This is a genomic window from Faecalicatena contorta, from assembly GCF_003149105.1.
Taxonomy (GTDB): Bacteria; Bacillota; Clostridia; order Lachnospirales; family Lachnospiraceae; genus Muricomes; species Muricomes contortus_C.
In genome coordinates, this window is sequence record NZ_QGDS01000003.1 from 44,440 (window position 1) to 93,958 (window position 49,519).

Genomic DNA, 49,519 nt, shown 5'->3' on the forward strand with positions numbered 1-49,519 from the left:
TCGGCTCCTGTTGCTCCCGTTGCTCCGCTTGCTCCGTCTGCTCCTGTCGGGCCGGTTGCTCCATCTGCTCCCGTTGCTCCTGTCGGGCCGGTTGCTCCGTCGGCTCCTGTCGGGCCGGTTGCTCCATCTGCTCCCGTTGCTCCCGTTGCGCCGGTTGCTCCCGTTGCTCCCGTTGCTCCCGTTGCTCCGGTGGGACCGCTTGGAGTTGTATCCTCTATTGTAACAGTTGCAGACCCCGGTGTTACCACAATGTCCAGTGTAGAGGACTGGAATGTTAAGTTCTCACCTAATCCTACTGTTGCCGAACCAATTGGACCAATCACATTAAAGAGTCCTGTTCCCGGTTCTACAACACCTGTAGGACCAGTAGGACCGGTCGCTCCTGTCGGGCCAGTTGCTCCTGTTGCTCCGGTTGCTCCGGTTGGACCTGTTGCTCCGATTGGACCTGTTGCTCCATCGGCTCCTGTTGCTCCCGTTGCTCCGCTTGGGCCAGTTGCTCCGGTTAGACCAGTTGCTCCGGTTGCTCCGCCAGCACCTGTAGGACCTACAGGACCAGTAGGACCGGTTGCTCCATTAGCACCCGCCGGACCTGTCGGTCCAGTTATTCCATTAGCGCCAGTTGGGCCGGTTGCTCCGATTGGGCCGGTTGCTCCCGTTGGACCTGTTGCACCGGTTGCGCCGGTTGCACCTGTAGGGCCTGTCGGGCCTGTAGGGCCTGTAGGGCCTCCCGCCGGACCTGTCGGACCAGTTGGCCCGGTGGGACCGGTGGGGCATACAGGTCTTGGATGACAGCGGCACTGACGACAACCGCAAATATTGCAGTTTTGTCCCGGAAAACAGCTTTGTTGTTCTATATTATTTTCATTTTTTTTCATGCTTTTTGCTCCTTTTACTATAATTTTGTTCTAATATAGTATATACAACACATATAATGTTGGTTACCCTAATCATTTTATTCAAAGCTGACATCCTATTAAAACCATTGCCAAACACTATCTATACCCGCCTTTGAAGCTCTATTATAATAATAGCATTTTTAACTCTCCTTTTTGCTTTTCTTTCATTACACTTCTACTTCTTAAACTTTGCATCTAATCCCCAGGGCTGCATTGCTCCGCCTTCCTCTGCCGGGCGGCACATTTTTGCGTAAATGTTTAGGCAGCCTTTTTCTTCTTTAAGGGGAGGACAAACCCATTTTTCTTTTCTTTCTTTTAATTCCTGATCTGAAACAAGCAGGGATACTTCACCGTTCGGAATATCAATTACAATTTCATCACCGTTTTCCACTAACGCAATCGTTCCTCCGTCATATGCTTCTGGAGAAACATGCCCAATGATAGCCCCGTAGTTGAATCCAGAAAATCTTGCATCACTAATCAGCCCCACACTTTTATGCAATCCCAGTCCGATCAGAGCATCAATACTGAGCATCAGTTCTTTCATACCGGGAGCACCTTTACACCCTTCGTATCGGATAACGATAATATCTCCCGGAACAATGTTTCCTGCAACAATTGCATCAAAGGCATCCCGGTCACCTTCAAATACCTTTGCTTTTCCCTTCATATATTTCACTTCATCATACACTGCGGTAGGCCGGACAATTGCTCCGTTCGGTGAAATATTTCCACGCAAAATCTTCAGCCCCGGTTCATTGAAAAGCGGCCTTTCCAGTGAATGGATTACTTCATTTTCCTGTGGTGTAACCTGTTCCAGTACTTCAGCCCATGTATTGCCATAAATAGTTGGTGCATTTGTAAACAGCTTGCTCTCCAGCATCTTCATAACATTCATCACTCCGCCTGCATAATGGAAATCGACTACAGTATACGGACCGCTTGGCACAACTGCATTAATACATGGAATTTCTTTTGCATAAGTTTCAAAGTCTTCCAGCGTAAGTTTAATCCCCAGTTCATACGCATAAGATAAGATATGCAGAACTGCGTTTGTAGAGCCTGCCACTGCCATATCAAACATGATGGAATTCATCAATATTTCTTTTGTAATAATATCAGAGGGTTTACGGCCTGCTTTTGCCAATTCTACTGCATATGCGCCAGCTTCTCTCGCTTTTCTAAGCTTTGCATTATCGGATGCCGGAATCGTTGCAGTTCCGGGAATTACTAAGTTCAATACCTCCCCAAGCATCTGCATGGTATTTGCAGTTCCCATAGATGGACATGCCCCAAACGACGGACATACATTATCTTCCATTTCCATCAGTTCCTCTTCTGATGCACCGGAAAAACGGGCTGCATCCAAATCTGCTTCGACTACAGTTTTACCACAGTGCTGGCCTGCCTGCATTGCCCCACCAGTTATAACCATGGAAGGAACATCCAGACGCATTGCTGCCAGGTAACAACCTGCAATAATATTGTCACAGGATGCAACCATTGCTAATCCGTCAAAATTATGTACCCGGGTTACAAATTCTACCGACATGGCTACAATGTCTCTTCCCACCTGCTCATACTTTAATTCTTCAGCCCCATTTGCTACATTGCCACAAGTTGCCGGTATGCCAAATTCAACCGGTATGCCCCCGGCTGCCCAAATGCCTTCTTTTACCGCTTCTGCAATTTGGCGCAGATGTGCTGATCCCGGAGATCCTGCCATATAAGAATTGGGAACCCCTATATGCGGTTTCCTTCTGATATCCTCATCCGAATACCCTGCTGCCTTCATCATTACCCGGCGGTGCGCTGCCTCTGTTCCGTTCCAAAATTCTTTTCCCATTACCTTTACCTCCTGACTTTTTCTAAGATTTCTTTGACAAATATTTGTCATATATGTATATAATAAGGTAGTTTTTAGCTTAACAACATACAGTCTTATTAATGGAAGTCTTCAGTTTTACTAATACCTTTGAAATGTTTCCAAAATAAGATGTAAATTAAGTTTTTCTAATCAACAGCATTACTTTTCTTTATACAAAAGAAGAACTATTCCTCCGGCAGATTTTTCAACCTGCTTTTGCAATAGCCCCTCTTACAGATAGTTTTCTATTTCCTCCTGCAGCCTTTCCAGAAACTTTTTTGCCGCTATATAAACAAAAAATCTTTTATATGAGCGATTATGGAATAATTAAATGAGCCTGGAGGCCCGGTATCTAATGGAATATATTTAAGCGTAGCATAGAATTCAAGAGCACGCCGCTTTGTATTCATACATCTTCTCATCCGCAGCACTTAACAGCTCGCCCGCTTGTAATGTATTATCTGGCTCTACCTGAATGACTCCATAACTTATGCTTCGCTCATACTCATAGAAGGTGTTGGTACCGCCGTTACGGCCGTTCATCTGACTCCTAAGAACTTCCAGCCGTTCCTTTGCTGTATCTGCTCTCCAATTTTCTGCCAGAAGCATGAATTCATCTCCTCCGATGCGGCATATTACCGCATCCGGGGAAAACTCACTCATTTTATTTGAAACATGGATAATATATTTGTCTCCTTCCATGTGGCCAAATCGGTCATTGACGTATTTAAGATTGTCGATATCCGCAAAACATAGAATAAAGTTTTTGTTTTCTGCAAGCCAGCAATCCAGGATTTCCATACCCCGCCGCCGGTTATAACACTGAGTCAGAGTGTCCAAATCAGCAATATCTTGAAGTTTTCTTAGCTGCTCCCTTTCTAGACTGATATCCGTAAGCACAAATGCAAAGGCTTTATGATGATTCCAATGCAAATGGTGGATTGATACGGAATAATAATACTGCATACCGTCATTGCCGGAAAGCTCAAGCTCCGTTATATAGACTTCATCTCTTCCTTTCATCACCTTCGCCTGTTTCTTCAGCCACTGATATAGCTCCGCTTCACAGTCTTTACCAAGCAGAGCGTCCTCTATCTCACGGCTGATAAACAGTCTTTCCCCCGTCCCGGCATCTGTTACAATGATCCATTGCGCTATTTGTCCTGCCAGAGTTTCATATAAGCTCTTGTTCTGCATAAGGTTACTAATTTCATCCAGCAATGTCAGGCGCTGTTGGTCAAGGTGCTTCACCATAGTATTAAACGCCTCTGCAAAATCTCCCATAAAATCCACACGCTGTTGATAATCGCCTTTTGCCACCTGCTGTGCCTGCCACGTCAAATGTTTTAAAGAGGCATGAAGATCTTTAAGGGGAGCTGCCATCCCATTCTCCGGCGGAGGTAGTTTTACGTCCAAATTCCCTTTTGACATAGCCTTAGCCAATTCAGCATTTTCTGCAATACATTCTATAAAATGAATCAGCACTTTTCCAAAATCCTGAAATTCATCCGGCATCTTCCGTAAATCCAATTCGGCCTGTTCCGGCCCATATATAGCGTTCTTCACATAATTCAGTAAGTGCTCTGCAACGGAGTCCATAAATTTTCACCTCGCTTTCCATGACACGTTCTATGATGTGATAGAAAATTACTTATCCTCCATTCAACTTTATTCTTAGATTTCGTCAAGGTAAGACTTCATTTTCTTCGCTTACAATTATTCCAATTAAAAGATTTGCAGTCTGTGGATCAAACTGCTTGCCGGTATTTTTTTCAAGTTCAAGAATTGCTTCACCGATGGTCATAGCACTTCTGTATACACGGTCATTCGTCATCGCATCAAGTGCATCCACCACCGCAAGGATGCGGCAGGCCAGAGGAATTTCTTCGCCCTTCAGCCCCCGTGGATATCCTTTCCCATCCCAGCGCTCGTGATGGGACAATATCAGATCCGCTATAGCTGCCAGCTCGGGTGTTGCCCGCGCAATACGGTATCCTATTTCAGAGTGCTTTTTCATTTCCTCCCATTCTTCGGGGGTAAGAGAACCAGGCTTTTGCAGGATATTCGGATTAATGCTGACCTTACCAATATCGTGAAGGAGGGCAAGCAGAGAAAGTGCATCCATTTCCTTTGAAGAAAGTTGAAGCCGTCTTCCTATCGCATGACAGTATTTCTCTATCCGTTTTGAATGTTCCTCGGTCTCACTGCTCTTTTCATAAAGAGTCGCAAGCAGTGTGCTGATAATTGCATTCCGGTAACTCTTACCGTGTAAAAGTTTCTGCCTGTACATATATTCTTCCGCTTCACGCATGAGAGTTTTTATGCTGCTTCCCGCCGCATCCTTGCTCGCACATCCAATGGACAGGCTAAGGGTTAGACTGCCCTCATCTATCGGAATATGAATGTCTTTAAATCTTTGTATGACGGTTTCTGCCACCTTCAGGCTTGTCCGGGGCATTAAAACAACAAATTCGTCGCCGCCCCAGCGTGCAATAAAGTCACTCTTGCGGCAGTTATCCATAAGTAGAGAGGCCACATGCTTAAGCAGAGTATCTCCAGCTTCATGACCAAAGACATCATTGATAAGTTTTAGGCCATTAACATCTCCCATGACGATGGTAATCGGCAGGTTTTCAGGAGCATCCAGACAGCTCATGATGCTCTCTATGTAGCGCCTGTTGTAAAGGCCTGTTAAATGGTCATGATAGCTTAAAAATTCAATTTGCCTGCTATGCTCCTTTTCAGAACTTACATCACGGAATACCATCACGGTACCAAGAATCTGCCCATCTTCGGATTTAATGGGTGCAGCGCTGTCAGAAATCGGAATGCACTGGCCACAACGGTTTACTAACTCCGTGTGATTTGCAAGACCAACAATCCGGCCCGTTTTAAGTACCTTTTGTATTGGATTTTCCACGATCTGCTTCGTATCTTCATTTTGCAGGATAAATACTTCGGTAAAAAACCTGCCAACAGCTGCATTGTTATTCCAACCCGTCAATTCCTGTGCCACAAGGTTCAGCCCGGTGATTAAGCCGTCATTGTCCGTTGTAACTACACCATCTCCTATTGATTCCAGTGTCGTTTGAAGTAGTTCCTTTTCCTTCAGCAGCTCTTCCCGGAAGCGCTCCCGGTCTGTTACATCAAAGAGAATGGCATAGAGTAATCTGCGCCTTCCATCCAGAATCGCCGAGGCGTAGACATCCAAAAACCTGGTTTCTCCGCTTTTCAAACGGTGGGGAGCGGCGGAAAACAGAATCTCTCCGTTTAATTCACTCTGAAATTTTTCATCCTGTATTTCTGAGGGTAAGAGATTGAATTCCTGGACTCTCTTTCCCAAAACTTCCTCCTTTGCATACCCGAAATATTTTAGTATGGCAGGATTTACATCCACAATCTCTCCAGTTGCAGCATCGAAGGCTACCTTGAGGGCACTATGCTGTTCGAACATAGCCCACAGCCGGCTTGTCAAAATTCCATGCTCTTCCTGAATATCTTTAAGTTCTGAGATATCCTTGCTGGAACATAGAAGATAACGTATTATCCCGTTATCAAAAATTGGTATTACCTCCGTCTGCCAAACCCTCCTTCCCGGTGCAAAGTTAAATTCCTGCTCATAGCTGACCGGTTGACCGGTATTCATACATTGTTCATAATATTTAATGAGTTTACCGCTCACTTCTTCACCAACAAGCTGGACCGGGGACAGTCCTTTGATGTCGCTGAATCCGGTAAGACGCTGATGAACAGTATTATTACGAATGTATCGGAATCCATCCTTGCTGTACTCCACTAAACTGATGGCATCGTGTGTATTATTAAAAACAGCATCCACATCCTCCGGTAATAGGTCTGTATTTTTCTGATAAAGCATGGCCGATTCCCCGGAAGCCTGCTGAATGACAATCATAAGAAAAACTCTGTCTGATGGAATGACAGTAATTTTTAAATATTTCTTAAAAGTCTCCGTCCATTGGACTGTTTCCTGCACCTTTTCTGAACGAGCTACATTTTCAAAATATGAAAGCCAGGAAAATACTCCAGAATTTATATTATCAAAAATCTCGGATGCCCTTTTATTTAATATGTGATCCCTGCCCCATCCGGTCAATTCTTCAAAAGCAGTGTTTATGTCCAACATCAAATAGTCCTTAATACCGTTAGAGCTATTCTCAATCAGCTTTAAATATCCAATTCCAAAAAGCGGTGTGTTCAGGATATTTATAATTTCATTTGCACTCATATTCTCCATCCTTTCCATTATTTAAAAGCAATGATCTGCAGAAATCCTTTCAATATTTCCTGCTTGATAAATTCCAGCTTTTCCAATAACTCTCCAAGTTCTATTAGGTTCATTGCATAGTATTGATTTAACGAAGCCTTTCTTATGTAAAAAAGGCAAACTGCTATATCCTAGGATACAGCAGTTTACCTTTTTCTTCATACTCAACTTTGTAGTATTTCTTGTTAAAATTCCTTTGAGACAAGTTCTCGCTTTGAATGAATATCTAGCTTTTCATATATGCTCCTCATGATTGTTCTGACAGTTGTTTCGGCAATATGAAGCTTAGCAGAAATCTCCTTGGCAGTCAGTCTATCTCTTGCAAGCTGCGCTACTTCTCTTTCCCGCGGCGTTAAAGGTGACTTACTCTGCTGCATGGCTTTTCTTATAATGCTTACGCCATTTGTTTGACGCTTGCATAAATTTATCAAATCAGAAAAGCTGCTATCCATCATAGCGGATTTTTTAGCCAGGCTTATGGTACTATTAAAAGAGTGAAGGCTCAGCCCGGCAAGAAGCTCCGCCATACATATATGATCAGCGAACGGAAGATAGATTTGATCAGGCAGTGCTATGGTAACCGCTTCCTTTAGATATCCCATTGCTTCCATTATGTTTCCATTGTTATACTCTGCAACTGCAAGAAAAATGAGAAAATATGTTTTAGGCATCAAATACCTCATATTTCCTTCTGGGTTATCAATTGTATCTAAAGCAATTTGACTAATAGCATAAAGTTCATTATACCGCTTTTCTATGAGCAGAATCCTTAAATACAAGATCTGCGCAAAAGGAACCACAGGAGCATACAGCGATTTTTTTATTCCCTCTATGTCATAAAGCCAAGGTGCAACATCGTCTTTCATGCCCAGTATAAGACTTATGATGGAAATACACAAATCTACCATTCGGTGTATGGAAATATCTGAACTTTCCTTTGCATACTCCTTAATATTTTTAATTGCGGTAAAAAAACTCTCTGTATCTCCCCGCAGTATAAAAATTCTGGCAAGGTTTAATTCTGCATAAAGGCAGATGTTGTCTTGTTTATAACTACGGGCCTCATAAATAGCCTTATGGCTAAGAATTTCAGCTTCGTTATCCTCTCCCCGTGCAAGCATAACCTCTGAACGTGTAATGTAGTTCAGGCCGGCCGCCTGCCCCCGGCTAAATTTACGATACAGGGGTTTCATTTCCTCCATTATCTTGAGTGTCTGGTCCAAACCACCGGATTCACGCCAGAACATCCCAAAGGCAGTAGGGAAGACAGACAACCAAGGTGTGCTATCTTCAATCAAATCAGAAGATCCTTTAAAAATTTCCCAGACAGCTTTAAGTCCCTCGTGCATCTTGGTAATATCATTAAATTCCCCCAACGACTTTAAAAGGATATATTCACCTCTAATTTTTCGAATTTCCGCCTCTTTAAAATTGGTTTCTCTTTGTGCTGCACAGTCAATTAGCCGGCACAGTTTATTATATAAGTCGTACTTTCCAATTAAAAGTGCATAATGCCCAAATGTAAGCATTGTAAGCGGATATTTGCATAAAGTGTCCTCTGGACATTTCGTAAAGATTTCTTCCAGAAATTTTCCCTCGCATTTTTCTTTTTGTTCATCTAAATATCTCCGTGTAAAGGGCAGAGACAGGATAGCATCAAAATCTTTGACTTTATAGAAAAATTCCGCTGCAAGGCAATACCGCTTCATAGCAGCACAAGATACTCCAGCCATATGGATTACCTTGTTTTGATACTCTTCAGTCTGAGAATGATAAAACCGGTTCCGCAGATAGTCCAATAAAATGCTGTGTATGATGAATGAACGTTTATCAGGGAAATACCGGATAAAATCGCTGGTCCATAAGCCCCTCTCGATTTTATCCGGCGTCACATCATATTCCAGCATTTCTGCTGCCTGACGTGCTGTAAAGCTATCAAAAACTGATACTTTCAGCAAAAAATCTTGCTCTAAAGGATTCAGCCTGTTCCAGATGGCGGTTTCCACCAATTGTTCGATACCGGCTGAATAAATAAAGGAACCTGTTTCTTTAAAATTGATTATCTGGAGACGAATTGCAGATATCCACCCTTCTGTACTGGTATATATCTCATTCAACTCGTCTTCTGTGAAGCACAGGTCTTCCATGTGAAACAAGCTGGATATCCCCTCCTTGTCAAAGAAGAAATCAGATGTTTCAATTGTATAAATGTTATCGTTATGTATGGAGAGCAGCTTCCTCGAGTCCAGTTGCTGCGTGATAAATATTATATGCAGTTTAGGATCTCCATGCATAGAAAACACATTTATTAACTCATGCGAAATATCACAGTTAATAAGCTGTCCATTGTCTATTACTATATAGGTCTCTTTTTGGCAATTTAAATTTCTCAAAATTGCTGTCATATAAAATACTGTGTCCACAGTAGGCATTTTAAGATTCTTCAGCTCATCTGCTACTTTCACATTTATATTTGAAAACAACTCAGAAACTCCGACCCATGTCATGGAAGCAGGTTCTCCTAAACAGGTGTACCAATATTCGCAGGCAGCATAGGGAAGCATACTTTTTAAATACTCTCTTACAGCTGTCGTTTTTCCAAATCCGGATGGAGCCTCAACAATCGTTAGGGGATAGTCTGAAACTTGGTTCAATTGGCTTTTCAGCCTATTCGAGAAATAATACTTATATTTGTCAGGTCTTTTTTGCATCTCATTTCCTCCAATTTCAAGGGGGAGAACATGCATATCTATAAAGCATAAATACGGCGTTTTATTTTTTGATGACTTTTTCGGTGTATCATCTGGTTTTGGAGTATCTGCAGGGATTAGCCACAGATTTCCCTTATAGTTAAATAGCCTATTTCTTAATCTCCCTTTTCCTTATTTTACCATGTCATTTTATATGCTTCAAGAAATAGAAGCATATATCGTATTATTTCAAAAAACATAGTATTTTTTTACTTATATAGCAAATACAGGAGAATATACACTCCTATGAAATAGACTTAAATCGTTTAATCAGCCGAAGTTTGAAACGAGGTTTTATCTTGTCTGGAAAAGCACAGTCATCTTCAATTTCTTCATTTGTTGCATTGGGCCTGGCATGACGAATATCTTCACGGATGGTATCATCAAACAGAAATACATCCTGTTCAACTGTTGATATATCCTGACGAATATACAAGCCCTCAAGAGGCTTTTCGTCATATCGGAAAGGCAACAGATTTCCATGAGATGTCTAAGCTGCTTACAGAAATTAAAAACTATAGAGGTAATGGTATTGCTGCTAAAGTATTTTATGAAGGGAGTGAATAATTGCACCATAACAGAGTATATTCGGCAATGGCGTATGGAGGCTGAAAAACATCTGCAACGACAGCATGGACAGCATCCGCAGATGCTGTCCATGTTCAATAAAAGAGCTGCCGCAGGCTAACCTTAACGCCTTATTTAGAGCCTTTCTTTCTCTCCTCAAAATACTTTTTATTATATTGCACCGCAGCTGAATCAGGCTTAAAGTTTCCGGCGAAATTATTATAAAGCTCCGCCTTTTCATATTCTCCTAATTTATCATAACAAACACAGCATTCCAGGCTGGGAATAAACCCCCAGAAATCTTCCTGATGGAATCCCCAGGAATCCTGTGGCTTTTGAAGCCTAAATACAAGCTCAAACCAAAATACAGCCTGCCGGTATTTTTTTTGTTCTTTAAAGTAAGTTCCAATTTGACAGCAAAGTTCCCCTCTGGGCGTATCATACTGAAAACTTCTCATCATACTTTGCAGTGCCTTTTCCGGTTCTCCTGTAAACTGATAGCACTTCGCGATTTCGCTGCATGCCATAATGTTATCTTCAACCCATCCATGGCCGGAATCAAGAAATTCTGAAAACATCTTAATAGCCTCTTTATATCGTTTATTGTCCTTTAACTCCCGGGCATAGTAGTATGTTCCTCTTGTAGAAAGCTTCTTTCCATTTGCCAGTAAATTCTCGTATATTTGAATATTTCTGTTACTTTTACTTTGTTCTAATTTCGCGTGGGTAATTCCAATATCGGAATGAATGATTTGCCCATTGAATTGCAGATACTCATGGACCGGTTCAAACCATTTAAAATTACGGCTTCTTTTTACCAATCTCTCCCTAAAATAGGAAAATGTAACTCGTCCTTTTTCATCAAACCCTATATTGTAACGCATCATTACAGCATCGGTCATGGGATCAAGTTCTTCCTTTAATGCCATAAATTTTACTTTATCCTCCGGCAGAATAATATCGTCCGCATCCATCCACAATATATAATCCATGGTTGCCTTTTCAAAGGCAAAATTGCGGGCTGCCGAAAAATCATCAATCCAGATGAAATCAAATACTTTATCAGTAAACTTTTCTGCTATTTGTTTGGTTTTGTCCGTTGACCCGGTATCCACAATAATAATTTCATCAACCAACTCATTTACAGAATCTAAACATCTTTCCAAAACACTTTCTTCATTTTTTACAATCATGCATAAACTTATAGTAACCAATGTTTGCTCCAAAGACTGCTTTTACCTATAATTTATGCGCAGCAAATTCATTGGTTACCAATAAAAGGTACATTCCCTGCCAGAGATGTTTTATCTGGCGGAATGCTCAACCTCTGTATATTCATTATAATCCATACGGTTATCAAAAAACTTTCTTATCTCTGCGGTTATAGTAGGTATCAAACTAAGACCAACAGCCGCAAACCAGTGGGAACGCTCAATTACAGTCAATCCTAAGTGTGCTCCAATTGCAGGAACAGTACATAGAACAACCAATGCCAGGAGCATGCTTGCCGCACTGGCTACCAGCAGAGGATTATCCAGCAGGGAGCGCTTGAATATGGATTCCCTGCTTCTCACAGTGAATATATGAAGAATCGAAGTCCATCCTAATACCAGGAATGCCAATGTCTGGCCTGCCTCTGGGGACGGATTCCCCATACCAGCCGGGACATATGCCCCCACATAAAAGGCTGCCAACACAACCAGTGAACAGATGATTGTCTGCTGGATAATCACATTTAGCAGACCGCCGCCAAATAAACTTTCCGTACGCTTTACTGGCTTGCTTTCCATAATGAGAGACGCAGAATCTTCCTTCGCCAACTGAAGACCCGGAATACCATCGCCTAAAACATTGATCAAAAGAAGCATTACAGGAGTAACTAAGACGCCCCATCCTACGATCTGCGCAAACATCATGACAGCAATCTCAGAAAGGTTGCAGACCAGCAGAAAATAAATTGTCTTTCTTATATTAGAATAAACCTTCCGTCCTTCATGCACAGCTTCCACGATGGTTGCAAAATTATCATCGGTCAATATCATGTCAGAAGCGCTTTTTGCCACTTCCGTTCCTGCTTTCCCCATAGCAACGCCGACATCTGCTGCCTTCAGGGCCGGAGCATCGTTAACTCCATCTCCGGTCATTGCTACCACTTCACCTTTTTTCTGCCATGCTTCCACGATACGTATTTTATCAGAAGGCGCTACTCTTGCATAAACAGAGTAATCTTCTATGGAAGCTGACAGTTCTTCATCCGTCATTTCTTCCAGCTCCGCCCCTGTAACAACCTTTTGATCCTCAGATAGAATATCCAGTTCTTTCGCAATGGCTCCGGCTGTAGCCGCATGATCTCCGGTTATCATAATGGTGCGGACGCCTGCCCTTTTAGCTCTTTGTATCGCCAGCGCGGCCTCTGGTCTGGGAGGATCTATAAGCCCTACAATTCCGACGAATGTAAGATCCTTTTCCACAGATTCCAACTCTTCTTCACCAGGCAGCGCATCAATACGCTTTATTCCCAGTGCTATAACTCTCAACGCATCCCCTGCAAAGGTATCGTGCAATTTGTGGATGTTTGCTATTTCCTCCTCATTCCCTCGGCTGAATGGAATTCGATCTAAGGCACCTTTCGTCAGCACAATAAATCCGCCTTTCGGATCCTTTAGTAAAACAGTCATCATTTTTCTTTCAGAGGAAAAAGGGATTTCAGCAACTCTTGGGTACTCCGCTTCCACCGCATCTTTATCCAGGCCTTTTTCATTAAAAAGCCTCATGATTGCTGTTTCTGTTGCATCCCCTATATATTGGGTATTTCCCTCTTCATCTGTCTGCACCACAGCATTGCTGGCACTGGCAAGCATCTTCAGGAATGTGGTCTGATCTTCTGAAAACTCATCGATATCTTTCACCGGCTTTCCTCCATTCAGGCACAGCCGCTTGACAGCCATCCGGTTCTGTGTAAGTGTACCTGTTTTATCAGAGCAGATTACAGATGTGTTCCCTAATGTCTCTACAGCAGGAAGTTTCCTGATTAGTGCATTTTTGCTAACCATATTCTTAACACCATGAGATAAGGCTAAGGTTACAATCAAGGATAAGGTTTCCGGAACTGCCGCCACTGCTAAAGTAACTGCCAGCATAATCATGCTCCAGAGATCTGATCCCTGTCTCATACCGATAAAAAATAAAATAACTGCAGATATGACAGCAACTGTGCTGATATTTTTTCCAACCCGGTCCAGCCTTTGCTGCAGCGGAGTTTTCCCTTTTACTGTATTTCCTAAAAATCCGGCGATTTTTCCCATCTCAGTGTTCATACCGGTTTCTGTGACAATAGCGGACGCATTTCCTGCTGTAACGAGACACCCGGAAAATATCATGTTGCTCTGTTCCGCAATAGGAATCTTATTTTGGGGCAATACCAACATATTCTTCTCCAACGGCTCACTTTCCCCTGTCAGAGATGATTCATCAACCATAAGGTTGTTGCTTTCTAAAACTCTTGCATCTGCCGGAATCAAAGAGCCTGTTTCCACCAGGATTATATCCCCCGGTACAAGCTCTGCCGTATCAATCTCCTGCCGTAACCCATCTCTTATCACAAAGCAAGACGGGCTGTTAAGATCAGCCAGAGATTCCAATGCTTTCTCAGCCTTCCCTTCCTGGGTAATGGCTAAGGTTAAATTCATAACAATAATTAAGGATATTACCAGCGGTTCTATGAAACCTTCCCCATGCTTCAATGCCAGCAAAAAGGAAAGAATTGCTGCTATGATAAGAACTATTGTTGAGACATCTTTTAGATGGTGAAGAATAGTTCTGATAAGACTTGGTTTTTCACCTTTTGAAAATTCATTTTTACCATGTTGACTCTGTTTTTCTTTTACCTTTTCTGAAGAAAGCCCCGTTTCCATGTTGCTTTCTAATTGTTCTAATACTTCATTTTCATTTTTTTCATACCATCTCATAAACTCATCCTTTCTTTTATTTGCACTCATCTGTGCACTTCTTTAACAAATACCCAATCATATTAGGTAGATTCTCTACCTAATAATGTATTGGAAAGCAGGCTTACCGCCTGCTGAATTTTTCAAAAACGTATTTCCTAATATTTATGATTTTAAAAGATTATCATAAACTTTAAATAACAGTGTCTTTAATGTTTGGATTTCTTCATCTGTCATGTTTTGTAAGACTTTTTCTTCCATGCTATTAAAAATTTCCCTGATATCTGACACCAGCTTTTCTCCCTCGGGAGTAATGATCAGTTTCATGGCACGCCGGTCTTCCTCACTGATGGTTCTGATAATATATCCCTTTTCTTCCAGACATCTCAGAAGGCTGGTAACCGTAGGACCTCGCAAATCCATGGTCTCCTCCAGGAAATGCCTGCTTATGACATGATGGGCTTTTATATTGTCATATATAAATCCTAATAGCCGTCCCTGCTGATGTGTAATTCCTAACTGCTTCAGTCTCTGATCGCTCATATAATATAAAAGATGAGAGATACTTCCAAAACAAGAACCAAACACTCTTCCTTCGCTTTTTATCATAACTGTACCTCAAATTAGGTAGAATCACTACGTAGCTTTCCTACTTATTTTAACAAAATACTTTTTTATTTGTCAAGTTAAATTTTAATTTCCCTTAGATTTCCATTATAACATAGCAGCTCACATTTAAAGCGCTGTTCCTTTCGCCGGTATAAAAAGCCGTGACATATCAGCGCCTTCCAATTCAAGCAGCTTTATTTTCGTATGAATTCCCCCGGCATACCCGGTCAGGCTGCCATTGGCTCCTACAACCCGGTGACAAGGAATTATGATAGATATAGGATTATGCCCAACAGCCCCGCCTACAGCCTGGCTCGACATGCTTTCCTTATTCATCTTTACTGCCATTTTTTTTGCGATGTCCCCGTAAGTGACAACCTGGCCGTATGGTATTTCACATAAAATATTCCATATTTCCTGACGGAATCCACTGCCAATGGGAGCCAGCGGCAATTCTGAAATGTGAGGCTTTTGGCCCTCAAAATATCTGTCCAGCCATCTTTTTGCAGCGTCAAACACCGGTATATCGTTATTTTCTATCATATCTTCGGGTATTGTATTTCCGTGATACTTTTGGCCCTCAATCCATAAGCCAACAAGGCTGTCTCCGTCACATGCAAGGGTAATGCTTCCTACGGGCGATGAATATGTTGTTGAATAATACATTTTATACCTCCCTATAGCGTGTTCCAAAGATTGAAGGTAGCATAGCTGCGCCACGGCCGCCACGCTTCTGCCATTTGCAATAGTTCTTTTGATGTATAGGGCTGCAATGCCTTTTTTACACCCGCATCTGTTTCCAGAAAAGCATCAGGCCATTCCATAGAACGCATCGCAATATACTGTGCTGTCCAGTTCCCAATACCGCGAATAGACATCAGTTTTTTCATCTCTTCCTCCGGCTGGGCCGGGAGGTCAAAATCAATTTCACCCTGTACAAACACCCGTGACAGCTCATAAATCGTTTTTGCCCGCGCTGCAATCACTCCTAACGGACAAAGATGATTTTCAATCGGTCCCGCCAAAGTAAAAATGTCTCCGGGTGAGGGAAAAATATGAGTCAATCCTTCAATCCCGTTTTGTATTGGTGTACCGTAAGTTTGGGCAAGTCTCGCCGCTAATGTGCTTGCTGCTTTCACGGTGATTTGCTGTCCAAGCACCGCCCGAACTGCCATTTCAAAATCATTGAAACACCCGGGCACACGGGTTCCCAAAACACAAATGCCGGGGCGAATATCGTTCATTACCTGAAGAGTTTCATACACCGCGTCCGGGTCACAAGACAAGTCAAACAAATGTCGTATCCGCGCTAATACTTGTGGTAATACAGTCAGTAAAGTTCCACTCACAGTAACATTCAGTGCATTCTTTTTAGGCTTATGCCCTACCCGTATCCAGCCATACACATGTTTCCCTTCCGTATTTTCCAAATGCACGGTACGCATGTATTCACCGTTTTTTACAACCTCGACACCTATTATTGCACGTCCTGCAAGGAAGTTCAACATTTCTTCCCAATGATAGGGAGGGCGGTAGCCCAGCGCTAATGTAATGCTATCATTCTGTTTTTTCCCTTCCGAACTCCCCTTCCGCAAAGCTGTAGGTGAAAGTTTGTACTGCTTTTTGAAAAGATCATTAAAGCGGCGCAGGCTGCCAAAACCTGCCGCCATCGCCACTTCCAGAACCGGTAAATCTGTGTCTGTGAGCAAATTTTTGGCAAGGAGCAATCTGCATGTTTGCATATATTGAACCGGTGACACATTGTATTCTGCTGTAAACACACGCCGTAAATGCCGGCTGGTGCACCCCAGGCGTCCGGCTATCTCCTCTAAACTCTGTCCGTTTCCGCAGTTCTTTTCTAACATTCTTGCCGCCCGGTAAACCAAATTAGCGGCAGAGTCTGTGATAGAATTACCGGGGGCAATCTCCGGCCTGCATAAAAGGCAGGGGCGGTATCCAGCCTGCTCTGCTTCCGCTGCTGAATGATAAAAAGTACAATTTTCAGGTTTGGGCTTCCTGGCCCGGCACACCGGACGGCAGTATATTCCTGTGGACGATATGCCAACAAAGAAACGTCCGTCAAAACGTGTGTCTTTCGCCCTGAACGCCGCATATAAAGCATTTTTGTTATCTGTCATCTTTTCGCCCCCTTTCTAATTTAGTTTCATTATATCACATTCCCTCAAAATGTCCGGCCATTTTCGGACATGGTTTTTTAGTCCGGAAATAAATTTTTAAAAGGCGGTATCTTCTCTGATACCGCCGTACTCTAAAACCCCTGTAAATCTGTTAAAATAGCGGCGTCCATATAAATCATAGGGCGCCAATTATACTTACATTTTGACAAACTCACGTTTTGACATGATTTCCATACAATATAATAAAACTACTGGTGGTAATATTTATATGAATAATGATCCCCGCGGAACCATGGTTCAACAAGGTAACATTATGCGAATAGATAATGCTTTTGTAGAAGATGTTACTTGTTTTAATAATTCTAATGGACATATGCTGGTTTCTTACTCTGTACCTGGAAGAAATAATACTAATTCTATACAGACTATTAGATTAAATCTTAACAGAGGTACTACTGTATTAAATTCTTTTGGACAAAATATATGCCCATGCTGCATACAAGAGGGTATGTGGGTAAATGTCGTATTCTCAGCACGAATGACAATGAGCATACCGCCTCAGTCCAATGCGCTTTTGGTTGTGGTTCGGAGAAGCCCCCGCCCCTCCTCTTCAGTTACTACAGGCCGGATTGTCTTGATTGATTTTGACAATAATTTTCTTATTACACAAGATCCAAACAATAGAAACAATCAAACCAAATTCATAATTACTAATACTACCTCTATCAGAAACCGTTTTGGCGCTCCAATTAGATTTAGCGCCCTTCATCCTGGTCAAATGGTTAGAATCACTCATGCAAATTTCCAAACGGCTAGTATTCCACCACAAACAACAGCATTTCATATTCAACTGATATAATATTGGCTCTGGGGCTTCTGCCCCAGTATATCCCAGATAATAAAAGTAATGTAATTATTTCTCAGCAGGATTGGGGTAATACTCAGAAATAAAGTCCACGATTTCATAATTTTCAAAATAGCTTTTAGTCATGCTGATTCCGGCTCCCTTTAAAATACTATTCTGTTTCAAGGTTGACATCCGTATATCCAGCTCGTCATGAAATACTTTAGGCAGGTATTCCTCCATAAATCCTCTGAGCTTTTGTAAGAATTTCTGACTATGAATAATTTCATCTCCGAGTATAATCACATCAGGATTGAGCACAAAAATCAACCCGGTAATACCATAGGCCAGATAACGCGCCTGACGGTTGACAGCCCAGACTGCCAGCTCATCATCACGCTCATAACATTCATATATTTCCTCAAATTTTGAGTTTTCCGTGAGTATTGTGTCCGGATACTCATACAAGCGCTCTTTGATGCTTTCCCGCAGCGCCAGCGGCGATGCATAATCTTCAAAAATACTGTGATAGCCTCTTTTTACACTGTCCCCCCCATAAGCCATCGCATTGCAGTTAATACCCATGTGTCCAACTTCTCCGGCCACTCCATTCTTGCCGCGGAACAGTTCTCCATTGATAACGATACCACCGCCAAAACCGATTCCACAGACAATATTGAGTATGGAATTGATTTGTTCATCGGCTATGATCAACTCCTTCCATTCTGCCAGAGCACTCATATTGGCATCATGATCCACAATCACCCGATGACCTGGGAAACGTTTTTCCATCTCTTTTTGAATATCAATAACAGCCAGTTCCGGAAAGCAGTCTGCATACACATACTGTGAATAATTGGTGCTCTTACCGCTGAAAACCCAGCCCAGCGTCGCTATCGCTATCCCCAGAATTTTCTTATTATTCTTTTGACAGAAGGCTAATAATCGCTTTGTATGCTTTTCCAGTTCAGCCAGGATAATCTGTCCGTCACCATTCGTAATACAGCCTACTTTCTGATACTCTTCCAGTTTACCATGAATATTGCAGACTGCTGCCTGCACTTCATTCTGATAGACCCGCAGCGTAATTGTCACCACCTCGTCCATCTTAAGAGAAAGCCCGGCTGTTCTCCTCCCGTTACTTGCTTCTATCGCACCGATCTCTTCAACCACACCGCGATTAATAAAATCCCGGGTAATGTTCGTAATCGTCGCTTTATTAAGTTCTGTGATCCGTGACAAATCGATGCGGGATATCTCCTTTTGTTCTAACATCGTCTGCAAGACAACACAGCGATTCTTTCTTTGAATATCCTGTATATTTCTTCCTAGTTTCATCCTTTTTGCCTCCATACCAAGTCCCTCAAACAATTTCACAATTTCTATTTTAAAGCATATATGCCACTATGTCTATTTCTCATCCTAAAAAGTCCTGATTCAATGTTAAAACAGAGCTGTTACTTTTGTAGATTATCTCCCACTTCCGCAACAGCTCCCTAACGTGCTATATACTATTTCTATTCATTTTTTATAGCATGCAATCCTTTAAGAATACCTTTTTCTTTCTGGCCCATAACAGTACTGTAATTCCGATATATTTGATATAATTTATCATACTTTTTCTTACTGTCTGCATCAAATAAATATACTTTTTCTTTGACTCTGCTCATATTTTCAACAGCTTCCTGATAAGAGTCATATCCGCCTCTTTTTAAGCCTGCTGCCAGGGCGGCATAAATTGCCGAGCCTAACGCAGCAGCCTGATCGCTTGCTGCAATTTTCATATCCACTCCCAGCACATCGGCGTATATCTGCATAAGCATTGGGTTTTTAGACGCAATTCCGCCACTCGCTATGATTTCTTCTATTCGGACTCCGCCCTCTTGATACAGCTCTAATATCTGTCTGGTTCCAAAAGCGGTTGCCTCAATCAGCGCCTGATATATTTGCTCTGGTTTTGTATTTAAAGTCAGCCCGGTAATAGATCCGGTCAGATTCCCGTTGACAAAAGGTGTTTTATTGCCATTCCACCAGTCCAGCACCAAAAGGCCGCTTTCCCCTGCTTTAAGTTTTTCAGCTTTTGAATTTAATAAGGTATAAATATCTGCCCCCTGTTCAGCAGCTTCTTTATAACAGCTCACCGGAACAAGGTTATCAACAAACCAGGCAAACAAATCTCCCACTGCCGCCAGGCCGGATTCCAATGCGTAGTATCCCGGTACAACACCATCCCGGACGCCTCCATATACCCCTTTTTGCGAGTAAGGTTTATCATTTAACGCAAGCATAACACTGGAAGTGCCAAGCACCAGCATCGCCTGCCCTTCATGGCTGACGCCGCTTCCCGGTACTCCTGCATGAGAATCAATAATCGCCGGCGCTACCGGAATTCCTTCTTTTAACCCGAGACGTTCTGCCCATTCATAGGACAACGTACCAACCGCTTCTCCTACACTGCATATCTTCCCGGGCAGCTTCTCTTCTGCAAAGCTTTCCATCCGAGGATTTACCGCAGCAAAAAAATCCCGGTCCGGATACCCTTCTCTCTGGTTCCACCATGCCTTATATCCTGCCATTGAACAGCTTCTGCCGGGTGACCCTGTCAGAACTCTTGTAATCCAGTCACCAGCCTCTAAAATTTCGGAAGCACTGTCATAAACTTGCGGATCTTCCTGCACCATTTCCAGTACTTTAGGAACCATCAATTCTGGTGACACTGTTCCCCCAAACCTTGGGTTATCCTCCTGCCCCAACTCTTTAAGGAGGGTATTAATATGGTCGGCCTGCTTCTGGGCACTATGATGCTTCCATAATTTCACATAAGCGTTTCGCCTGCCGGCAAACTCTTCTTTCATACACAGAGGTACTCCTTTTGCATCTATCGGTAAAACAGTACTTGCTGTAAAATCCACACCTATTCCGATGATATCCTCTTTGTTAATACCGCTGTTCTTCAATAATTTTATTATAACATACTCCAGAACTTCCAGATAGTCATTTGGATGCTCAAGGCACCATTCAGAAGGCAGTATTGTCTTCTTATCGGGAAGATAATTGTCCATTACTCCGTGAGTATACTCTTTTTCCGCACTAAAAATAACTTCTCCATCTCTGCACCGAACTAACACACCACGCCCTGACAATGTTCCATAATCAAGACCAATTGTATATTTATCTTCCATTCTTTCTTCCTTATCATGAAATATTTGCAATTATCTTTTTATAAATACCTTCGCTGTCTAATTCATATTTTTTCAGTAATTCCTTTGCCGGTCCTGATTCACCAAACACATCGTTCATTCCAATCCTTATGACTTTAACCGGTAATTTTTCAGAAAGGACATCACATACCGCGCTTCCCAGACCGCCAATCACTGAATGTTCCTCTGCTGTTATTACCATACCCGTTTTTTGAGCAGAAGATATTAGAAGCTCCTCATCCAGGGGCTTTATGGTATGTATATTAATGACTTCCGCACGAATATTATCTGCTGCCAGTTTTTCGGCTGCCTCAAGACTTGCCGATACGCATCCACCGGTGGCAGCAATCGTCACGTCACTGCCTTCTCTCAGCACTACACCTTTGCCAATCTGAAAATTGTAATCATCCTGTTCATTAATTACAGGGACTTCTCCCCGTCCAAACCGGAGATATACCGGACCTTTATGCTTTATGGCAGCTTCCACTGCTGCCTTCGCCTCGATATCATCAGAGGGTACAATAATGGTCATTCCCGGAATAGTTCTCATTAATGCAATATCTTCATTGCATTGATGGGTGGCACCATCTTCACCCACCGTAATTCCCGCATGAGTGGCACCAATCTTTACATTTAAATGGGGATAAGCAATGGAATTTCTTATCTGTTCAAAATTGCGTCCTGCCACAAACATAGCAAATGAACTAATAAACGGAATCTTTCCGCAAGTAGCCAGTCCGGCTGCAATGCCAGTCATATTGCACTCTGCTATGCCGCAATCAATATGGCGTTCAGGAAACACCTTCTGAAACATTGCCGTCTTGGTAGCACAGGCCAAATCCGCGTCCAGAACAACCAATTGCGGATACTTTTCCCCCAGTTCTGCCAGTGCCCTGCCATAACTCTCTCTCGTTGCAATCTGTCTGAATGTGTTCTTCATACTCTGATCCGCCATCACTTTGCTCCTTCCAATTCATTATCAATTTTTTCCAGTTCAGTCATCGCAGCTTTATACTCCTGGTCATTGGGAGCTTTCCCATGCCATCCCGCCTGATTTTCCATGAAAGATACGCCTTTTCCTTTTATTGTTTTCATAACAATAGCTGTAGGCATCCCTTTCGCCCTCCGTGCCTCCTGCATCGCAGATGCAATCTGACTTATATCATTACCATCTATATTAATCACATGCAGTCCAAAGGCTTCCAGCTTTTTATCAATTGGATAAGGGGAGCATATCTCGCCAATACATCCATCAATTTGCAGATCATTATTATCTATAATAACCACCAGGTTGTCTAATTTACGATGTCCGGCAAACATAAGCGCTTCCCATATCTGCCCCTCCTGAATTTCACCGTCACCGCACAAGCAGTAGGTTCTAAAATCCTTATTGTCCATTTTTGCCGCTAAAGCCATACCAACTGCCGCCGAAAGTCCCTGGCCCAGGGAACCCGTAGAAATATCTACACCGGGAGTTTCCTGCATACATGGATGCCCCTGCAGGCACGCTCCAACATGGCGCAGTGTTGTTAATTCTTCAACCGGAAAGTATCCCCGGTGCGCTAATGCAGAATACAAGCCTGGTGCCGTATGCCCTTTCGATAAAACAAAGCGGTCTCTTTCTTCCATCTCCGGATTTTGCGGATCAATATTCATTTCTGCAAAATAAACATAGGTAAACAAATCTGCCGCCGAAAGTGAGCCGCCCGGATGTCCGCTTCCTGCACTATGCACCGCTGTAAGAATTCCCTTTCGGACTTCGTTGGCTGCTTTTTGCAATTCTGTCATGTTCATCGATTTTCCTCCGTCATCATTTCAATTAATCTGCCATCACTTTAATGACTGATTTTACAATATCCGCTTTATTCTTCACACTTTGATCCATCGCTTCCTGTATTTCGTCAAGGGAAAAGATGTCTGTTACAATCCCTTTTAAGTTGATTTTACCCGAAGCAACCGCCTCAATTGCCATTGGATAAATATGTCGGTAACGGAATACAGTCTTAAATGTAAGCTCTTTATCAATAGCCAGGCCGATGGGCAAAGTTTCCTCGCCAGTGGGTGAATATCCAACTAAAACAATTGTTCCTCCTTTTTTAGTAAAATGAATGGCCTGTCGTGTGGTAATCTCCGAGCCTGCTGTCTCAATCATTAAATCTGCTCCCTGTCCGCCGGTCAATTTCATGATTTCTTCTGGAACATCCTGCTCTTTCCCATTGATTACTGCCGCTGCGCCTAATTCTATAGCTTTTTCAAGCCGCTTTGGCATAATATCAACTACAATTATCTTTGTTACCCCCATTGCCTTAAGTGCCAGCATGGAAACAAAGCCGATACATCCGGCCCCTGTCACAACTGCTGTTTGCCCAGCCTGGGCACCGCCCTGTCTGGCTGCATGGAATCCTACCGCTAACGGTTCAATCAGCGCCGCTTCCATCGTGTCCATATTATCTGGAATTTTAAAGCACAGCTCCGCCGGATGAGTTACATAATCCTGAAACACACCATCTACCGGAGGTGTGGCAAAGAAAATTACATCTGGGCACAAATTATATTTACCCGTTTTACAAAACTCGCATTTGCCGCAAGTTTTTCCTGGTTCGAGAGCCACTTTGTCCCCTATTTTCAGGTTCGTTACCTCTTCTCCAACCGCTGCTACCACGCCTCCTGCTTCGTGTCCAAGAACAAATGGCGGCTTTACAATATTCTCGCCAATTCCTCCTGCTTCATAATAATGAAGGTCGGAACCACATACGCCCACATACTCAATTTTCACCAAGACTTCATCTGCTTTTGGAATCGGAATCTCTCTTTCCGTTAATTCAATCTTCGCTACGCCGGTCATAACCGCAACTCTCATTTTATTTTCCATGATTCCTTACCTTTCCAAGTTTATACTTTTTCTTATTTGCTATGCGGCTGATTTTGCTTTCAGTAATCCCGCCTGCTGAATACAATCTGAGCCTACTGCCAATAGTAAAATAATTCCTTTAATAACCATCTGCATATAAGAACTGACGTCCATAAGGATCATACCATTGCTCAAAACTCCAATAATCAGAACTCCTGCTATTACATTTGAAATTTTTCCCGAGCCTCCATTTACACTGACTCCGCCCAATACAACACATGTGATAACATCAAATTCATATCCCAGTCCCGCATTCGGCTGACCCGTGTTAGCCCGTGACAGCATAACAATGCCCGCAATTCCGGCAAATAGCCCTGACAATGCGTATACGAGATATTTCACTCTTTTTATATTAATACCTGATAAGGCTGCTGCTTCTTCATTCCCCCCCAAAGCATAAAAATACCGTCCAAAATATGTTTTCGTAAGAATGAATGCTCCCACTGCAAAGCAAACTATCATAATAACAATTGGAATCGGAACCACTCCTATATAGCCCTGTCCAATTTTCAAAAATGATGTGTCAAAGCGGGAAATCGGACGGCCATTACAAATGATATATGCTAAACCGGCGAAAATTGTCTGAGAAGCAAATGTTACAATCAAAGGAGGCATTTTAATCTCTGCAATAATCCACCCATTTGCAAACCCAATCAGAGTACTGATAATTAATGCACTAATAATTGCCAATGCTGGATTCCAGTTCATATTTACCATAAAATATGCTGCCGCAATATTCACAAATGAAATTAACGAACCTATTGATAAATCAATACCACCCAGAAGAATTACATAGGTCATCCCCACAGAGGCAATACCATAAATAGATACCTGTTTTACCACATTTAAAAGGTTATTCGCCGTCATGAAATTGCCATTCATTATCGTAAAGAAAATAACCATTATTATCAGAAAGGCATAAATTGCTCTGCTTCTTATTATATCGATCGCTTTATTCATAAATTCAATCCTTCCTCTCCATTGATGCTAAGCGCATAATTGTTTCTTGATCATATTCATCTTTTTTCAGTTCTCCTGTTATACACCCTTCAGAAAGGATTAAAATTCTATCAGACATTCCCATCAGCTCTTCCATTTCCGAAGATATCATCAGAACAGCTTTGCCCTGTTCTACCAAACTATTTATAAGCATATAAATTTCCTGCTTTGCACCTACATCAATCCCCCTTGTTGGTTCATCGAATATCAATAAGTCTACATCTGCAGCCAGCCACTTGGCTAATATCACTTTTTGCTGATTTCCGCCGCTTAAGTTTTTTACAAGTTGATTTAAGTGAGGAGTTTTAATGGATATCTCATTCTTATATTTATCTGCAATTTCATACTCTTTCTTTATATCTATGACACTCATTTTTGATATCCGAGGATAAATAGGCATATTAATATTATTTTGAATGCTAAGCCCTAATAATGCACCTTTTGCTTTCCTGTCCTCTGGTACTAATCCGATTCCATAATTGATTGCCTCTTTGGGATTGCGCGGAGATATTTCTTTTCCATTAAATATAAACGTTCCCGAGGTCTTTTTTTCCATCCCGAAAATCAGTTCTGAAAGTTCTGTCCGGCCTGCTCCTACCAATCCCCCAAGTCCCAGGACCTCACCTTTATGCAGTTTAAAAGAAATATTCCGGTCTCCATTTCCACAGACATCTATTGCCTCAAGCACCACTTCGTCTTTAATACACTTTGAGCTTCTCTGCGGATAAATCTCTGTCAATTCACGCCCCACCATGTATTTTACCAGCTCATCTTTATTGGTTTCTTTTGTATTTAAGGTAGCCACATACTGCCCGTCCCTCAGAATCGTTACCTGGTCAGACAGCCGGAAAATTTCATCCAACCTGTGAGATATGTAAATAATTGTTACACCATTTTCTTTCAGCTGGTCAACAATTGTAAACATACTTTCTACTTCTGCGTTAGTTAATGGCGCTGATGGTTCATCCATAATCAGAATCTGAGCATTTTGAGAAACTGCTTTTGCAATTTCTACCATCTGCTGATACCCTACACTTAATTTTTTTACTAAAGTATGGGGATTAATATTTATATGCAGAGAGTCCAGGATTTTCTTTGATTCTCTCTCCATTGCTTTTTGGTCCACAACAATTCCTTTCCGAATTGCCCTTCCAAGAAAAATGTTCTCAGCAACCGATAAATCTCCAACCAGGTTGAACTCCTGGTAAATGACACCTACACCGTTTTGCTCGGAAAGCTTCGGTGTCATACTCCGGAACACTTCTCCATTAATAACAATTTCCCCTTCTGATGGTTCAATTGCACCACTGCAGGTTTTTATAAGTGTTGATTTACCAGCTCCATTTTCTCCTACTAAAGCATGGACTTCTCCTCTGCGTATCTGAAGTGATACATCCTTTAATGCAACAACGCCGGGATAAAATTTAGATATGTGCTTCATTTCCAGTATATTGTCAATCGCATTCATATTCTGTCCCTTTCTGGTTATTATCGAAAAGATGCGCACTAAGACAGTGCAAAGCGCGCATCTTCATTTCTATTTTTCTTTCTTATAAATATGTATGATTACTTTCCAACCATTTCTTTTAAATTATCAACGTTTACCGGAATAAGGTCTCTATAAACATTTTGATCCATTTCTTCGCCGTTTGCTAATCTGATTGCAATATCATATACTGTTTCACCACACACTGTTGGATTTCCTGTAATTGCAACACATACACGGTTAAATTCTCCATTTTCCATGGATGCTACCGTTTCATCCGTTAAATCTGTTGAAAAGATTCCCACATTATCAGGTACTTCGCTTCCATAAAGCCCCTTAAACGCTTCGTTTGCTCCAGCAGCTCCGCCACCGCCGATACAGCATACAACTTTTACATTTGGAGATGCCTGTAAAATAGTTTCCATAGCATTAAGTCCCTCTGTGGGATCAATCGCCGGCTGATTGGCAACAACCTTTGCATTCGGCGCGGATTTTTTTAATGCATCCAAAATACCATTTTCTCTTTCCAAAAGAATGGGCGTCTGAGGATACCCTAAAACTGCCACTTCACATTCTTCATCACTAAACTTTTCATTGATAAACTCAGCTGCCTGTTCTCCAATTGCATAACCTAAATCATAGTTTTTGATAATCCAGTTCACATCTGTATTTTCCATTTCTTCATCCCATGCGATTACCTTAATTCCGGCATCCCGGGCTTTTTGGCATGCGGCTTCTATTGCATCCGGGTCAACAGGATTAACTACGATAATGTCACAATCAGAGGTTATAAAGTTTTCAATCTGATTAATTTGTGTATTGGCATTCTCATTACTTTCTACAACAACCACAGAGTTTCCGTCTTCTTCTGCTGCTTTCTGGATTGCGTCCATCTGCTGTGCCCACACCTGGTTGCCAAGAGTTTGTATCGCCAGTCCGATTTTCACGCCGCTTTCTGCGTCTCCTTCACTTTCTCCATTTTGTTCTGTTTTTGCATCGGAAGGTTCTTCCTTTGAACTGCCTCCCTGTCCGCAGCCTGCCATTGCGACTGCCATAGCCATTGTCAACAACATTGCCAGCACTTTCTTTTTCATACCATTACCTCCTAAATTTTCATTTTTTCTTTATGTTGACAGCCTTTGCTGTAACATACTGCCAGGTTGTTAATCCAGATTCCCATTTGGAAGAATCACAAATTTTCCTTTTGCCCGTTTTTGGGCATCCCCTAATACTTCCGCCACTCCTTCTAAGGGTTCAAAGCCTCCCAGCATAGATGTGACATCAATCCGGTGTGTGTTAATGAGTTCTACGGCCCGCGCCATCGTATAAGGGCTGCAGTAAGACCCGCACACTGTAATTTCTTTTTGAAATACTGTATAAGTCTTCAAATCCATAGCCGCATCAAGAGCCGTAACTGCAAACAACACAACTGTTCCCTGTTTATCAACGATTTCAATTGCTTCTTCTGATGTGCTTCTCAGTCCACAGCACTCAATCGCCACTCTAATATGTACCATCTTATTTTTTTGCAATACTTCTTTTACTTTTTGCTCAAGTGGATTGATTACTACATCCGCACCCAGTTTAAGGGCCATTTCTCTGCGTTCATCTACCGGCTCTATCAATGCAACTTTCGAGGCTCCTTTTAACTTTGCCAGTTGAAGCATCAGCAGACCAATCATTCCGCCGCCGTAGATAGCAACGTTGTCACCTGGCTTAATATTGCTGCGGTCAATACCATTAATGCAGCATGCCAGAGGTTCTGCCATCGCACCTTCGATATATGTAGTATTATTTTCCAGATGATGAATCAGTCTGCTCTTAACCTTGCAATACTGAGAAAACCCACCATCTACATTCGTCCCGATGGCCCTCATGTGGTCACAATGGCTCATCATCCCCGATGCACAATAGAAGCATTCTCCACAATTATCTGCAGGGTCAACACAAACCCTGTCTCCCACTTTACAATTCGTTACCGCACTTCCTGTTTTTGTAATAATTCCAGAAAACTCATGCCCCTGTACCTGTGGTGGAATTGTTGTTGTAGAGCCTTGGTCGCCTTCATAAATATGAAGGTCCGACCCACATACTCCACAGGCCATAACCTGAATCAAAACTTCTTCAGCTTCTAATTCTGGAATTTCACGTTCAACTACGCGAATATCATGTCTTCCATAAAATACTGCACTTTTCATAGTTGTTCTCCTCTGCTCTTGCTTATATCTTTTTGAAGTTGGTAATAAATTTATATAATTAACTTTTTTCGTTTTTAATATTAGCACATGAATCTTTTTCCGTCAATATCATTTTGTTTATTTTATATATTTTTTTCCACTTGTTATATCTATGGTTTGTTAATATTTTATCTTATTATTCATCAAAAGTCCTTATCATTCCTATAAAACCTATATTTTTTCAATATTTTCGCTTAAAACAGAATATATGTTAAACTTTTCCATTTTCAGAGTTATATCCAATTATTTGTTTACGCTAAAAACCATTATAAACAAAAAGGAAAACACGGTATCTCCATGTTTTCCTTTATAAACCATATTCCTAAAAATACTTTTACCTTTTTGCAATACTTATACTGTCTAAACTTTTATACATCCATTCTTATTTGTGCAGCATCTTTGGTTAAATAGTTATACTTTTTTATTATCACGTCATCCTCTATACCATTATTTCCGGTTTTACTTTTTCGTCATATTCTTCCCCTGTCATGTAGCCCAGTGCTATTACAGAATCTCGTAATGTTGTGCTTTCTTTAAACGCTTTCTTTGCAGCAGCTGCCGCTTTCTCATAACCGATTTCCGGTGTCAGGCAAGTAACTAACATTAATGAACGTTTCAAATTATCGTTCATTTTTCCACAATTTGCTTCAAGACCATTCAGACAATGTTTCTCAAAGGAATAGATTCCATCTGACAACAGCCGTATTGACTGAAGCATATTATATGCCAGTACAGGCATAAATACATTTAACTGAAAATTCCCTTGTGATGCAGCAAAACCTACCGCCGCATCATTTCCCATCACCTGCACAGCAATCATTGTAATTGCCTCACACTGAGTAGGATTCACTTTTCCAGGCATAATCGAGCTTCCAGGTTCATTTTCCGGAATACGAATCTCATTTATTCCGCATCGCGGTCCACTTGCCAGCCACCGGATATCATTTGCAATTTTCATAAGATTTGCCGCAAGAGCCTTTAGAGCACCATGCACAAAAACATATGCATCCTTGGAAGTCAGTGCATGGAACTTATTTTCCGCAGGAAAGAAAGATTCACCTGTAACTTCTGAGATTACACGAGTACAATCTTTATCAAACCCCTCCGGGCAATTCAGGCCTGTACCGACTGCCGTTCCTCCTATTGCCAAATACCGTAAATGCTGCACTGCTTTCTGAATCATTATTCTATTCTCTTCCAGCATGCCTCTCCAGCCACTGATTTCCTGCGAAAAACGGATTGGTACTGCATCCTGAAGATGAGTCCGGCCAATCTTTATAACATCTTGATTTTCTTTTTCCAGCCGTCTCAGCGTATCAATCATGTTGTTTGCTGCAGGAATCAACCGCTCTTGAATTTCCATTACTGCCGCAATATTCATCGCCGTAGGAAATGTATCATTAGAACTCTGTGACATATTGATATGGTCATTTGGATGCAGGTTCAGGTTCTGATAATTCCGATTTGCTATATGCGCAACCACTTCGTTAACATTCATATTACTCTGAGTCCCGCTTCCTGTTTGCCAAACTTTCAACGGAAACTCCTCGGTATACTTTCCTTCCGCAATCTCCTTGCAGACTTCCAAAATAGCAGTCTTTTGTTCCTCCGTCAGCTTTTTCCGGTCATAATTTACTTCCGCCGCTGCACTTTTTAATATGACAAGCGCTTTTATAATTTCTTCCGGCATACATTCATTCCCAATTGCAAAATTTTGATAACTGCGTTGTGTCTGCGCTCCCCAGCAATGATTTGCCGGGACCTTTATTTCTCCTATTGTGTCATGTTCTATCCGGTACTCCATTTTTCTCCCTCCTGTCATATAAACTATCTTGCATTTTTCAAAAACAGCTCTTTACCAGAAATTTCCGTATCTGCGGTTATACAAAGCAAAATTTGTTTCACACAACATTCCTTTCTTGCAAAGGCCCTGTATTCCGGGACGTAGCACAATCGGTTTTTCTGTCGTTTTATAATACCACAGTTATACCACACATTTCTATAAATATGACGAAAACCAAAGTCCAGAATTTTTTATAGCCAAACCGGGAGCACTTAGATTTTTTAGGAGTTCAGAGTTCAATGGTATCATTTACCTAACAATTCTTTTTCTATTCTCTCTCTCGCTTCCGGTGCTTGTCTATCCATTTTCTCAGGAAAACCAAAGTACGATACGCAAGCTATTGATTCTCCACCTATTCTAAAGTCACGGTTAGCAAAATCCATATCTCGCAGAGTACTGAATATCTCTGCAAAATTCACATCCCCTTCACCCATTGCAAGATGCTGGTGAACTGTAACGTCAGCACTGCCACGATTATTTAACCACGGCGGATTTACGATATAACGGCAATCCATTTCCTGGTTAAACGTATCTGCAAATAATACATGAGACAAATCCTCGCCAGCATATTCCAGCATATTACGAACATCTCCTTTCCCTGTATCATAGAAGAATCCATGCGCACTGGCATATACATATTTTAAATAGTCTGAGCGGAATGATTTTACCATATCACAACATTCATTATTTAGCTCACAAAAATCATAAGGATGAGATTGCACTTCCACACGAATTTCCTCGCGCTCAATAATTGGCAAAAGTTCTTCCACCGAACGGAACCACATACCGTTACTGATTTCTTGCTGATTTGGATCACCTGCAAGCTCTGTGTTGATGACCCGAACCCCTAAATCTACCGCAATCTCTATCAGCCTCTTCCAATTTTTAACTGCAAATCTCCTTTGCTCTTCAGTTGGTCCTGACCAGCGATAAACACAAATCAAAGACGATATTTCCACACCTGTTTCTTTTAACGCTTTTCGATATTCCTGCTCACACTCTCTAGAAAAGAGCGGATGTTTGTAAAATGGGTTAATCCTTGGATGGGGCGATTGTTCAATGTATTTATATCCCCAATCAGCTACCTGATGAACCATCCGGTTAATATCCATTTGTTTAGTTAATACATCAACATCAAATGCTATTTTCATACGAACGCCCCCTTCTTTATTTCTTCACGGCATTTTTACGCATATCTATAATAACTGCTCCGATAATGATTGCTCCCTCAACAATTTCTTGCCAATAAGCATCTAATCCCAGTAAAGTCATACCATTGCGCAAAACACCTAATACTAATGCACCTACAACAGCGCCCCAAATAGTTCCAATTCCGCCGGACTGGCTAGTTCCACCTATAGTTGTGGCTGCAATAGCAGTTAGTTCATAACCTTTGGCAGCCCCAGGATGCACACTCTGAACTCGGCCCGCAAATACAACTGCAGCAACACCACACATAATTCCACAAAAAGCAAACACACTGATTATAGCCTTACTAATATTAATTCCAGAAACTTCAGCCGCATTAATATTTCCACCTATAGCATATGCATCAGTTCCAAAACGGGTATGGTTTAGTAAAATAAACGTAACTATAATACAGATAATGTATATGATTACCGGAACTGGAAATCCTCCCACTGTACCGCCCAATTTTATTAAAGCCGGTTGAAAGTTTGTTAGTGGTTTGCCTCCCGAATAAATCAAACAAGCCCCTCGCACAATTGTAGTCATTCCTAATGTTGCAATAAAAGCCGGAATACCTGTTTTTGCTACCAGAAACCCACTAAAACCACAACAGAGCATGCCTACCAGCAAACATGCAATAATAGGAACAATAATTGGCAATTGAGGTAAACCTTCAAACATCTTATCTCCAGCAGTTGCAATCTGAGACAAACTTGCCAGAACCAAGCCGGAAAATGCTACAATCGACCCTAATGATAGGTCAATTCCTTTCGCAATGATTACTGGGGTTACCCCCAATGCCATGATCCCAAAGATACAACTTTGCGTTAATACGTTTAATAAATTACTGCGTGATAAAAATTGTGGTTTGATGATACTGATAAGAATTACCATGATGACTAAAACAAATACAATTCCATATGTGGAAAGTACTTCTTTTAGATTTAAGCGTTTTACACTACTTTCTTTTACCTCTTGCATTTCTTCTCCCCCTATTTAATACTTCTTTTTCTCATCTGTTAAATAGTCATCCCGAATTCCTGACGCATATTGCATCAGTAATTCCTGATTAATATATTCATCGTTTTTCAGAAATCCCGTTACCTTTCCTTCATGCATAATCATAATACGGTCACTCATTCCCATAACTTCTGGTAACTCGGAGGAAATCATAATTACACATTTCCCTTCACCGGCAAGTTTCGAAATCAGCTTGTGGATTTCTGCTTTGGCACCAACATCAATCCCCCGGGTTGGTTCATCAAGCATAATTATATCCGGCTTCGTTAATAGCCACCTCGCTATCAGTACTTTCTGTTGATTTCCACCACTTAGATACTGAATCCATTGACCGGTTGATGGTGTCTTTATTTCCAACTTATCGATATATTCCTGACAATCTTTTAATATAGCTTTTTTCTTAATAAACCCAAGCTTATTTATGTATCCCTTTATGTTCGCAATACTAGTATTGAATTTAATATCAAGAATAGGGAAAATCCCATTTTGGCGTCGTTCTTCTGTCAACAAAGCAATTCCTGCTGCAATTGCTTCCTCGCTGTTTTTAATTTCGACTGGTTTACCGCCAATTCTAATCTCTCCTCCGACTTTAGACCTTATTCCGAATATTGTCTCGATTACTTCAGTTCTCCCTGCACCTACCAAACCTGCTATACCCAATATCTCACCACGCCGAACATTAAAAGTAACATTCTTAAAATAGTGACTGTGGCTTAAATTTTTCACTTCCAGATATGGTTCTCCAATGTCGCACGGAATTTTGGGGAACATATTTGAAACTTCCCGGCCAACCATCATTTGAATCATTTTCTCCATTGCTAACTTACCGCTCTCTTCTGTCCCAATATAGGCACCATCGCGAAAAACCGAAATGACATCACATATTTCGAAAATTTCATCTAGTTTATGAGAAATATAAATTATGCTTTTTCCTTCTCCTTTTAATTTCCTCATGATGCTAAACAAATGATCGACTTCCCTATTTGTAAGTGCCGAGGTAGGTTCGTCCATAATAATCAGTTTAGCATTGCAGGATATTGCACGGGCAATTTCAACCATCTGCATTTGAGCAACGGTTAAATCCTTCATCAAGGTTCTTGGGTCTGCATCTAACTCAACTGCCTCTAACCATTGCTTACTCTCCTCATTCATTTTTTTCCAAGCAATATTACCTGCTTTATTTTTGGGTTCTCGTCCTAAAAACATATTACAAGCAATAGAACGGTGTAATACTGGACTCAATTCTTGATGAATCATAGCTACACCAAATTCAAGCGCTTCTTTTACATTATAATTTTCACGTTCTTGACCATCAAAAACGATTTTCCCTGATGTAGGTTTATATATCCCCATCAGACATTTCATAATAGTAGATTTTCCTGCTCCATTTTCTCCAACCAGAGCATGTATTTCACCTGGTTTAACTTTCAATTGAACGCCTTTTAAAGCTTGAACACCAGGGAATTTTTTTGTTATATCCCGCATTTCTAATAGATATTCCGGAGACATCTTCTTCCTCCTCTTTTACTTATCGTATGAGGATGGGTTTAAATAACCCATCCTTTGCATACGGTTAGTTTTTATTTACATGAATTCATCCACGTTTTCCGGGGTAATCAAGATAAATGGTACCCATTTAACTTGTTCAGCTACAGTTTCTCCGGTAACAACTGTTTTCGCTATTTCCATCGCTCCTTGAGCTTGACCGGTTGCATCTTGATATACACTTCCGGCCAAAGTACCCTCTTTAATTGCTTCTAAGGCAGCCGTTGTTCCGTCTATTCCAATAACCTTAGTATCTGTTAATCCATTTGCCTGCAGTGCATTTACAACACCCAATGCCATTTCGTCATTATTTGCAAATACAGCCTGAATATCATTATTATAGGTGGTAAGCCAGTTCTCCATAACGTTCATTGCTTCATCTTTCTGCCAATCAGCCGGCTGTTTCGCCAATATCTCTATATCCGGATACAGTTCACTCAACTTATCCTCCACACCTTCCGTTCTTTGAACCGCTCCTTCGTGAACCAGACTTCCTTGAAGTACACAAGCATTTCCTTCCCCCCCTAAAAGTTCACCAATATACTCTGCTTGTAATTCGCCAGCCTCTTTTTCAATAGAACCTACATAATATACACCCTCCGGCACATCACCGTCCGGATAAGGATTTGTATTTACGTAAACCAAAGGAATTCCCGCTTCCTGGGCCGCTGCTGTAATCGGTGCTGCAGAGCTTGTATCAATAATCAAAACTAAAATAGCATCTACTCCTTGAGTAATAAAGTCTTTAACTTGATCTTGCTGTTTCACTACATCGTTTTGCGCATCAACCACATTGAGTGTAATCTCATTGTTATCAGCATATTCTTGAGCAGCTTCAATCAAATATGTCTGGAATGTATCATTAACATCTTTGCAGGCATAACCAATGGTTATTCCCTCTTTTTCAGTGGTATCACTACTATTACCACTACTTTCACCACCACAACCAATAATTGCAAATGTTACAATTATGACCATCAGTAAACTAAGTATTCTCTTTTTCATATAAATCCCCTTTAACCTTTCTTGCAAACAGCAATAAATTTTTTTTACTTGTAATCAATCCAAATTCCGCCATCGTCAGCTGAGCGAACACAATTTTCAACCCAACGTACACCTTCCATTCCGGCTTTAACATCCGGATACCAGAAATCAGTCTCTTGTTTATTATCCTTTGCTACCATTGCCATGGCAAAACGGCGATATAGATTTGCCCATGCTTCAAAAAGACCTTCCGGGTGACCAGCACCAATGCGATCTTCTGCTATCGCTTGAGGGGCTAAATAACCCATTCCTCGTTCTAATACTTGAGCAGGTTTATTTTGAACTTCATAGCGCAATTGGTTCGGGTGCTCATCCCACCACTCTAAGCTTGCCTTTTCGCCAATAATTCTAATTTTTTGCCCATGCATAGAACCAGCATCCACGGCACAGGACCATACGGTTCCTACCGCACCGGTGTCATATTCCATTATTGTATATGCATTATCTTCTAATGGTGCTCTAGACTTAACAAAACTTTGACGGCTACACATCAAACGCTTAATCTTTAAATTGGGGGCGATTACTTCGGACAAATATAACGGATGTGTTCCAATATCTCCTAATACATAGCTCGGTCCAGCTATTTTGGGATCTACACGCCACTTCGTACTAGCTGTATTTGCTTCTACCGCAACATTATGAAAGCCATGAGCAAACTGCATATTAATGATTCGAATCTCGCCCAAAGCTCCATCTGCAACCATTTCTCTTGCCTGCTCAATCATTTGATGCCCCGAATAACCGTATGTAATCCCTATAACTTTGTTATTCTTGTCTGCCAGTGCCGCCAGCTCCTCTGCTTCTGTTGAAGTAAAACATAACGGTTTTTCACAAACCACATGAAGTCCGGCTTCTAACGCAGCCTTACATATCTCATAATGTGTCCCATTAGGAGTCGCAATCGACACGGCCTGGATTCCGTCAGGACGTTTTACATCTTCGGCAAACATTGTCTTATAATCCGGATAACACCTGTCTGAATCCACATGCATTTGTACACCAAACTCTTTCCCTTTCTGAGGATCAACATCAAAGGCTCCTGCTAATAGCTCAAAATTGAAGTCCCGCAAGGCTGCTGAGCGATGTATATATCCAATTTGACTGCCATAGCCACCTCCGACCATAGCCCATCTTAATGGTTTTTCAATTACTTTATTTCCGAAAATCATTTTTTTACCTCCACCTCAATAGCCAATGCTGCGTAAATAATTCAGGCTTTTTTTAACATCCTGTAAGCTTGTATCAGCATTACGTGGATCTCTTTCCTGCTCAATAGTTATATACCCACTGTAGCTATTTTTTTCTAACAAATCTAAAATTTCTTTATACGGTATAATGCCTTCACCGATTGGACACATCACACCATTCCCACAAGCATCAAAAAATTTGATGTGCTGCTTCATAGTATCTTCATAGATTCTTGTATCAATATCTTTAAAATGTAGATATTCACATCGCTCTTTATACTTTTCTAACCATACTAAAGGATCCATTTTCGAGTAATATAAGTGACCAGTATCTAAACAAAGACCAGCCAAGTCGCTCGGAATATCCATAGCAATCTGATCAATTTCATCAGCAAACTCAATATATCCTCCAGCATGTGGATGGATGACAGAACGAACACCATATTCTTCAAGTGCAATCTTAGCCAAACCTTTAATATGACTAACCATCTCTTTCCACTCCATTTCAGAAAGACGATGTGCTTTATCAGGATGCCCAGCTGCATAATCCCTTTCTTCATGCCCCCAGTCAATAATTACAAGATATGGAGCCGAATATACCTGCCCATCCTCCTTAGGCGGCTTGGGAAGTTTTGTTATCAACGAGCAAATATCATGGACTTGCTTCTGTAAATTTGCATAATTACTTTCACTAACCAAATCATCAAAAATTGTCCCCGCTACAATAAATAACTTATTCTTTTCCAGCTCAGCCTGAACCACCTCAATATCAATCGGAATATATCCATATGGTCCCAGCTCAATTCCGTGATATCCTGCCTCACTGGCTTCTTCTAGTACTTTTTGCCATGGAGGCAAATAGGGATTATTGGGATCATCAACCCCCCAGCAACATGGAGCACCGGTAATTTTCATTGCCATTGCTTCTCCCTCCTGTTATACATATTGTTGTAATAAACGCCTTGCAAGTTCGATTTATTAGGTATATTATACCAAGTGTAGCTCTTTTTCACCTTTCAATTCTTGTGTATTTTTTTCCATACAAACAAGCCAACCTATACGTTTTGTACATAATGCCTTTTTCCAAAAGTATATATTCTTGCTTTTCGTTATTAATTTGTCATTCTTAATACTTGTCTGACAACTCTCTCTGATATAAAATAATAACTAACACTTAACATATGGAGGATATCTTATGATTCAAATATTTAATCAAAATGCGTTCTCTTCTACCTTTCCTGACGATAACATACCGCAACTAGTATATTCCTGTAAGGTCGAAGCCCATCATAATGATTTACCACGAGTGCTACATATGCATCCTGATAAGTTAGAAATTGTATTTATCGTAGCCGGAAAAGGTATTCATCTAATTGGTGACCAAAAATACTATACAAAAAAGGGAGATTTACTAATTTACAATCAAGGCGTTCTACATGATGAAAACAGCTTTCCCGATGAAAGCCTTGATGTTTATTGTGTTGCGATTAAGAATTTACATCTTAAGAATCTGCCGTCTAACCATTTAACGGCTTTAGATAAAGAAGCAGTTTTTGCCACTGGCGATCTGTATGATAGTTTTCACCATCTTTTTGAAATGATTCATCAAACAACTATTGCCCAGTCTCCTGCTAATGGTGAAATAAATAATTATTTGATACGTATTCTACTGTTGAAAATCATAGCTCTTACGGAAGATATTCCATTATTGGAAGAGAGCGAAGATATTATTTTAGGTCGTAAGATAAAAAACTATATTGATACTTACTATATGGAGGAAAACATTAATCTTGGCAGCATAGCCGAAGCAAATCACTTAAGTCAATACTATATCGCTCATATTTTCAAAAAAATGACCGGGATTTCTCCTATGCAATATGTTATAAAACGCCGAATAGGTGAAGCACAGTCACTACTTATCAATACTTCATTGCCTGTCACGGAAATTGCTTTAATGGTTGGTTACAAAAACTCTAATCATTTTCATTCTGCCTTTTCTAAAATTGTCGGAACAACTCCTGGCGGATACCGCAAATACTGGATTGCAGCCTACAAACACGAGCTTTAATATCATATTTACTATATAGAATTTCATTTTTCCTTTTCTAAAAATGAATGCAAAAAGGCACCTTCAGATTTTCTTTCTGATGTGCCCTACTGCGTAAATATTGTTTATTCAATTTTTTGATATATATGTGGATCTGCTATAAAACATCAAATTCTCTCAGCCCCCCCCTCTGTTTACAAGGGGTTAGAAACTTCCAAAGTCTGGTGTTCCAATAAGATCATAAGGTGTTACCTGATATACATAGTAATTCAGCCAGTTGGTATATAAAATATTCGCATGTGCACGCCAAATTAAGTCTGGTTTATTCTCAGGGTTATCATCCGAGTAATAATTAACCGGAACCTTTATATCCAACCCCTTTCCTGTGTCTCTCTTATACTCTGAATCCAGTGTTACTCTGTCATATTCCGGATGGCCCATGACAAAGACTTGTCTTCCCTCTTTTGCCATGCACAGAAAAACACCCGCCTCCGGGGAATCTGCCAGTATCGTGATTCTCTCATCCTTCTGCAGAAGTTCCCTGGGCACTGTAGTATGCCTGGAATGGGGAGCATAAAAAACATCATCGAACCCTCTGACAAGCGGAATCTTACGGTTTTCCACTTTGTGGCGGAATATACCGAACATTTTTTCCGGGAGCTGCTCCTTGTTAATTCCATAATGATAATACAAACCTGCCTGTGCCCCCCAGCAGAGATGCAGAGTAGAAGTAACATTTGTTGTAGTCCACTCCATAATTTCTTTCAGTTCATCCCAATAATCTACATCTTCAAAAGGCATCTGTTCAATTGGCGCCCCTGTAATAATAAAACCGTCAAACTTCCGGTTTTTAATGCTTTCAAATGTCTCATAAAATTTTAAAATATGGCTGGTAGATGTATTTTTAGACACATGGCTGCTGACCCGCACAAAGGTCACATCTACCTGCAAAGGTGTGTTGGACAGTGAACGAAGAATCTGAAGTTCCGTAGCCTCCTTGAGAGGCATCAGATTTAAAAGTCCGATACTGATAGGACGGATATCCTGATGGGTGGCACGGTATTCATCCATCACAAATATATTCTCCTGTTCCAATATTTCTTTTACCGGTAAATCATTCTGTACTCTTATTGGCATTTTCATTCCCCTTTTCTTTTATAAGATTTTTTTCCTCTGAATACACATATGCCCCGCCGGAATCCACATAGCTTGTCACCCCGTAAGCTGTAGTATCGACAGGCAGTTTTTTCTTCTCCAGCATGTGATTAATCAGCATGTTAATAATATAATAAATGACTGCAAATGTAGGCACACCCAATATCATCCCAATAATTCCGAACAGGCCTCCTCCCAACAGAATGGCAAATATCACCCAAAACGCAGAAAGCCCTGTAGTGTCCCCCAAAATCTTTGGTCCCAGTATATTCCCATCGAACTGCTGCAGCACAAAAATAAATATAATGAAATAAATCCCCATCTTTGGGTCCGTCAGCAAAATCAGAATGGCACTTGGTATAGCACCGATGTAAGGTCCAAAGAAAGGAATTACATTCGTTACACCTACTATCACGCTGACCAGCATAGTATACGGCATCTTCAGCAGCGAGAGACCAACAAAACACAGGATGCCTATAATAACGGAATCTATAATCTTCCCTATAATAAATCCCCCGAACATCTCATTGCTCTTAACTGTCAGATGGAGAATCATATTGGCCTGTGACGGCCGGAAAATTGCATATACAATCTTTTTACATTGGCTTGCAAACTTTTCCTTACTAAACAATACATAGATGGATACGATAATACCAATAACAGCATTCAGCAGTTCACTGACAATGTTAATGACCCCAACTGTGAGATTAGACATCACAACATTAATCCGGCCGAGCAAGTCGCTGCGCATCCAGGTCTGTATATATTCCGTACCCTCTTTTAATATATTAGTTAAGAGCAGGCTTAAAGTCGTATTCTGAGAATTCATTTCGGCAATTCGGCCTGCCAGCAGGTTCAACTGGCTTGGCACAGTAATTACCATGCTTCTGATGCTTCCGTATAACTCCGGAATCATCATATTAAACAAAGCCACTATCACAAAAAGAAGTATTACAATGGCTGTAAAAATACCCGTACCTCTGGCCATTCCATGTACTTTCCTCTGACTGGAAATTTTCTTTTCCAAAACCGGCTTCAAACGCGATTCTACAAACTTAACAATGGGATTCAGAAGATATGCAATAGCCAGTCCGTAAACAATCGGTTTCAGAACCCGGAACAGTTCTTTTATGATGCCTGAAAGAACAGGAAGTTTAAGCAGCGCAAAATAAAAAAGAATGCAGGCAGCAATTACCACAAAAATAGTCATTCCTCTGCTGAATTTCTGTCTTAATTTTGACGGTCCATAATTTCCAAAAGATGGCCTGTTGGTATAATATCCTGTATTTTCTTCCTTCTTCACTTTATCCTGTGTCTTATCATTCATTCACTATACAGTTCCTTCCCAATTTTATGCAGATACATTGATTATAACCCGTTTTATGTATGCCCGTCAACCAAAAGTAAAGCAGAGAATGTCGCAACATTCCCTGCTCTCTGCACTTGCTTTATCATACAGTTTCCGCCTGCATGACTACCCTGAGGGTATGCATTATGATATACCCCTGGATATATTTAATCGTTTCAGCTTTTGTATTTAAATGTAGCACATTCTGTTCCTTCACTCTGTTTGGCATTGCTGCCTTCCACACTGATTTTCCCTGCATGACAGGCATAATTATTGTTATACATACATTCTACTGCCTTACAGTCAATGCCGCTGCGGTCAGATGCTCTCCCTGTTATATCACCGTGACTATTAGAATAACCGTTTGCGGAACTATTCATAGAACTTCCTGAATAACTGCTTGATAAACTATTCATGGAACTTCCCGAATAACTGCTTGATGAACTATTCATAGAACTTCCTGAATAACTGTTTGAATAGCCGTTAGTTGTTCTTTCCCGGAAACTGTCACAGCATGTTTCTCTTGCTGTCTTTGCTTCGCTTCCACCTACCTGGATCTTATCAAGATCACATAAAAACTGCTTATTGTGCACACAAGTCTGCACCGTACATTTTAATTCTGGCATGATCATACCTCCTTTTTATAATAAAATCAGTATCATTATGCCCCGGCGGCACCCAGATTATTCTTGTGCTTCTGCTTCGCGGACAGACTTTTCTGCAATTTCTTTTTTAATAAATGTAATAAATTCTTCCAAATTTTTCTGCCCTTCATCTCCGGCAACTCTGCTTCTGACAGATACAAGTCCATCCTCCTCTTCCTTTGCACCAACTACAAGCATGTAAGGAATCTTATGCATCTGCGCTTCACGGATTTTATACCCTATTTTTTCCGCGCGAGTATCAATTTCTGCACGGATACCAGCATCTTTCAATTCCTCAAGGACCTTTTTCCCATATATCATATATTTATCCGAAATAGGTAAAATTTTCACCTGAACCGGTGCCAGCCAAGTTGGAAATGCACCCGCAAAATGTTCAATCAAAATACCAATAAAACGCTCAATGGAGCCAAATGCCACACGGTGAATCATAATCGGTCTGTGTTTTTCCCCGTCTGCTCCTGTATATTCCAGTCCAAAACGAAGAGGAAGCTGAAAATCAAGCTGGATTGTACCGCACTGCCATGTTCTTCCAATAGAATCTTCCAAATGGAAATCGATTTTCGGTCCATAAAATGCTCCGTCACCTTCGTTTACAACATAAGGCAGACCCAAATCATCCAATGCACTGCGCAGTGCATCTATGGCCATATTCCAATCCTCGTCACTTCCCATACTGTTTTCCGGCCTGGTAGAAAGTTCTACATGGTACTTAAACCCAAAAAGACTGTACACTTCATCAATCAATTTTGCAACGCTTTTAATTTCTCCACGAATCTGCTCTGGTGTCAGGAAGATATGAGCATCGTCCTGAGTAAAACAGCGCACACGCATGAGACCATGGAGCTGCCCGGATTTTTCGTGGCGGTGAACCAGACCAAGCTCTCCCATACGCAGCGGCAGATCACGGTAAGACCGGGGCTCTGACTGATACACCAGAATACCTCCCGGACAGTTCATCGGCTTAACCGCAAAATCTTCTTCATCAATAACCGTTGTATACATATTATCCTGGTAATGTCCCCAGTGCCCTGATGTCTCCCAAAGATGGCGGCTAAGCATAACCGGAGTAGAAATCTCCACATATCCATTTTTATTGTGTATGTCACGCCAGTAATCCAAAAGTTCATTTTTCAAAACCATTCCCTTTGGAAGGAAGAAGGGGAATCCAGGCCCTTCATCACGCATCATAAAGAGACCCAGCTCTTTGCCCAGCTTTCTATGGTCACGCTTCTTTGCCTCTTCCAGCATTGTCAGATAATCATCCAATTCCGCCTTCTTAGGAAATGCCGTACCGTAAATTCTCTGCAACATTTTATTTTTCTCACTGCCTCGCCAGTAAGCACCAGCCAGACTTGTAAGCTTCAAGGCTTTTACAGGCTTCGTAGTCATCAGATGAGGGCCCGCACACAAATCTGTAAATTCACCCTGGGAATAAAAACTGATGACAGAATCCTCAGGCAAATCTTCAATCAGTTCTACTTTATATGGTTCGCCTTTTTCCTCAAAATATGCGATTGCTTCTGCTCTCGGTTTTGTAAATTGCTCAATAGGAAGTGCTTCCTTTACAATTTTTTTCATTTCTGCTTCAATTTTTTCCAAATCTTCAGCTGTAAGTGGTATGTCTCTGTCTACATCATAGTAGAAACCCTCTGCTACAGAAGGTCCAATTGCCAGTTTTGTTTCCGGGTACAGTCTTTTAACAGCCTGCGCCAGAATGTGAGATGCTGTATGGCGGAATGCACCTTTTCCTTTTTCATCCTGAAAAGTTAAAATATTTAAATCACAGTCTTTATCTACAACTGTCCTTAAGTCTACGACCTCTCCATTCACTTCTCCGGCTGTTGCCATTCTGGCAAGTCCTTCGCTTATATCTTCTGCAATTTCAATCACTGATTTACTTTCTGCATATTCTTTGCTTGATCCATCTTTTAAAGTAATCTTCATTTTCTTTCCCTCTCTTTTCTATTTTTTATCTGCTCTTTTGTTGTCGAAATAAACTCTTTCTCTGTCAGGATGTTCTCCAGACCACCCAATCTGAGGCAGTGTCTCCAACCTGTACATATCCGCTTTGGAAATTTTAAAATTAAACAAATCCTGATTTTGTCTCATCCGCTCCGGGGAAGATGACTTCGGCAGGGGAATCACATCTCTCTCAATAGCATACCTGAGACATACTTGCGATGCAGACACCTTGTATTTCTCAGCAAGTTCTAAAATCAGGGGCTCTTCTGATATTCTCATTCTGCCCAGAGGGCTCCATGCCTGCACCTGTATTCCCCGCTCCTGACAATACCTGACAGCAGCTTCTTGAGAATACCCCGGGTGGAATTCAATCTGATTCACCATGGGCCTCACTTTACAGTGCTCAAGAATATTTTCTATATGATGAGGCAAAAAATTGCTCAACCCAATTGCTCTGACTCTGCCTCCCTCATAAAGTTCCTCCAGTGCACGCCAGGTCTCCAGGTCAAGCTGCTTCCATTCCTGAAAATCAGGAGAAGGAAGAGGCCAGTGTATCAGATACAGATCCAAGTAATCCGTTCCCAGCGTTTTCAAAGATAGTTCGAACGCTCTTTTCGTATTTTCATATCCCATTTCATCCTTCCACATTTTAGAAGTCAGAAAGAATTCTTCCCTGGGAATACCACTGTCCCTGATTGCTTCACCAAGGTAAGTCTCTGTACCATAGTAGGAAGCCGTATCAAAGTACCGGTATCCTGTTTCAATCGCAGTGGCTATTACTTTTTTATTATTCTCTTGTGCTGCTTTAAAAGTTCCAAATGCTACGCACGGAATCTTCACACCATTATTCAACGTATAACAATCATAAATACTTTTCATCTTCCAGCTCCTCTCCATTTATACAATTATAGAACAAAGAGTTTGCTTCGCAAACTCTTGCGCCTGCGGCGGTCGCCTCGCGACATTCACATTGTACGCCGCAGTGCGATCCCCCGGAGGGTTTTTGTATAATAGGAAACGCAGTTTCTTATTATACAAAAAAATCCCTTCCCGCAGAAAACTGCAGAAAGGGACGAGTTTACAATAATCTCGCGGTTCCACCCTAATTGAGCTGGTAAAATGATACCAGAACCACTTCATCTTGATTATAACGGAATCAACGGACTGTTTTCAGCCACTCAGAGGTAGTCTTCAAATGTTTCCGCAATCGGAAGCTTCCAGCCTTTGGCTTCCTTCTCTGTATTCTTCCACATTCTACTCGTCTCGTCATTGTGTTATCTGTTCTGAATCTAGACCTATTATAACATTGCTGATATTTTTGTCAACTGATTTTCATCCAAATTACAGCAAAAAATTCCCGAAATAAATAATTTACCTGCAGGACAGGATTCGAGCTAGCAGCAATTCCCTGGAGCTCTGTAAAACCAACTCGTCTGCCAATCTGCAATGCCCGGTACATATGAAAACTATTCGTCACAATTCCTACCGGATGCTCCAAATCTCCTATTATTTTACTGCTATTTCTTAAATTCTCCCATGTGGATGTGGACGTATCTTCTAAAATAATCCGTCTTCCGTCAATCCCATGTTTGCACAGATATTCCCACATAGCAGCCGCCTCGCTGATGTCCTCTCCCTTTCCCTGTCCGCCTGAGACAATTACACGGGTATCTGGATTTTCATTCAGATAGAGAAGGGCAGCATCCAGCCTCCTCATTAAGGAGTTTGTTATTTTCGTTTTCCGCACCTGTGCACCAAGGACTATAATGTACTGCAAATTATTATCCGCCTGTTTCAGCATTGCAGCACAAACTTGTATTTCTACTACGAAAAAAACAACCCAGAAAATGAACACCGCTGCCAGCAGCAAAATATTCCATTTCCCTTTGATTGGCAGGATTCCCAATAAGATATGTATTCCTCCGAATACCGGCCAGAACAACGCAAAAGTGGAATTCCATTTTCTCGTGTAAAAACTAATTATAATATAATATAACAAACATACTATTCCCGTAACTTCAAAATATATTCTCATTACTTCCTCTCAGACTGCAGGGCTAAAATCTAAAGATCCTCCGGGCACAAGAACCGGAGGATCTTTTTTAATTATGCATTTCTTCCGCAGCACTTTTTGTATTTTTTACCGCTTCCGCACGGACAAGAATCATTTCTTCCCACTTTCTTTTCTTTGCGTATGGTTCCTGATTGCTTTTGTTCGAGGTAAAGATGCTTCTTTGTCTCCTCATCAAAAATCTTGTCCCACTGGGGCAGTTCATAAAGCCAGTCTGCCTTTGCATCCACCATGTTTTTATATAAATTCTCTTTATCAAATGCCAGGCTCACTTCTGTTTCCTCTGTCATTGTCTCGATCGGATTAGGCACTTTTAAACTGTCATTAATACCATCCAGGAATCCTACCATTGTCAGAACATCCTGCCCGTATTTCTCAGCCAGTTCCTTCACAGTCCCCTTTACTTCCGCATCTGGTGCATCCAGAAGCTGCTCGTAAATCTCTTTCTCAATATTAAAATACGCTCCCCAGAACTTTTCCAGTTGCTCTCTTGTCAGTTCTTTGTCATAGGCCACGTCTCTCCATTGGTCTAATAAACATTTTTCACTCATGGTATATAACTCCTTTTTCTAAATTTCGCTCATGTCCCCATTATATAACAAACTTTCAAGATAGTAAATACGAATTTCATGATATACGGCTTGCAGAGGCTGGATAAAAGAGGGCGCGTTTTCTCTTTAAATTCGAAGTTGAAATACTTCCTTGTTTCAATTATAATGAAGTTGTCTTTCACTATGTTATGATAGAAAGGATTCAGATTATTATGAGGAAATCTAAACGTGTTTTTGCTTTGGCTGGTGCCATACTGCTTATTTGCTTATATGGCAGCACATTGTTTTTTGCTTTCTTTGACCGCTCTGCTTCTGCTGATTTGCTGAAGATTTCTGTGGCGGCCACAATTTTATTGCCTGTTCTGCTGTATGCTTATGGATTAATCTATCGTTTATCTCAAAACAAAAAACCAGATGATTCGGATGAGGATATTTAAGTACAATACTTCATGCTTATTGAACTACTAATGTTCAACAAAGTATTTCTTATACATATAATTGCACAAGTTCCATAGCGGCGCTCCACTCTGCCGCTCTCATTTTTCTTGCCGGTTCTTTCAGTATTTCTGTTCTTCTTTTCTGTTGTCTTCTCTCCAGGTATTCTTCCATTGACATTATTTCTTGAGTTGTTCTATTGTTGTTCTGACGCATAAAAGTACCTCCTTTTTAATTAGCCTCAGCCTTATTATTATATGAGTAATTACCTTTATATATGACAGATTTTTAAATGGAACAAGGGAAAACCTTTTAAGGCTTTCCCCATTCTTCATACTCAATCAATATTTCCCGAACCCCGTCTCAGAGGACGGATAAAATTCTGTTTCTTCGCTCTCGTCTTCCTTGCCATAATGGATAACCTCAGAGGAGAATTCATCCTCCCTCAGTTGAAACTGCCCCACCAGATCCTTGAGCATCTGTGCCTGTCCGCTCAGTTCTTCGCTGGCTGCTGCACTTTCCTCCGCAGTAGCGGAGTTGGTCTGCACCACTGCAGAGATTTGCTCAACACCTGCTGTAAGCTGCGTAATTGCAAGGGACTGCTCCTCAGATGCCTGGGCAATCTGCCGGATAGTTGCATCCACTGTTTCCGTTTTCGTCACAACCGATCTTAGAGACTCCGCAGTTTCTTCTGTATGCTTCGTACCACTTTCAACTGCGCGGATAGCACCTTCAATCAGCACTGTAGTATTCTTTGCCGCCTCAGCACACTTGCTGGCAAGATTTCGCACCTCATCCGCCACCACAGCAAAGCCCTTTCCGGCAGAGCCTGCACGTGCAGCTTCTACCGCCGCATTCAGTGAAAGAATGTTGGTCTGGAACGCAATATCATTAATGGTTTTAATAATCTTTCCTATTTCGCTGGATGCGCCGGAAATTTCATGCATGGCTGACATCAACTCATCCATATGCACATTACTTTCTTTTATACCCGCACCAGCTTCATCAGAAAGCCGGCTGGCCAGAGTTGCATTTTCTGCATTTTCTCCAATTCTCTGAGAGATTTCGATCAGAGTAGCCGACAGTTCCTCCACCGAACTGGCCTGTTCCGCAGCTCCCTGGCTGAGTGATTGGGCACTGCCCGACACTTGTTCAGAACCCACCGACACTTGATTTGACGCAGTGTCAATCTCAGTCAATGTGCTGCTCAGATTACGGTTAATACCGCGCATAGCCAGCAAAATATTGCGATATTCTCCGACATACTTATCTTCATGCTGGGTTGCCAGACGGAAGTTACCCTTTGCCATCTCGCCCAGTAAATAACCCACTTCCGAAATGATAACTTGCAGGTTATCCGACATAGCGGCAAATACCCTGGAGAGAATGCCGATTTCATCCTCAGACCGCGCAGTTACATTAATATCCAACTCGCCCCTGAGGATACTTTCCGCTGCTGTTACAACACCGTTGATGGGCTTTAACATCCTTCTCAAAAGGAAAATCACTGCTACGATAATCAGCCCAAGAATGAAAAGTGCAATGCCGATCATCAGAATGCTGAGGCTGACAACAGTCTTGTTCAGATCTGATTTTTCCAATGCGGTAGAGGACCACCATATTTCCTCTCCCGCTTTGATTGGATAATAATATTCTGTCAAAGATCCTCCTTCAAACTCTGCATCAAGCTGAAATACAGAGCCCGCCTCTGCCTTTTTGCTAAATTTCCCGAAGGTTTCGCTTCCTAATATTACCTCAAGACTCTGACCAACATACTCAGAGGAATCACTGTCATAGACAATAATACCGTCCTGAGTGAGAATGTCTGTAAACATGGTGGGATATTTTTCGTCACTGGACTTTACCTTCGCAAAATTATCCACATTAATGTCAACCATGACAACACCCTGGGTTTTCCCGCCTGATACAATAGGAAATGCTGCCGTTATCATTGTAATGCCATTGTCTACAAAAGGCTTGGTAAAGTAGCTTTTTTGTGTTGTCGCTGCCACGGAGTAATACTCGTTCTTGCTGTACTCCTCGTATGTACCATAGGACTGTACTGTTTTGTTGTCTGCATCCTCATCATTCACATAAATCGTGTAATCTTTAATAGCATCGTCATAAGCATATGGTTCAAAAAATACCCCTACACCTATAATATCCGGATTATTTTTGACAGTGGACCATGCATTGTGCAGAATATAGTTTTCCACTTCATAGTTGAGTTCTATGATATCCTCATTGTAAACCGCACTCCTTTTTGTGGGAAAAGGTACTTTATTTCCAGTTTCGTCTACAGCTTGGACTGCAAGCATCTGATCATAGGTCTCGTAGGCATCCTCCAGATAGTCCTGGAAGTTTTGAGCGACAAATGTAGCATCATCAATTATGCCCTGCACAGTATTTCCATTTTGGGTGGCAAATCCCAAGAATTCACTGTTAACCGTCTCTGTCATCTCCTTGCTGACCGACAAAACTGATACAGTAATAAGTATGATAAGACAAATTGTCAGTATGGCTGCTAATGCCAAAGATGTTTTGGTAGCCAGTTTCATTTTTTTAAGGTTCATAGCATCGTTCTCCTTCTGTTTGGTGCCCTCCGTATTGAGGCAGGTCTGCCTGTTCGCCGGATGTTTCCGCCTCCCTGCGGTGCATGAAGATACTTAAAAATTATGTGATAAAGTGTAATCAACCTTTTTAGCAAAAAGGTACACCTTTT

39 protein-coding genes and 2 pseudogenes are annotated in these 49,519 nt (G+C 41.3%); 4 read left to right on the forward strand and 37 right to left on the reverse strand.

Annotation, left to right across the window (positions count from 1 at the left end):
* From A8805_RS22495 to A8805_RS06075, 6 genes are all read right to left on the reverse strand, one after another.
* On the reverse strand, positions 1 to 875 hold an 875-nt coding region (locus A8805_RS22495; protein ID WP_330405761.1), incomplete at its 3' end, for a hypothetical protein.
* 196 nt (positions 876 to 1,071) lie between these two features.
* On the reverse strand, positions 1,072 to 2,742 hold the full coding sequence (gene ilvD, locus A8805_RS06055) for a dihydroxy-acid dehydratase (RefSeq protein ID WP_109709316.1): 1,671 nt from the start codon (positions 2,740 to 2,742) through the stop codon (positions 1,072 to 1,074).
* A gap of 405 nt (positions 2,743 to 3,147) precedes the next feature.
* The gene (locus tag A8805_RS06060; protein ID WP_109709317.1) at positions 3,148 to 4,362 is read right to left on the reverse strand and encodes a diguanylate cyclase domain-containing protein; all 1,215 of its coding nucleotides are present in this window, start codon (positions 4,360 to 4,362) and stop codon (positions 3,148 to 3,150) included.
* Between the two features lie 85 nt (positions 4,363 to 4,447).
* Positions 4,448 to 7,009, reverse strand: coding sequence for a PAS domain S-box protein (locus tag A8805_RS06065; protein WP_109709318.1), 2,562 nt, complete (start codon positions 7,007 to 7,009; stop codon positions 4,448 to 4,450).
* Between the two features lie 224 nt (positions 7,010 to 7,233).
* Positions 7,234 to 9,759, reverse strand: coding sequence for a helix-turn-helix transcriptional regulator (locus A8805_RS06070; protein ID WP_109709319.1), 2,526 nt, complete (start codon positions 9,757 to 9,759; stop codon positions 7,234 to 7,236).
* 283 nt (positions 9,760 to 10,042) lie between these two features.
* Entirely contained in the window at positions 10,043 to 10,234 is a 192-nt protein-coding gene (locus tag A8805_RS06075) for a hypothetical protein (protein WP_207657681.1), read from the reverse strand.
* Positions 10,235 to 10,279: 45 nt separating this feature from the next.
* Here A8805_RS06075 and A8805_RS22305 point away from each other — a divergent pair, with 45 nt between their 5' ends.
* The gene (locus A8805_RS22305) at positions 10,280 to 10,486 is read left to right on the forward strand and encodes a hypothetical protein (protein ID WP_109709321.1); all 207 of its coding nucleotides are present in this window, start codon (positions 10,280 to 10,282) and stop codon (positions 10,484 to 10,486) included.
* A 10-nt stretch (positions 10,487 to 10,496) separates the two neighbouring features.
* On the opposite strand, the gene A8805_RS06085 is transcribed toward A8805_RS22305, so the two are convergent.
* The 5 genes from A8805_RS06085 to A8805_RS06105 form a co-directional block, all read right to left on the reverse strand.
* Positions 10,497 to 11,558 carry a glycosyltransferase family 2 protein gene (locus A8805_RS06085; protein WP_330405763.1) on the reverse strand — a complete coding sequence of 354 codons (1,062 nt, stop codon included), beginning with the start codon at positions 11,556 to 11,558 and terminating at the stop codon, positions 10,497 to 10,499.
* A gap of 111 nt (positions 11,559 to 11,669) precedes the next feature.
* Positions 11,670 to 14,333: a cation-translocating P-type ATPase gene (locus A8805_RS06090; RefSeq protein WP_109709755.1), complete on the reverse strand. Its 2,664-nt coding sequence runs from the start codon at positions 14,331 to 14,333 to the stop codon at positions 11,670 to 11,672.
* 144 nt (positions 14,334 to 14,477) lie between these two features.
* Complete coding sequence (locus A8805_RS06095) at positions 14,478 to 14,855, reverse strand: MarR family winged helix-turn-helix transcriptional regulator (protein ID WP_207657678.1); 378 nt, start codon at positions 14,853 to 14,855, stop codon at positions 14,478 to 14,480.
* 192 nt (positions 14,856 to 15,047) lie between these two features.
* Positions 15,048 to 15,587 carry a methylated-DNA--[protein]-cysteine S-methyltransferase gene (locus A8805_RS06100; protein WP_109709324.1) on the reverse strand — a complete coding sequence of 180 codons (540 nt, stop codon included), beginning with the start codon at positions 15,585 to 15,587 and terminating at the stop codon, positions 15,048 to 15,050.
* An 11-nt stretch (positions 15,588 to 15,598) separates the two neighbouring features.
* On the reverse strand, positions 15,599 to 17,059 hold the full coding sequence (locus A8805_RS06105) for a DNA-3-methyladenine glycosylase 2 family protein (protein WP_109709325.1): 1,461 nt from the start codon (positions 17,057 to 17,059) through the stop codon (positions 15,599 to 15,601).
* 268 nt (positions 17,060 to 17,327) lie between these two features.
* On the opposite strand from A8805_RS06105, the gene A8805_RS06110 reads away from it, so the two are divergent.
* Positions 17,328 to 17,918 carry a hypothetical protein gene (locus A8805_RS06110; protein ID WP_109709326.1) on the forward strand — a complete coding sequence of 197 codons (591 nt, stop codon included), beginning with the start codon at positions 17,328 to 17,330 and terminating at the stop codon, positions 17,916 to 17,918.
* Positions 17,919 to 17,972: 54 nt separating this feature from the next.
* On the opposite strand, the gene A8805_RS06115 is transcribed toward A8805_RS06110, so the two are convergent.
* From A8805_RS06115 to A8805_RS06190, 16 genes are all read right to left on the reverse strand, one after another.
* The gene (locus tag A8805_RS06115; protein ID WP_181392754.1) at positions 17,973 to 19,241 is read right to left on the reverse strand and encodes an ROK family protein; all 1,269 of its coding nucleotides are present in this window, start codon (positions 19,239 to 19,241) and stop codon (positions 17,973 to 17,975) included.
* Between the two features lie 179 nt (positions 19,242 to 19,420).
* Positions 19,421 to 21,085, reverse strand: a complete 1,665-nt coding sequence (locus A8805_RS06120; protein ID WP_109709328.1) for a ribulokinase — start codon at positions 21,083 to 21,085, stop codon at positions 19,421 to 19,423.
* 13 nt (positions 21,086 to 21,098) lie between these two features.
* A complete protein-coding gene (locus A8805_RS06125; protein ID WP_109709329.1) occupies positions 21,099 to 22,058 on the reverse strand; it encodes a transketolase family protein in 960 nt (319 codons plus the stop codon).
* On the reverse strand, positions 22,058 to 22,897 hold the full coding sequence (locus A8805_RS06130; protein ID WP_109709330.1) for a transketolase: 840 nt from the start codon (positions 22,895 to 22,897) through the stop codon (positions 22,058 to 22,060). Before A8805_RS06130 ends, A8805_RS06125 begins: the two co-directional genes overlap by 1 nt.
* Before the next feature lie 25 nt (positions 22,898 to 22,922).
* Positions 22,923 to 23,975: an NAD(P)-dependent alcohol dehydrogenase gene (locus tag A8805_RS06135; protein ID WP_109709331.1), complete on the reverse strand. Its 1,053-nt coding sequence runs from the start codon at positions 23,973 to 23,975 to the stop codon at positions 22,923 to 22,925.
* A 39-nt stretch (positions 23,976 to 24,014) separates the two neighbouring features.
* Positions 24,015 to 24,974, reverse strand: a complete 960-nt coding sequence (locus A8805_RS06140) for an ABC transporter permease (protein ID WP_109709332.1) — start codon at positions 24,972 to 24,974, stop codon at positions 24,015 to 24,017.
* 4 nt (positions 24,975 to 24,978) lie between these two features.
* Positions 24,979 to 26,481 carry a sugar ABC transporter ATP-binding protein gene (locus A8805_RS06145; RefSeq protein ID WP_109709333.1) on the reverse strand — a complete coding sequence of 501 codons (1,503 nt, stop codon included), beginning with the start codon at positions 26,479 to 26,481 and terminating at the stop codon, positions 24,979 to 24,981.
* 98 nt (positions 26,482 to 26,579) lie between these two features.
* Positions 26,580 to 27,593 (reverse strand): sugar ABC transporter substrate-binding protein, encoded by a 1,014-nt coding sequence (locus A8805_RS06150; RefSeq protein ID WP_109709334.1) that lies wholly within the window; start codon positions 27,591 to 27,593, stop codon positions 26,580 to 26,582.
* 69 nt (positions 27,594 to 27,662) lie between these two features.
* Positions 27,663 to 28,697 carry a zinc-dependent alcohol dehydrogenase family protein gene (locus A8805_RS06155; RefSeq protein WP_109709335.1) on the reverse strand — a complete coding sequence of 345 codons (1,035 nt, stop codon included), beginning with the start codon at positions 28,695 to 28,697 and terminating at the stop codon, positions 27,663 to 27,665.
* Positions 28,698 to 29,175: 478 nt separating this feature from the next.
* Positions 29,176 to 30,540, reverse strand: coding sequence for a class II fumarate hydratase (fumC, locus tag A8805_RS06160; RefSeq protein WP_109709336.1), 1,365 nt, complete (start codon positions 30,538 to 30,540; stop codon positions 29,176 to 29,178).
* Between the two features lie 284 nt (positions 30,541 to 30,824).
* Positions 30,825 to 31,730, reverse strand: coding sequence for a sugar phosphate isomerase/epimerase family protein (locus tag A8805_RS06165; protein ID WP_109709337.1), 906 nt, complete (start codon positions 31,728 to 31,730; stop codon positions 30,825 to 30,827).
* A gap of 16 nt (positions 31,731 to 31,746) precedes the next feature.
* A complete protein-coding gene (locus A8805_RS06170; protein WP_109709338.1) occupies positions 31,747 to 32,748 on the reverse strand; it encodes an ABC transporter permease in 1,002 nt (333 codons plus the stop codon).
* Between the two features lie 15 nt (positions 32,749 to 32,763).
* Positions 32,764 to 34,296, reverse strand: a complete 1,533-nt coding sequence (locus A8805_RS06175) for a sugar ABC transporter ATP-binding protein (protein WP_109709339.1) — start codon at positions 34,294 to 34,296, stop codon at positions 32,764 to 32,766.
* A gap of 75 nt (positions 34,297 to 34,371) precedes the next feature.
* Positions 34,372 to 35,337 carry a substrate-binding domain-containing protein gene (locus A8805_RS06180; RefSeq protein WP_109709340.1) on the reverse strand — a complete coding sequence of 322 codons (966 nt, stop codon included), beginning with the start codon at positions 35,335 to 35,337 and terminating at the stop codon, positions 34,372 to 34,374.
* 44 nt (positions 35,338 to 35,381) lie between these two features.
* Positions 35,382 to 36,545, reverse strand: a complete 1,164-nt coding sequence (locus tag A8805_RS06185) for a Gfo/Idh/MocA family protein (RefSeq protein ID WP_109709341.1) — start codon at positions 36,543 to 36,545, stop codon at positions 35,382 to 35,384.
* A gap of 15 nt (positions 36,546 to 36,560) precedes the next feature.
* Positions 36,561 to 37,484 carry a sugar phosphate isomerase/epimerase family protein gene (locus A8805_RS06190; protein ID WP_109709342.1) on the reverse strand — a complete coding sequence of 308 codons (924 nt, stop codon included), beginning with the start codon at positions 37,482 to 37,484 and terminating at the stop codon, positions 36,561 to 36,563.
* 274 nt (positions 37,485 to 37,758) lie between these two features.
* On the opposite strand from A8805_RS06190, the gene A8805_RS06195 reads away from it, so the two are divergent.
* Positions 37,759 to 38,631 carry an AraC family transcriptional regulator gene (locus A8805_RS06195; RefSeq protein WP_109709343.1) on the forward strand — a complete coding sequence of 291 codons (873 nt, stop codon included), beginning with the start codon at positions 37,759 to 37,761 and terminating at the stop codon, positions 38,629 to 38,631.
* Positions 38,632 to 38,814: 183 nt separating this feature from the next.
* Here A8805_RS06195 and metA read toward each other — a convergent pair whose 3' ends face one another.
* The 8 genes and pseudogenes from metA to A8805_RS06230 form a co-directional block, all read right to left on the reverse strand.
* Positions 38,815 to 39,747, reverse strand: a complete 933-nt coding sequence (gene metA / locus A8805_RS06200; protein ID WP_109709344.1) for a homoserine O-acetyltransferase MetA — start codon at positions 39,745 to 39,747, stop codon at positions 38,815 to 38,817.
* Entirely contained in the window at positions 39,725 to 41,092 is a 1,368-nt protein-coding gene (locus A8805_RS06205) for an AI-2E family transporter (RefSeq protein ID WP_109709345.1), read from the reverse strand. Before A8805_RS06205 ends, metA begins: the two co-directional genes overlap by 23 nt.
* A 197-nt stretch (positions 41,093 to 41,289) precedes the next feature.
* Positions 41,290 to 41,451: pseudogene (locus A8805_RS22930) on the reverse strand (DUF1540 domain-containing protein); the annotation flags it as partial.
* A gap of 132 nt (positions 41,452 to 41,583) precedes the next feature.
* Positions 41,584 to 41,739: pseudogene (locus tag A8805_RS22935) on the reverse strand (DUF1540 domain-containing protein); the annotation flags it as partial.
* Between the two features lie 57 nt (positions 41,740 to 41,796).
* Positions 41,797 to 43,722 carry a threonine--tRNA ligase gene (thrS, locus tag A8805_RS06215; protein ID WP_109709347.1) on the reverse strand — a complete coding sequence of 642 codons (1,926 nt, stop codon included), beginning with the start codon at positions 43,720 to 43,722 and terminating at the stop codon, positions 41,797 to 41,799.
* An 18-nt stretch (positions 43,723 to 43,740) separates the two neighbouring features.
* Positions 43,741 to 44,619 (reverse strand): aldo/keto reductase, encoded by an 879-nt coding sequence (locus A8805_RS06220; RefSeq protein ID WP_109709348.1) that lies wholly within the window; start codon positions 44,617 to 44,619, stop codon positions 43,741 to 43,743.
* A 442-nt stretch (positions 44,620 to 45,061) separates the two neighbouring features.
* Positions 45,062 to 45,775 (reverse strand): YdcF family protein, encoded by a 714-nt coding sequence (locus A8805_RS06225; protein ID WP_109709349.1) that lies wholly within the window; start codon positions 45,773 to 45,775, stop codon positions 45,062 to 45,064.
* 71 nt (positions 45,776 to 45,846) lie between these two features.
* On the reverse strand, positions 45,847 to 46,362 hold the full coding sequence (locus A8805_RS06230) for an SEC-C metal-binding domain-containing protein (RefSeq protein WP_109709350.1): 516 nt from the start codon (positions 46,360 to 46,362) through the stop codon (positions 45,847 to 45,849).
* A gap of 212 nt (positions 46,363 to 46,574) precedes the next feature.
* Between A8805_RS06230 and A8805_RS06235 the strand changes: the two genes are divergently transcribed.
* On the forward strand, positions 46,575 to 46,799 hold the full coding sequence (locus A8805_RS06235; protein WP_109709757.1) for a hypothetical protein: 225 nt from the start codon (positions 46,575 to 46,577) through the stop codon (positions 46,797 to 46,799).
* A gap of 49 nt (positions 46,800 to 46,848) precedes the next feature.
* Here the strand turns inward: A8805_RS06235 and A8805_RS22070 are convergent, their stop codons facing one another.
* On the reverse strand, positions 46,849 to 47,013 hold the full coding sequence (locus A8805_RS22070; protein WP_181392755.1) for a hypothetical protein: 165 nt from the start codon (positions 47,011 to 47,013) through the stop codon (positions 46,849 to 46,851).
* Between the two features lie 125 nt (positions 47,014 to 47,138).
* Positions 47,139 to 49,370, reverse strand: a complete 2,232-nt coding sequence (locus A8805_RS06240; RefSeq protein WP_109709351.1) for a methyl-accepting chemotaxis protein — start codon at positions 49,368 to 49,370, stop codon at positions 47,139 to 47,141.
* Between the last annotated feature and the right edge of the window lie 149 nt (positions 49,371 to 49,519).

Bases quoted from the DNA above. Each gene is read 5' to 3' on its own strand.
- A8805_RS06230 (WP_109709350.1), bottom strand. From the start codon at position 46,362: ATGAGTGAAAAATGTTTATTAGACCAATGGAGAGACGTGGCCTATGAC.
- A8805_RS06225 (WP_109709349.1), bottom strand. From the start codon at position 45,775: ATGAGAATATATTTTGAAGTTACGGGAATAGTATGTTTGTTATATTAT.
- A8805_RS06085 (WP_330405763.1), bottom strand. From the start codon at position 11,558: ATGATTGTAAAAAATGAAGAAAGTGTTTTGGAAAGATGTTTAGATTCT.
- metA (WP_109709344.1), bottom strand. From the start codon at position 39,747: ATGCCAATAAGAGTACAGAATGATTTACCGGTAAAAGAAATATTGGAA.
- A8805_RS06220 (WP_109709348.1), bottom strand. From the start codon at position 44,619: ATGAAAAGTATTTATGATTGTTATACGTTGAATAATGGTGTGAAGATT.
- A8805_RS06095 (WP_207657678.1), bottom strand. From the start codon at position 14,855: ATGAGCGATCAGAGACTGAAGCAGTTAGGAATTACACATCAGCAGGGA.
- A8805_RS06155 (WP_109709335.1), bottom strand. From the start codon at position 28,697: ATGAAAAGTGCAGTATTTTATGGAAGACATGATATTCGCGTAGTTGAA.
- A8805_RS06165 (WP_109709337.1), bottom strand. From the start codon at position 31,730: ATGAAAATAGCATTTGATGTTGATGTATTAACTAAACAAATGGATATT.
- A8805_RS06060 (WP_109709317.1), bottom strand. From the start codon at position 4,362: ATGGACTCCGTTGCAGAGCACTTACTGAATTATGTGAAGAACGCTATA.
- A8805_RS06175 (WP_109709339.1), bottom strand. From the start codon at position 34,296: ATGTCTCCGGAATATCTATTAGAAATGCGGGATATAACAAAAAAATTC.
- A8805_RS06090 (WP_109709755.1), bottom strand. From the start codon at position 14,333: ATGAGATGGTATGAAAAAAATGAAAATGAAGTATTAGAACAATTAGAA.
- ilvD (WP_109709316.1), bottom strand. From the start codon at position 2,742: ATGGGAAAAGAATTTTGGAACGGAACAGAGGCAGCGCACCGCCGGGTA.
- A8805_RS22305 (WP_109709321.1), top strand. From the start codon at position 10,280: ATGAGATGTCTAAGCTGCTTACAGAAATTAAAAACTATAGAGGTAATG.
- A8805_RS06115 (WP_181392754.1), bottom strand. From the start codon at position 19,241: ATGAAACTAGGAAGAAATATACAGGATATTCAAAGAAAGAATCGCTGT.
- A8805_RS06235 (WP_109709757.1), top strand. From the start codon at position 46,575: ATGAGGAAATCTAAACGTGTTTTTGCTTTGGCTGGTGCCATACTGCTT.
- A8805_RS06240 (WP_109709351.1), bottom strand. From the start codon at position 49,370: ATGAACCTTAAAAAAATGAAACTGGCTACCAAAACATCTTTGGCATTA.
- A8805_RS06145 (WP_109709333.1), bottom strand. From the start codon at position 26,481: ATGAATGCGATTGACAATATACTGGAAATGAAGCACATATCTAAATTT.
- A8805_RS06125 (WP_109709329.1), bottom strand. From the start codon at position 22,058: ATGGCGGATCAGAGTATGAAGAACACATTCAGACAGATTGCAACGAGA.
- A8805_RS06180 (WP_109709340.1), bottom strand. From the start codon at position 35,337: ATGAAAAAGAGAATACTTAGTTTACTGATGGTCATAATTGTAACATTT.
- A8805_RS22070 (WP_181392755.1), bottom strand. From the start codon at position 47,013: ATGCGTCAGAACAACAATAGAACAACTCAAGAAATAATGTCAATGGAA.
- A8805_RS06150 (WP_109709334.1), bottom strand. From the start codon at position 27,593: ATGAAAAAGAAAGTGCTGGCAATGTTGTTGACAATGGCTATGGCAGTC.
- A8805_RS06170 (WP_109709338.1), bottom strand. From the start codon at position 32,748: ATGCAAGAGGTAAAAGAAAGTAGTGTAAAACGCTTAAATCTAAAAGAA.
- A8805_RS06140 (WP_109709332.1), bottom strand. From the start codon at position 24,974: ATGAATAAAGCGATCGATATAATAAGAAGCAGAGCAATTTATGCCTTT.
- A8805_RS06205 (WP_109709345.1), bottom strand. From the start codon at position 41,092: ATGAATGATAAGACACAGGATAAAGTGAAGAAGGAAGAAAATACAGGA.
- A8805_RS06070 (WP_109709319.1), bottom strand. From the start codon at position 9,759: ATGCAAAAAAGACCTGACAAATATAAGTATTATTTCTCGAATAGGCTG.
- fumC (WP_109709336.1), bottom strand. From the start codon at position 30,540: ATGGAGTACCGGATAGAACATGACACAATAGGAGAAATAAAGGTCCCG.
- A8805_RS06110 (WP_109709326.1), top strand. From the start codon at position 17,328: ATGAATAATGATCCCCGCGGAACCATGGTTCAACAAGGTAACATTATG.
- A8805_RS06105 (WP_109709325.1), bottom strand. From the start codon at position 17,059: ATGACAGATAACAAAAATGCTTTATATGCGGCGTTCAGGGCGAAAGAC.
- A8805_RS06195 (WP_109709343.1), top strand. From the start codon at position 37,759: ATGATTCAAATATTTAATCAAAATGCGTTCTCTTCTACCTTTCCTGAC.
- A8805_RS06130 (WP_109709330.1), bottom strand. From the start codon at position 22,897: ATGAACATGACAGAATTGCAAAAAGCAGCCAACGAAGTCCGAAAGGGA.
- A8805_RS06185 (WP_109709341.1), bottom strand. From the start codon at position 36,545: ATGATTTTCGGAAATAAAGTAATTGAAAAACCATTAAGATGGGCTATG.
- A8805_RS06100 (WP_109709324.1), bottom strand. From the start codon at position 15,587: ATGTATTATTCAACAACATATTCATCGCCCGTAGGAAGCATTACCCTT.
- A8805_RS06065 (WP_109709318.1), bottom strand. From the start codon at position 7,009: ATGAGTGCAAATGAAATTATAAATATCCTGAACACACCGCTTTTTGGA.
- A8805_RS06120 (WP_109709328.1), bottom strand. From the start codon at position 21,085: ATGGAAGATAAATATACAATTGGTCTTGATTATGGAACATTGTCAGGG.
- thrS (WP_109709347.1), bottom strand. From the start codon at position 43,722: ATGAAGATTACTTTAAAAGATGGATCAAGCAAAGAATATGCAGAAAGT.
- A8805_RS06190 (WP_109709342.1), bottom strand. From the start codon at position 37,484: ATGGCAATGAAAATTACCGGTGCTCCATGTTGCTGGGGGGTTGATGAT.
- A8805_RS06135 (WP_109709331.1), bottom strand. From the start codon at position 23,975: ATGGAAAATAAAATGAGAGTTGCGGTTATGACCGGCGTAGCGAAGATT.